This window comes from Paenibacillus sp. FSL H8-0457 (assembly GCF_038051935.1).
In the GTDB taxonomy this organism is placed as follows: domain Bacteria; phylum Bacillota; class Bacilli; order Paenibacillales; family Paenibacillaceae; genus Paenibacillus_AQ; species Paenibacillus_AQ lautus_A.
On the sequence record NZ_CP150293.1, the window covers coordinates 6247275 to 6304945 of the forward strand.

The following is a 57671-nucleotide window of genomic DNA, read 5'->3' on the forward strand; positions in this document are numbered from 1 at the left end:
TGGACGAAATTTTTGCACCCTTCGGTATTTCGTTATCCGTAACGCTTTCGGAACCGGCTTGACCACTGTTGTCGACGGAAGTTACCGTTTCGGATACAGCGACTCCGCTGCCCGGAACGGAATTATCCCCCCATACCGGCTGCGCCAAACAAAGCATGGCCGTAGCCGTAACCGCACAAACGGTCTTTTTTACCCTTACTTTCTTCTTCCCCGATGAATTCACTTGATTCGCTCCCTTCCATTTCTTGAACCTAACCATGCATTACTTACACACGATGCTATCCTCAACAAGTGCCTGTACACGGCAGCAATGACATAACCAAGCTACCTAAATAATACCATAACTTGTCTATATATTCCTTATGTAGTAAGCTTCCAAAACATAACCTGCGTGGTTAAGGATGAACAAAGTGTAACTATTTCGCCGCTTCCACGAAAGCCGCTGCACGGCGCTGGATCTCGTCCGAATTCCCGGACGCAAGCGTATCCTTCGGAAGCAGCGCGCTCCCTAAACCCACCGCTGCCGCGCCTGCGTTAAAATAATCCGGAAGATTGCCCAGCGTAACTCCGCCCGTGGCAAGCAGCGGAATGTGATTCAGCGGGCCCTGAAGCTCCCGGATAAACGACAAGCCGAGGCTTGCCATAGGAAACAGCTTCACGATCTCCGCCCCGGCGGCGTACGCCGCAACGATCTCCGTTGGCGTCATCGCCCCGGGCCATACGTCGATTCCCTGCTCCAGGGCAAATTCGATGACGGAAAGATCCGTGTTCGGCGAGATCAGGAATTGGGCTCCGGCAGAGACCGCTTCCTTGGCCATCTCCACATCTAGGACGGTACCCGCGCCGACATACACGTCACCGTCATAGCGGGCGCGCCAATCCTGAATCATATGTAAAGCGCCCTTCGTATTCATCGTCACTTCCATAAACCGGATTCCGCCCCGGGCCAACCCTTCCCCCACGAAGCCCGCTTGTTCTTTTGTAATGCCGCGCACGATAGCAACGATTTTCTCGCGTTTCAGTTCGGCTGTCAGTTTCATTGACGTCCCCCCATCTCTTTTTTACACTTTCCGCGCCATCCTTAATCGGATTGGCCGCAGATGTTACACAATGATCACAGGCCATCCAATAAAGGGAACCTGAAAATCGATATCCAAACCGGTTCCCATCGAAGAGGGTCGACCCTCATTCCCCGGCGTAACCTGCTTATGACTTCAACCTGCTTCAAGTATATGCGGTCCAGAGCGTTCACGCAAAAAAAGCAGGCCGGGAGAATGTCTTCCCGACCTGCTCTTCAACATCTGTAGGTTATCCGCGGAATTCGGACAGCTCCGCGCCAAGTTCACGCGTGGCTCCGTATACGCTTTGATAGAGTCCAAACAATTTGTCATAGGCCTGAACCGCTTGCGGGTTTGGAGAATACGAGCGTGCCGGACGCAAAAACGCCTTCGCGCAGTCCTGAAGGCTTGGGAACCAGCCGCAGCCGTAAGCTGCAAGCATCGCCGCGCCCATGGCCGGGCCCTGCTCGCTTTCCAGCTTCACGATTTCCGCGTTGAACACATCCGCCTGCATCTGCAGCCAGGTCTCGTTCTTGGCTCCGCCGCCAATGGAAATCACGCGGTCGATCTGCTTGCCCGATGCCCGGAGGATATCGATGGATTCGCGGAGAGAGAACGTGATCCCCTCGAGTACCGAACGCGCAAAGTGAGGCAGCTTATGCCCGGCGTCCATGCCAATGAAGCTGCCGCGGATGGTGGCGTCCGGATGGGGCGTGCGTTCGCCGACAATATACGGCGTGAACAGCAGCCCGCCGCTGCCTACCGGGATATTCCCAATATCGCTTAACAGCGCGTCAAAGGAAACATCCGGAGCAAAGGTTTCCTTGAACCAGGTCAGGCTGTATCCCGCTGCGAGGGTTACCCCCATGATATAATAAGCGTCTTTCTCGCTATGGTTAAAGAAATGGACCTTTCCTTCAAAATCCACCTCACGGCGCTCCTCATAGGACAGCACCACGCCCGATGTACCAATGCTGCACATCGTCTGCCCTTCTTCGAGAATGCCGGCGCCGATAGCGCCGCAGGCGTTGTCCGCCCCGCCGGCAAATACCTTCGTCTCCGGCAGCAGAGCGGCTTGCTCCGCAATCTCGGGGAGCAGCGTGCCGCATTCGTCGAAGGATTCGACCAACGGCGGGCATAAGGTGTGCGGCAACTGGAAAGCATCCAGAATGTCGGTGCTCCAGGATTTCCCGGCCACGTCCAGCAGCAGCGTGCCGGCTGCATCGGAGTAGTCCATCGCGTATTGTCCGGTCAAGCGGAAACGCACGTAATCCTTAGGCAGCAGGAACAGGGCAGCCCGTTCGAGCACTTCCGGCTCAAACTCCTGAACCCAGAGAATCTTCGGCAGAGTGAAGCCTTCCAGCGCGCGATTGCGTGCAATGCCGAGCAGCTTCTCCTGCAAGGTCTCCTCGATGCGGCGGCATTGCGCAGTTGTCCGGGTGTCGTTCCACAGGATCGCCGGCCGCAGCACGGCGCCCTCTCCGTCTACCAGGACCAAACCATGCATTTGGCCGGAGAAGCTCAATCCCTCAACCTCGGATGGATGTATGTTGTTTCCTTTCATTAATTGTCGTAACGACAATACCGTTTTGTCCACCCAGTCCTCCGGCCGCTGTTCGCTGTAACCGGGCTTCGGCTGGCTCAGCGGGTATGACTCCGAATGCTCGGCAACCACCGTGCCGCTGCGGTCCACCAGCACGGTCTTCACGGCACTGGTCCCCAAATCAACTCCGATAACGTAACTCATCTATATCCTCCTTTGTCTCCTCATGAACCGAACATGAAAACATCGTTGGCATTCTCCCCTAGACGCATCGTCTGGTCCGGGGCATGCCTCCAATGACTGCCGACCATCGCTCGCGCCATCGTTTCCGGTTTGAAATAAGTACACCGGCATCCCTGGAGGGAGCCGGTGAAGGTTTTGGATTTCATGGAACAAGCTTAAACACCCGTACCGTTATGAATTAATTCGCAAGAATGTACTGATTCAGAATCGCCTTCAGCATTTCTTGGCGTCCGGACTCGTTTTTGCGAGGGGACTCGTTGTTCAGCGCGTATTCCGCAAGGGAAGCCAGCGTAGCCTTACCGGATACGACGTCAGCGCCGATGCCTTCATTAAAGCTGCTGTAGCGCTTCGCGATGAAGTCCTCGAATACGCGGTCTTCGATCAGCTTCGCTGCCACTTTCAAGCCTTTTGCGTAAGTATCCATACCAGCGATGTGCGCATGGAACAGATCTTCCGGCTCGAAGGATGGACGGCGAACCTTCGCGTCGAAGTTCACGCCGCCGCGGCCGAGGCCGCCGTTCATCAGCACTTCGTACAGCGTCAATGTAGCGTCATAGATGTTAACCGGGAATTCGTCCGTATCCCATCCGATAAGCATATCGCCTTGGTTCGCGTCGAGGGAACCGAGCATGCCGTTGATGCGTGCTACGCGAAGCTCATGTTCGAAGGTATGACCGGCCAGCGTGGCGTGGTTTGCTTCGAGGTTCAATTTAAAATGCTTGTCGAGACCGTATTTCTGCAGGAATGCAATCGTAGTAGCCGCATCGAAGTCATATTGGTGCTTAGTCGGCTCCTTCGGTTTAGGCTCGATCAGGAACTGAGCGTCAAAGCCGATTTCCTTCGCGTAATCCACCGCCATATGGAACAGGCGCGCCAGGTTATCCAGTTCAAGGCCCATATCCGTGTTCAGCAGGGTCTCGTAGCCTTCACGGCCTCCCCAGAACACGTAGTTCTCGGCGCCGAGGCGTTTGCCTACTTCGAGGCCCTTCTTGATTTGCGCTGCCGCATGAGCGTATACATCGGCGTTGCACGTAGTGCCCGCACCATGCATGAAACGAGGATTCGTGAACATGTTGGCCGTGTTCCACAGCAATTTTTTGCCGGTGGACTTCATGTGGTCTTCAATCGAGTCCACGATCGTATCGATGTTGCTGTAGAACTCGCGCAGGCTGCTGCCTTCCGGCGCAATGTCCACGTCGTGGAAGCAGAAATACGGAAGGTTCATCTTCTCCATGAATTCAAAGCCTGCCTCAACGCGTGCTTTGGCAAGGTCCATGCCGGAGTAGTTGCCCCAAGGACGAACCGCCGTGTCGGCACCGAACGGATCGGAGCCGCCTGCAGTCAATGTATGCCAGTAAGCCATCGCGAAACGGAGATGCTCTTCCATCGTTTTGCCGGCTACGACTTCTGTCGGATTATAAAATTTAAAAGCATAAGGGTTGGTCGATTTGCTGCCTTCGTACTCGACTTTGCTAATGTTGTTAAAATAGGCCATGAATAAATCCTCCTATACCTTGTTAAGGTGTGGTTAACGCTTACAAGGTTATCCTATCACAGCTCCATCACTTTGTCTATTGGTTAAACAAAGTTATTCCTTTACAAGTTTTTCAAGAGCGATTCCGCCTGCCGTTGTGACGGTTTCGCTCTGCGGCAAAGGACATGTTCCACGTCTAATCCAGGGTACACCCTTCCTCCACATTCGGATGAAGACATCGCCGACCGGACCCGGCTCATTAAAGATTCCGTGACTTAAGCTGCGTTACGGGCTGTTGCATTTTCCCGGCTTTGCCCCTAGACTATGAGCATATCAAGTCTCACAAGCCTAACTGGATTAGGAAAGCAAGACTAAAAGGATGAGTACACATGACGAATATTACCGGTGACCAGGCTCTGGTCAAAAAAATAAACACTTCCATCATTCTCGATACGATACGTCAACACGCGCCGGTCTCCCGGGCGAAGGTGTCCAAGCTGACAGGCCTGAACAAGGCTACCGTCTCCAATCTTGTGCAGGAGCTTTGCAGCAACCACCTGGTCCAGGAAATCGGGCCCGGCGAATCCAGCGGCGGCAGGAAGCCGCAGCTGCTGCTGTTTAACGGACAAGCCGGGTATGCCATCGGCGTCGAGCTGCGCGTGAAGCAGATAACCGCCGTGCTTACCGATCTGGAAGGACGGATCCTTGCCGAAGAGGACACGGCGCTTGAAGCGCACGACGTTGAATCGGTGACGAGGCTGATGGTGGGCATGATCCACGGCCTGATGCGTCAGGCCCCTCCCTCCCCGTACGGCATCATCGGGATCGGCGTGGGCGTCCCGGGAATGGTCGACGGCGACGGCACCGTCCTCTTCGCCCCCAACCTGGGGTGGGACATGGTTCCGCTGCAGGAGCAGCTCGAGCTCGAGCTCGGACTCCCCGTCACCATCGACAATGAAGCGAACGCGGGTGCCCAGGGCGAGCTCCGCTTCGGAGCCGGCCGGGACGCCCGCCATCTCCTCTATATCAGTGCCGGCAGCGGTATCGGCTCCGGCATCATCATCAATGGCGAGCTCTATAAGGGAGCCCGCGGATATGCCGGCGAAAGCGGCCATATGTCCATCGAAGCCGAGGGACGGGAATGCAGCTGCGGCAACCGCGGCTGCTGGGAGCTGTACGCCTCGGAGAAATCCTACGACGGCAAAGATGCCGTTCTTCCGTCCAGGCGGACGTCCGAGCTTGTGCATCATGCCGAGCTCGGCCATAAGGATACGATCCGGCATTTCGAGGAGCTTGGACGCTATCTCGGCATTGGCATAACCAATCTTGTCAACGGATTCAATCCGCAATCGGTCATCATTGGCGGTCCGCTGTCCGACGCCCGGGCTTGGATCGAAGAAACGCTCCAGCAGGTCGTTGCCCAGCGCACGCTACCTTACCACCGCGAGCGGATGGAGATCCGGTTTGCGGAGCTGGGCAGCCGTTCTACCATGATCGGTGCGGCCTACTCTGCCATTTCGCAATTTCTTGGCCCGGTACGGGTTTCCATGCCGATTCATTAAAATTGACGATATTTTGTCGTAATTAGCGACCAGCATCTTAAGGAAAATCCAGCGATTTTCCGCTATAATTAATCTCATCCTGTAATTTAAATCACGATTCTCTTCGTGAGAAACGTGCGATCGTTATACTAAAGGGAGAGGAAACGCTCAAATGACCTATGTAAGCACTGCGGAAATATCGGCGGAAATGTTTGTGACCGTATTGCTGTGTCTCCTAGTTATCGCACCTTTGTTCAGTCTCGCCATCATGCGTTTTTTTCAAGGCAAGAAAAAAGCCGGCTTCATTCTCCTCGGCTCCGGCGTGGCCGCATACGTTGTATTCCAGTTCATCATGAGTCTGTTTTTCAGCAAGTGAACATGATTTGTACGAACGTGTGGCAGCATAGCTCGGCAACACAAAAAGCTCCTTCCCGAACCTCGGGAAGGAGCTTTTTATCATAAGCAAGCGATTGGCTTGCCATCTGCTGATGAGATTAAGCTTCCGGATTCAACGCTTTGTTGAACTGGAGCTTGTTCATGCCAAGAATTCGGTGCTCACCGATGATGGTGAGAGGTACCGCGCGAACGCCCATATCCCATACTTGCTGCGCGAATTCGTCGTTCTGCTCGATGTTGCGCTCTTCAAACTCGATGCCTTGATCGGACAAGAAGCCTTTTACTTGTTTGCAGTGCGGGCAGTTGTTCGAAGTGTATACAATCACGTTTTCCATGGTCGGTCAGTCTCCTCTACTCATGATTTGGGCTGCTTACAGCCGGTTCGATCTCTATCTATCAGTTTACAACACGACAGCGCTGTGTTCCAAGCTCTCGATGTATTTCTCCGCATCCATAGCCGCCATACAGCCGCTTCCCGCTGCCGTGATCGCTTGTCTGTAACGGGTGTCCTGAACGTCGCCGCAAGCAAATACGCCTTGGATATTCGTTTCGGATGTTCCCGGTGTCGTTACGATATAACCGTTCGGGTCGGTCGTAATGCTTCCGCCAAGGAAACCGGTGTTCGGATGGTGGCCGATCGCCACGAACACGCCGCTGACCGCGATCGTCTCTTCTTCGCCGGTCTCATTGTTGAGCACTTTGATGCCCTTAACGCCTGTCTCGTCCGCAATGACTTCCTGCGGCGTGCGGTTCAATGCCCATTCGATTTTCTCGTTGGCGCGGGCGCGATCCTGCATGATTTTCGATGCACGAAGCTCCTCCCGACGGTGAACCAGCGTTACTTTGGATGCAAAGCGGGTCAGGAAGTTGGCTTCCTCCAACGCGGAATCGCCGCCGCCGACAACAACAATCTCTTTCCCGCGGAAGAAGAATCCGTCGCAGGTTGCGCAAGTGCTGACGCCGCGTCCCACATTGTCCTGCTCTCCTGGAATGCCGAGATATTTGGCGGTTGCGCCCGTAGAGATGATCAGCGTCTCGGCAACCACCTCGCCCATTCCGTCAACGTCCAACTTGAACGGACGCTCTCCGAATTCCACGCTGTTCACCCAGCCTGTACGAAATTCCGCGCCAAAACGTTCCGCCTGCTGACGCATATTGTCCATCAGCTCAGGACCCATGATGCCTTCGGGAAACCCCGGGAAATTTTCAACTTCGGTCGTGGTTGTCAGCTGTCCGCCAGGTTGCGGACCTTCAATGACGAGCGGGCTCAAATTCGCGCGAGCCAGATAAATGGCAGCCGTAAGCCCGGCAGGGCCTGTGCCTATAATAACGGATTTGTACATATCGTTTCCCTCCTATATATGGAACACTTAATTATAATCATTATAAATTAATATTAATTATGGTTATATCGGAGCCGTCTGTCAATATGTCACATCACACCCTAACTGCAAATATTGTTAATCCATTCTTCATAAACCGCTGGGGAATTTACTATTTTGAATAAATGAATCTCGTGCTCGAAAGAACACCTCGTTGTAAAACGTTTACTTCGAGGTCAGGAGTGCGCTGAGATCAGGTTAGAAGAATTTTGGGTTACGAAAAGACTTCCACCACACGATTAACGGTGGGAAGATGAATGTTTGATGAAGTTCCGAAGCAAAACGCGATACTGCACAAATCCCCCTGTACTCGCCATGCGAGCTCAGAGGGATTCTTAGCTAGGTCATTATTTTCCAGATGCTCCGATTATTCTCCGATTATTCAGTGTAATCACCCCAATGCTGATTTTGAGGACTTGGGTTATACCGGTTATCCGACAGATTAACATACGAAAGTCCCGTCAGTTTCTCTATGAATTCCGGCTCGCTCTGGAGTTGGTTTCTGCTTAGGTCAAGGAAACTCAGATTCTGCAGCTGCCCCATCTCCATGGGAAGTTCCATAATCCCCGTGTAATTAATACTAAGCAGCTCCAGCAACCTCAATCGTCCGATCTCGGGAGGGAGCCGCGTGAGCGATACTTCCTCGCTCCGGATCACATGATCTGTAGGTCCATGATAACTCCCGCACGCGATATTCAAGCGTTTTAACTTGGTCAAATCACCGATCTCCGCCGGAATCTCCACCAGATCCTCCGTATATACCGTCAAATCCTCTAATTCCGTAAGACCAAACAGGGCCGCAGGCAGTCTGGTGACGTAACTTTCATGGATCATAAGCTCCTTCAGCTCCTTCAGCTCTCCGATGCTTTCAGGAATCTCTTGGATGCCAAAACCGAAAATTTCAAGTTTGCGCGGTTTATGGAACAATACATCCTGCCAGAACACTTCAAATTTCTTATGTTCCGGACGGCTTAGAAACAGGCCCTGAACCATGGCCGATATGTTCTCGGCTTCTTCTTGGCCGATCTGAAGCCCGCCCATTCGTTCATGAGCTACATTATGTAAGAGGTCCTGTCCATCCTGATCCCAAAAGTTCAAATCCTCCGGCAGATGGGGATGCTGCCATGCAAACAGATCATCCGCCGCCTGCTTCAACACAACAGCGGCTTCCTCGCAGCATTTATAAATATAGTAAGTGCCCGCTCCGTATTCAATCCCGTTGCCACGCACGGTCTCCTCATCCAATCGCTTCATGATATCGTGCTCGCTAATCTTGCGTTCTTGAATCAGATAAGGCTCAAGCAGCGAAAACACACGCTCGGCTTCCTCCATGAGCCGGAATTCTCCACGCCTTGCCAGCACGAATACCGCCGACCGCTCCATCGCATAATCAATCAGCCAGGAATAAGCTGCTCCCCTTGGAGAGTCGTAAAAGAATGCCATATTGCTGATCACCTCTCATCTTCCACGATTTCAAGCAGCCTGTTTATTTCGCTGCCCACAGTAAAATCCCCTTCTTCTCCAGCAAGGAAAAGAAGGGGACGCTTTGTCATTGCAGATGATACTCAGTCCATTAACGGCTGCTGCGCAGGAGGCGCAGCCCGTTCAGGATGACCAGAATCGTGCTTCCTTCGTGGCCGATGACCCCGAGCGGCAGCGCTACGCCTTCGATGAAATTGGCTGCAATCAGTGTCAAGATGACGGTAATGGCAAATATCATGTTTTGCTTCACGATGCGTTGAACCTTGCGTGCCACTTTGACGGTACCGGCGATTTCATCGATGTTGTCGTTCATCAGCACCGCATCCGCCACCTCCAGCGCGGTTCCGCTTCCCGAAACGCCCATGCCGATGCCGACGGTTGCCGTGGCCAGTGCCGGTGCATCGTTCACGCCATCCCCCACCATGACCACATGGCCGTAACGGGCACGCAGGTCCTTAATATGGGTAACCTTATCTTCCGGCAGCAGGTCGGAGAACACCATGTCGACGCCGCTTTGCTCGGCGATGACTTCTGCCGTCGCCTTACGGTCCCCCGTCAGCATCGCTACCTTGATGCCCAGCTGCTGGAGCCGCTTAACGGCCATGGCCGCCTGAGGACGGACCGCGTCCTGCAGCGCGATCATGCCCACGATGCTGTCCCCTTTCAGGATAACGGATACCGTTTTGCCTTCGGATTCCAGCGTGTTCCGAATGGACAGCCAGTGCTGGCGACTCTCTTGAACCGCGCCCAAGCTTTCATCTTGATCGGAAATCGCACTCGAACGCTGATCTCCGGTCCCTTCATCCAGAATATCGCTTTTGCCTATTTTCCAGGTGACTCCCGCAACTTCCGCCTGCATGCCCCAGCCAGTGACGGACTGACCGTTCTCTACCTGCTGCAGCGGTGCTCCCTCTTTCTCGGCTGATTGGACAATCGCTAAAGCCAGCGGGTGCTTCGACATCCGTTCGATGGAAGCGCTGATGCCAAGCAGTTCGTGCCGATCCCATCCCTCACCTGCGATAAAATCCGTAACCATGGGTGTGCCGAGCGTCAAGGTACCGGTCTTATCAAATGCGACAACGGCCGTGCGCGCCATATTCTCGATATGGGCGCCGCCCTTGAACAAGACACCCTTTCGGGCGCGATTGGAAATCGCCGACAGCATCGCTGGCATAATGGAAGACACCAGCGCGCAAGGGGATGCCACAACGAGAAACACCATCGCTTTATAGAAGGTAGTATCCCAATCCCATCCCAGAACGGGAGTGGCCAGAACGATCAGCGCCACGGTCGCAATGACTACGACGCGGGCATAAATCGATTCGAACCGCTTGATGAACCGCTGCGATTCCGGCACCTCGTTCTCCGCTTCTTCCACCAGCCGGACGATCTTGGCGAACAACGTAGATTCCGCCGAGTGGGTAACCTCGATGTACAGGACCCCTTCCCCGTTTAAGGTGCCTGTGAACACTTCATCGCCTACGGACTTATCGACCGGCACGGATTCGCCGGTAATGGAGGCCTGGTTTACGGAGGAGCTGCCGCGATAGATTTTGCCGTCTGCCGGAATCAGCTCGCCCGGCTTCACCAGAATGAGATCGCCGATCTCCAGCTTGTTGATGGATACCGACACCATTTCCCCCTTCTCGATGCGAAGGGCCGTCTCCGGCTGCAGCTCCATCAAGGACGAGATGTCCTTGCGGCTTCTTTCCATCGTATAACTCTCAAGCGCTCCGCTGAGGGCAAAGATGAAGATCAGCATCGCGCCTTCGTTCCAATATCCGATCGCCGCAGCCCCCATAGCGGCAGCGATCATCAGCAGGTTCACATCCAGATCGCGTTCCTTCAGAAGAGTCTCGACGCCTTCTTTGGCTTTCACCCATCCGCCGACGGCGTAGGATATCACGTACAGCACAACGGAGAGCGGCTCAGACCATTGGCTGGTCAACCAGGCGACCAGCATCAGCAAACCGCTGCCCAGCGCAGCCACTACCTCCGCATTGCTCAGCAGGCTGCGGATATCCCATTTCCCCGGCTGCCTCGGCTCACGCGGATCGGCTCCATTTTCTATTGTCGATATGCGTCCAGTTGTCGTTTGACTTTGTATCCATTGCATAACCAATCACCTTCCTAGTTGAGAATGAAATCCATTATTACTACCCTTAAAATGACACATGCTGCCCCGGCTAGGCCGGAGCAGCATGCTAAATGAGAATGAGAATCATTTTTGAACTTATACAATTTATTTTCCTTTGTACAACTTTATATGTATCATACTCACTTTGCTTTCATTTGTAAACCATATTTTTCACGTCATTTTAAATTCTGAAGAACACTATCGGAGTTGTTGTCCACACTTATGAGGCATATGAGCTACCAAACGTAAAAAAAAGTCCTAGCGATTTCTTCGCAAGGACCTCTCTTATGAACCAAACCGTATAAAGCGCTCTCATTCCATCAATCGACGATCGAAGAACATCTGCGCCGCATTTCCAATCTTGCGCCGGTTATCCGTATGGCCGCAAGTTCCGAAGGATGACAGCATACCTCGTGTATGCCCTGCCGGTACACCATCCGCAAATCAGCAGTGCCCACGCCATTGATCCGGAGCGTCAACTGCGGCTTCGTTCGTCTGATTCGACTGATCATCTCCGAGAACGCCGAGACCTTCTGACCTGCTTCATCCGATGATGCCGAATTCCCCATTCCTTCGCAATCGAATACCATCACATCGGCCAAACGGGCAATCTCCGCCGCAGCCGACGGGCTCATTCCTTCGCCAAGCAGCGCCCCGTAACGGATTCGGACAAAACGCTTCTGATCCATCAAGGTCTGCTCCGCCACTTCTTCGATAAAATTATGGATCGATATAAACTCATCCGCATGTGCAGGACGCACAGCCAACAGCTCTAAATGGCAGTCTATGCCTTCCGCCCCGCACTGCTCCATCGCCCGGAACAAGGACTCAAGCTGAGCATCCTGCGCCTCGCGTAAATCCATCGTATTGGAAAGCCGGGCATCTTGCAGCAAACTGATCGCGCATCGGGCTCCGGCTGCCGCTTGAAACACCGACACCCAATACGTCACCCATAACATAATGAGTCTCCGTCTTAACAAAGCGCTCTTCTCCGCGCTCCGTGAATTCAGCCATGCCGAATATACCTCCTGCAGCAGGCCATGCTGCAAAGCATCCTCACCGCGTATCAGTCCGATTCCCTGAGCACCCTGCTCGAGATCACGTGTTATGGATTCAGGATCCGCGGATCGGCTCATGACTTTCAGTCTTCGGTTCCTGTCACTCCACCCCAGCAGTCGGGTCAAGGAAGGTCTGTCCGTGCCGTTATGACGAATCCCCGAAACCCTAAGGGCTTCTTCAATGTCGTCAGGCGATGCCAGTAACAGCAATACCTCCTCATGGGTGACTCCTCCTGCCATAGCAAAATGCTTCAGCAGATCCGTCTCGGGAGAAAAATCGTTTGCCGTGATGTCCTCTGCTCCGATAAACTTCTTATCTTCCCATAAACGCTCTCCCAATTCACTGCCTGCTCCCCAATGCCTTTCCGTCATGGTTATCCTTCTACTCCCTTTCACCTTGAATTGGATAAACGCTTCTTTACAGGTTATTATGAAACAATTGGAAATATACAGTGCATGGGATAAACGCCGGCTGAAAAAATATCCGCCCCGACCATTTCCCGACCATCTATAATGGAGGAACGGGCCCGAAGCGAGAGAACAAAGAGGAGGAATGGACATGCGAACCGATTATGACCATTGGGAACCCGTCAGCGTATCGGAGGCTGCCGGGATTTTTGCGAAAATCCCCGTACATTGGTATATCGCAGGAGGATGGGCGTTAGATTTGCATTTGGGAGAGCAGACCAGAGAACACAGCGATACCGATATCCTGATCCATCGCGAAGAGCAGGCCGATGTTTACGCCGCCTTAACCAAAGAATGGACGCTGTACAAAGCCGATCAAGGAAACTTGTCGTTATGGGAAGAAGGCGAGTATCTGCATTCCGTCGGGGACGTATGGGTCAGCAGGAATGACAAAGCTCCATTTGCATTCCAGCTCATGTTGACGGAAACCGAACAGGATTGCTGGGTCTATCACCGGCAACCGTCGATCCGAAGACCGCTTCGCGATATCTTGTTGAAGACAGACCAAGGAATCCCCTACCTGAAGCCGGAAATACAACTCCTGTGTAAAGGAGGCAGCAGGAACATCCGCGATAAAGACGAGCGGGATTTCAGGACGGTCCTCCCCACCCTGGACCATGAGGCTATAGAGTGGCTGGCCCAATCGCTCCGCACGCAATTTCCGGAAGGTCATCCCTGGATCGACTACATCGAATCAACGGGGTAACTGCCGTGTGGCATCACAAAAATAGGGCGCCTTCCCCCAAGAGGGAAAGCGCCCTTTGTCTTACCTATCGATATAGCAGGATTGTCTTACTTCTGGCTGGCCGCAATCGCTTGTTCCAGATCGTACAAAATATCGTCGATGGACTCGGTCCCGATCGACAGACGCAGCAGTTCCGGATTGACGCCTGCCGTAAGCTGCTCGTCTTCGGACAGCTGCTGATGCGTCGTGCTGGCCGGATGGATGATAAGCGACTTGGAATCGCCGACATTGGCAAGGTGGGAGAACAGCTTCACGTTCTCGATCACCTTCTGCCCTGCTGCTGCCCCGCCTTTAATGCCGAAGGTCAGAATGGCGCCTTGGCCCTTCGGCAGGTACTTTTGCGCCAGCTCATACGAAGGGTGGCTCGGCAGCCCTGCATAGCTGACCCATTCCACGGCTTCGTGATTCTCCAGATACTTGGCAACCTTCAGCGCATTCTCGCTATGGCGCTCCACCCGGAGATGCAGCGTTTCCAGCCCTTGAAGAAGCAGCCAGGAATTGAACGGGGACAGCGACGCGCCGATATCCCGCAGCAGCTGCACACGCGCTTTGATAATGTAAGCGATCGGGCCTACGGCTTCTGTATACACGACGCCATGATAGCTTGGATCCGGCTGCGTCAATCCCGGGAACTTGTCATTAGCCGTCCAATCGAATTTACCGCTATCGACAATGACCCCGCCGATGGAAGTGCCGTGGCCGCCGATGAATTTGGTCGCGGAATGAACGACGATATCCGCTCCATATTCAATCGGACGCAGCAGATACGGGCTAGGGAACGTATTGTCGACGATCAGCGGAATGCCGTTCTCATGCGCGATGGCCGCAACGGCTTCCACGTCCAGCACATTCCCCTGCGGGTTGCCGATCGTTTCGGCGAACAGCGCCTTCGTCTTGCCGTTGATCGCTTGGCGGAAATTCTCCGGATCCGTGGAATCCACGAAATGGACCTTGATGCCCAGCTTCGCCAGCGTATTGGAAAATAAATTATAAGTGCCGCCATACAAGCTCGAGGAGGAAACGATTTCATCACCTGCACCCGCGATGTTCAGAATGGAGAAGGTGATGGCTGCCTGCCCGGAAGATGTCGCCAGTGCTCCGGCCCCGCCTTCAAGCGCTGCAATCCGTTTCTCGAATACATCCGTGGTCGGGTTCATGATACGCGTATAGATGTTGCCGAATTCTTTAAGCGCAAACAGATTAGCTGCGTGCTCGCTGTCTTTAAACCCGTAGGAAGTAGTCTGGTAAAGAGGGACCGCGCGGGATAATGTGGTCGGGTCAAGCTCCTGACCGGCGTGAACCGCTAGCGTTTCAATGGAAAATTGGCGTTCTTCTGACATGGGTATTTCCTCCCTTTTCTTCATATGGAAAGTAAGATCATTTCATAATTTCTCCCATTCTCTCATACTTTCCTTCGTTTGAAAAGAGTGATACCCAACTAATTTCATCGGAATATAATATTTTATTATGCATGAGGTTTGAAAACCCCTTCATTCCTTCTCCTCTTGATAAACTTTACCCCATCCATATCCGGCTTCCGGGGACGTATCCTCGGGCATGCCCGGCAAGATCAGGCCGCCGTCAATACGAAGGTTAATGCCGGTAATGTAGGAAGCCGCATCTGAGCACAGCCAAGCGATGGCTTCCCCGATGTCCGACGGCGTGCCGAGCCTTCCTAGCGGAATTTTTCTTCCCAGCGGCTCGTCCTCTGCTGATTGGTCCGGCTTGTGAACGGTTGCCCCCGGTGCCACGCAGTTTACGCGGATGCCATGCGGCGCCCATTCCAGCGCCAGCGATTGCGCCGCGCGGATCAGCGCCGCCTTCATGCCGCCGTAGATGCTGTCCTTCGGATAGGCTCTCTCTCCCCGGGAGGACGTAATGAAAATGACATTTCCCGGAATTCCTTGGGCGATCATCTCCCGAACCGCATATTTGCTGAGCAGCATCGGCGCCCGGAAATCAAGATGAATCGTCATGTCCAGCGCATCCTCTTCAAGCTCTGTCAGCTCGTCGTATAGACCGATACCGGCATTGTTTACCAGCAAATCGATCCGGCCGAATTCCTCCAGCGTCTTTCGTATCGTATTCTCCGCTTCGCTGCGAACGGTTAAATCGCTCTGAATAATAAGCGGCTCCTTGCCATAGGTATGGCCGATGTCCTCCGCTACATCCACGATTCCTTCTTTGCTCGAATTGTAGGTCATCGCCAGCCGGTAGCCTTTTTCAGCCAGCACCTTGGCAATGCCTCGTCCGATTCCCGCGCCAGCGCCCGTTACCAGCGCCACCTTCTCCGTTCCCTGTTTACTTACGGTTCCCATGATTTCTCGCTCCCTTCCGAATTCATTCTTTCATGCCACAGTCGCTTGCCGCCGTTCAACGATGACGCGCACCGTGCCTACCCTTCCTTACCCTGTTCTGAAACGGATGATTGGCTTTCGATAGATAAAATCGGCATGACGGGCGTTCATATGGTAAATATTTGAATCCATTCCGAGATTTATACGTAGTGTATATTAATATGGCTTTCCATATACGATAAACCAAAGGAGCGTGTACGTATGAGTTCTGAGATGTGGATTATTGCGGGCGTTTTGGTCGCCGCATTCCTGATCATGATTCCCGTACAGTACCGGTATATTGCAGCGTTAAAGGAAGATCCCCGAAAGCAGGGGGGCGATCAGGAAACGTATTACAACAACATGTCGTTTCAAGAAGAACAGCTCCACTACAATACGCAAGTCTTGTTTTTGCCTTCCACCATGGTTGCTTCGTGGATTTATAATTGGAGGCATAAGAGCGGAAAAACGACCAAGTAGGCGAATTTAAACGAATGAAAACGCAAAAATCATCGCCCGAATGAAGGCGATGATTTTTCATGATCCAAGCTATACTCAGCCGCGTCTGGCTAAGGCGTTCATATGTAGGAAAAAGGTGTCCTCCAGTGTAGGCGCCTTCTCCATGAACTCGGGACCCGGCTGCTTTTTCCCCATCAGCCTGACTCTCATCCGATGCTCCGTCATTTGAAAATGAATCAGCAGCTCCTGCGGTATCCGCTCAAAGTCTTCCAAATCGATCTCGCCTTCCCAGACGCTGGAGGCCACATTCAGCTTCCATTGGGTCGGCGAACCGATAAACCGGAGGCGGCCGCGGTGTATCCAGATCACGGTATCCGCCGCCTCTTCCCATTCGTTCAGCTCGTGGGCCGCAACGATCACCATACGGCCCCGGGCGTATTTGGTCAGATACGTGATGAGAAATTTGCGCTCCTCCGCGTCCATGCCGTTCAAAGGCTCATCCAAGAACAGAAAAGACGGCGAGGCCAACAGCGCTTGTACGACGGCAATGCGCCGCTGCACCCCTTGCGACAAATTCTTGACCTTGCTCTTGCGGAAAGGCTCCAGCCGAAAGTCCGCCATCAGCCTGTCAATAGCCTCCGGGTTAAACACGCCCTTCAATTCGGCCATATAGGTCAGCAGCTTGCCGACCTTCATATCTCCATACAGCTCGATATCCGCCGGAACATACCCGATTTGACTGCGGATTAGCGGCAAATGATCCCCTGCCCTGCGCCCGCTGTATAGGATCTCGCCTGCATCGGGTGCCTGCAGCGTGGTCAGCAGCTCGATCAGGGTTGTTTTTCCGGCGCCGTTCGCCCCCACGATGAGGTTCAGGCCGGATTGAATCTCCGCTTTCTCGATTTCAAGCCGGTACGTACCTGCCTGCCGTTCCAGTCCTTCCAGCCTAATCATTCGCCAATCTCCAGGCTCCGTTCAACTTCAAGCTGCGTCCGTAGGAAGAAATCAGCAGAATCAAGCCGATCACAAGCAGGGACATGTCCGTCAGCATCTTGCCGCTCATGGAAACGCCGTGGTCCACGATCTGGCCCTGTATCACGATCCACATGCCGTACACCAACACCGCCGAGATCAGCGAATAGACCATGCCTTTGCGAAACAGCATATACATCGCGGCCCCTCCCGTCACCAGCAGAATGCCCATCCACTCCAGAATAAACGGTCCGAATAAAAAGCGGGAGGATTCTGCTTGGATGGATCGAAGCCCGAGCGCAAGGGTACTGAGCAAGGCCATTCCGACGACGATGCCTGTCACGAGAAGCAGGCGGGTATACAAGACCAGTGCCGGCGGGTAAGGGGTCAGCGTCTCCACGGCCCGCATCCCTTTATCCCAGGTTCGGCTGCTGAACAGCATCGATACGATCAGCAGCAGAGGGGTAATCAATGGAAAAATGCCGCCGGGCAATCCGGCAAATTGATCAAGCGGATATTCCGGATCGATCAGCATGACCAGCATGCAGAATACCGCGCCTGCCGTGAGCAGAATGGATCTTTGATTCAATCGAATCTGGCTCCGAAGGATCTGTTTCAATGAGGGCGGGTCGACCTGCGGATTAAAATCCAGCTTGGGAGACTCGGGCTCAATCCGGAGCTGATTGAACTCCCCCTGAAGGGACGCGATGAGCTGGGCCGTCTCATCCGGCGTCGGCGACGGAAGAGCCGCGCGTCTGAGCGGGCCGCGAAGCTCGTCTTCAAGTCTTCTCAATTCATTATCGAATGGATGATCCATGGAGATACACCTCACTTTCTTTTACTTTGCTCTGCGAATCAGACTCTTCCGACTTGGAGCGGTTCCGTACCTGTTCCTGAGGATTCTTCTCCCGCGTCCTTCGGGACGAATGGACGGGAACCAAATCGGAATGCTCCGTGGACAATGTTTTCTTTAGCTTTCTCAAGCCGTTATATAAATGCGTTTTGACCGTACTCAAGGGGAGGTCGACCAGGTCGGCGATTTCCTGCAGCTTCAGGTCATGAAAGAACCGAAGCGATATGACTTCCTGTTGTATATCGGGCAAGGTCTCGAGCGACGCCGCAATTTCGAGGGAAGTTTCCTGTCTTTCCACAAGCTCCTCCGCGCCCGGTTCAGGGTCGTATGCATCCGGCATTTCCTCACCCGCAAGACCTTCGGACCTGTAGGATGCGCTTTTCCAATAATCCTTGCACATATTCAGAGCGACGCGGTACAACCAGGAGCGAACATGCTCGAGCGTCCCGTGCTGCTTCAGATGCCGGATGAGCCGGATAAAGGTTTCCTGAACGATATCCTGGGCCTTTTGCCTGTCGGCCAGCCTCTGGGTCGTATAACTGAGCAGCGGACCATGGTACCTCGTCACCAGCATTTCAAACGCTTCCTGGTCGCCGGCAGCCATGCGTTCGGACAGCTGCTGATCGGAAATCATGCCTTCCCCCCCTTTCTACATGCATTCTCATCTTCCGTTATAACTATTTCTCAATTATAACCGACCGCGTGCAGGTGCATAGTCGTCATTATTTGACATTCATCATGGCATCCCACTTCTGCTGCCAGTCTTTGTACGTGATCGGCTTCTCCGGTCGTAAGGACGGGTTGCGTTCGGTGTCGGGAAGCATCAGTCCCTGCCCATAAAACTGCACCAGCAGCTCTTTGACCTGATTCCCTCTGCCTTCCTCCAGCGCCTTTCTAACCTGTCTGGCCATACTTATGCCTATTTGGTTCTGGGGATCCTCCCCGCTTCCGTTTTTGAACAACAGCTGCTGTACCGACCGGAGATTTCCGTAGGCCGATCTTAATTGTTTATCGCTAAGCCCTTTCTCCTCCACGTAATATACATACCAGAAAAGACTGCTGATCTTTCCGCGCACGTCTTGTTCCGGATGCTCAAAATTATAATGGAACGCACCCTGGTTGCCGAACAGAATCGAGTTCATCCATTCGCCGGGCAAATTCGCGAAGTTATAGGTGTAGTGGTTCGAGGACAGAATCAGGCGATGATTCACCTGAGGGTAATCAAAACCTTGGCCCAAATACAAGATCTTCTCGACGCTGCTGTTGAACTCGGGCACCCACTCGGAAAAATAGTCATATTTCTTTTTCATATCCCTCAGCAGCGATACGGATGCCTTCTCCAAATAAGGCGTTGTCACGATGGTAATCGGGAGATCATTCCGGTGGATTTCCTTCCAGAATTGTCCCCCGTACAGAGAGATATTCTGCTCGATCTCCCTGTCCTCAAACCGCTGGTAACCCGGCTTCCGCTCCAGCTCTTTCATTCCCGTATACAAGGGTTGAGGATAACCCTCCACCACCAGCTTCATCTCTCCGTCAGAGTAGCGCAGCTTGCCGTATTGCCAGCCCAGATAAACGTATTTCGACGAAAGGTCTCCGTTGTCACTCTTTAAATATACCTCCTGATGACCGGGAAGCGGATACCAGGCCATATGTCCCTCCAGCTTAACTTCAGGCCCCACGCTATAGGCCGCAAATTCTTCATTGGAGTACCCGGCCATAAAATCCATCACCTTGCCCCTATATTCCAGCTCGGCTTGAAGGTCCCCTCCCTTGGCATCGCCAACCATCCTGATCGATATCCGCTCTCCCTGTCTGCGATAAGGAGCATCGATGCCCTGGAGTTGGACACGTTCAAGCTTGAACATCCGGTTCAAGGTTAACGGCAGCTGCCTCATGCCCGATATTTCGGAGGCCGGTATCGTTAGCTTCGCCGTCACGCGTAGCTCGTCGTTTGGCAGCTGTTTCAGCTTGATGTCATAGGAAGACACATGATAGAAGGCTATATTTTCAGGATCATCGACATAAGAAATCGTCGGGTCCTCCAGCTTCGCATCAATTTGGGCATATCGTTCCGCCCAAAGCGTCCCGTAGGGCACGGCGGCGGCTGCCGTCAACACGACAGCCCCCAGCACGCCCAGCCACCCTGCCTTTTTCAGCATCGTGGGGCGCTTCGAGTTTAACAAGAACAAACACACCGTCAGCAGCAGGAAGGTGAAAGCCAGCACGAACCAACGGGACAGCTGGATATCTTTGGATAGCAGGCCGTACCCCCAATTCTCATATTCAAACCGATTGGATTGAAGGAAGAATTGGTTAAGGTGGAACACTTGGGCCGGCATCCATCTTAATTCGCTGATGAAATAAATTTCCATGAAAAACGTTCCAAACATCCATGCACAGAAACCGATCAAATACACGATCCGGTTCGGTATGCTTGCCCCGAGGAGCATCGCTAGCGCGAGCGTCACCATATAGGAAACCTCATACTGCACCGCGAATTGCATCGTATGCACCATCGCGATATCACCGGCTATCCCCTGGCTGACCGACAGGATATAGAATATAACCGACGTCGAGAGGGTAAACAGGGAAAAGTACAGCAAGCTGACCGCATATTTCGACGACAGCAGGGTGAAGAAGGACACAGGCAGGCTGTGGTTCCATTCAAACGACCGACGGCGGACATCCCGCCGGATGGACAAGATGCCGATTAACATCGCCGGACCCAGCGTCATCGTATGACCCAGCATGTGAAAGGAATACGCAGCCGAATACAGGTTATGATTCGGTCCATTTCCGCTTGCCGCCTGCAGCATGATGACGATGAACAGGATCGCGTAGAGGACCGGAAGCGAGGCAAACAAGGGATTGCCGAACAAAAGCCGCAGCTCCAACAGACTATGCCTCCACCACTTATGCATGGCGATCCCTCCGCAGCAGAGCCAGATAGCCGTCCTCCAGGGTCGGATCCGCCGGAAACGCGCCGGTCACGGGGGCCGCTGCACTGATAAACCGGCAAAGCACGCCTTCCGGTACCGTTCGAGTGGACACGACGGACATAGGATCCATCAAGGCAAATTCTTCATGGCCCATCACCGCTTCCCACACTTGTCCCTTCCCGCAGGCCTGCAGTTCGGGCAGGCTGCCGTTCATGGCCAATCTCCCCTTGTTCATTACGGCGATGCGACGGCAGTTGCTCTCGATATCCGCTACGATATGAGTGGACAACAGGACCGTCCGGTCGATGCTGAAACGGGTTAACACATTCCGGAACCGGACACGCTCCTGGGGATCCAGCCCCGACGTCGGCTCGTCTACGATCAAAATATCCGGGGAACCGAGCAGCGCTTGGGCTATGCCCAATCTTTGCTTCATGCCCCCCGAGTACGTACGCACTTTTTTGTCCGCCTTCTCCTGAAGATTGACCATCTCAAGCAGCCTGGAGATCTCCTTCAGCCTGGCGCTCCGGTCCGTGATCCCCTTCATGGCCGCCACATAATCCAGATAATCTCTCCCGGTCAGCTGCGGGTAAATGTGAAAATGCTGCGGCAAATAACCGATCATCTGCCGAATCTCCTCCGGCCGTCCAAGGGATATTCCGTTCACCCTCACCTGCCCGGAGGTCGGCGTCAATAAGGTTGCCAGGATGCGCATTAAGGTTGTTTTGCCGGCGCCATTGGGTCCTAGCAGACCCGTCATGCCTTTATCCAATTGTAATGAAACATCCAAGAGCGCCCAAGCGCCCTTGCGATAGGTTTTTGATAGATGCTCAATGGTAATCATTCTAGAATCCTTTCACCATGTACGATTATGGCATAAGCCGCGCGGTTTACGTTCCTTGGAACGAACCATCGCTTCAAAAAGTTTGACATTCCCCAAGGTTTGACGCCAATTTATTGATAAAGTACAAATAAGGTACAAAAAAGCCCGTGATCCTAAAAGCGGATTGCGGGCATGAACTATTTCGCCTGACGTCAGGCTCTTATCCAGATATTATAACATGCGGGGATGCGGTTCATCCGTAAATCTTCAGGCCATAAATATTTCATGCCCCAAAAGATTAACGGGATAGACCATTCACACGCTTATCGCTCCCGGTGTTACCGATGTGCCTCATATTGGTTGGCGCGGCTGATCGCCTGGATCGATTGGATGTCCTGAGGAGATAAAGCTTCCATATCCCCCGCAGCCAGGTTATGCAGCAGCTGTTCAAGCGAGCTTGCTCCGGGAATGGTGCAGGCAACAGCGGCATGGGTCAAAGCATAACGAATCGCCAGCTGGGACAAATCCCGGCCTCTTCCGAACGCTTCGAGCCTCTTGAGCACGTCGAGCAGCTCTTGTTTGCTGTAATCCAGGTATCCCTTCTCGGCTTTGGCTTGTCCTCGGTCCGACAAGATGCCGCGGGCAACGGGACCCCGGGCAATCGCGGATATTCCGTTCTCCTCAAGCAGATCAAGGACCGTTTCCTCCGGTCTCCGGTCCAGGATGCTGTACTGGCTCATGACGCTGACGATATGGGATTTAGCGACATACTCGCGGATGACGTTCGGCCGGATGGACGATATGCCGTAATATCGAATCCACCCTTCCCGCTTCAATTCTTCAAAAGCTTCAATCGTCTCTTCGATCGGATCATCCAGCGTCCCCCCGTGAAGCTGGTACAGATCGATATAATCCGTACCCAGCCTGCGCAGACTGTCCTTAACGGCTGATTTGATGTAGTCCTTCGAAGGATCCCATACCCAGCCCTCCCGTCCCGGCACGCGGCGGTTGCCCACTTTGGTGGCGATGATGACGTCCTCGCGCCGGCCCTGAACCGCTTTGCCTACCAGTTCCTCGTTACGGCCTGCATCATATAGGTCCGCCGTATCCAGAAAATTCACGCCCTGATCCAACGCTTCATGAATAAGCTTCACCGCTTGTCCTTCGTCCGTACCCAGCGACATGCAGCCCAGCCCGATTTCGCTTACATACAATTCCGAAGAGCCCAGCCGATTGGTTTTCATCGTTCATCTCCTCCTCTTCCATCATGATGAATAAGGTTCTACCTCTTTACTTACCCTAAAATATCGATCCAGATCTTGACCGCCGTCACCGCAATGAGAAGAGCCAAGGCGTACCTCAGCAGGCGGACGTTCATCTTGCGGCTGATAATCGCGCCGATGGGGGCGCCCATCAAGCTTCCGGCAACGGCAAACAGGGACGGCCAAATCGGAATGTCGCCCGAGGCGATTTTGCCGATAACGCCCCCGACCGCGGACAGAAAGACGATCGCGAGCGAGGATGCGATGGTGATTCGCGTCGGGATCTTAAGAACCGTCAGCATAATGGGGATCAGGATAAAGGCGCCGCCGGCCCCGACGATTCCGGCAATGCCGCCGACAATAAAGGCAGCTCCCATTGCAATCCATGCATGGTAAGTCACCTCGCTCACCGATCTGTTCTCCATGGATGCCCGGGTCGGCACAATCATCAATAACACCGCGATTACCGCCAGAAATCCATAAATCACGTTAATCGTTCCGCTCGTCATGAGCATCGAGGACAGGCTCCCGATCAGACTGCCAATTAGGGTACTGGCCCCCATCTGGATGACCAATCGCTTGTGAACGTACGACTCACCGCCGCGCGAACTCATCCGATTGGTTAGCATGCCTGACAAGGAAGCAAAAAATACCTGCAGCATACTGATGGACGCGACCTCCTTGGAGGTGAAGGCCTCCAGTCCAAACCAGGACGGTACATATAGAAGCAGGGGGAAATTAATGATCGCCCCGCCTATTCCCAGCAGCCCTGAGAAAAAAGAACCGATGATACCTATAAAGACCATGACTACAAGTTGCACTATCAAGGTGATCGATCTCCGTTCATTTGATATCGTTGCCGGGGCACATTGCTATTGAATGTGCCTCGCTGTTGATTTATAATAAACCCAAGTATTTATATCGGAAATTAAGGAGGTGTGTGGTGATCATGTTGAATAAGCTGAAATTTCTTTTCCAGGACCGCTGTCCCGACTGCGAGCAGAAGCTGATCTCCAGGCAAGAAGACATGGCAACGATCAAGCACTGCCCGGATCACCACTACACCGAAGAAATATATAACCAGCTGGGCGTTACGATCGTGTATCATCCCAGCAAAGACAATGGTTCAACATGATTGATTTCATAATCGTTAACAAACCTGGGTATAGCGCTTTATTCCTAAATCTCGGTCGATTCCCGTACGGCAAGCCTGACCAGGAGCAGAACCGCGATCTCGGCCGCCATTACGATAAGCGAGCACAGAAAGAACACAAGGAACATATCGCCCGAATCCAGATTTAAAACGAATGGGTACACAATCAGCCACAGGAGCTGTCCCGCCATAAATAAGCCCAGCCGGAAGCTTGCCTTGTGATCCAGTCCGGACGCGTTACCCGCGAAATGCGCCTGGATGCCTCTGCAAATTCCGTAAATCAATACGGTATGCAAGCAGAGGGCGGGCAGCTGGATCCATACATCCTTCGCGGATTGCACGGGTAAGCCGTCTATCCCCGCTCCGGTAAACCAAAACAATTGTAACACCGACCAGGTCATCAGCAGCCAAGCCGACAGATGCCCTGCCTTAAAATATCCGTTCAACTTCTGGAGCCGCCATAATCCCGAAGCGATCAGCAGGTACCCGAGCATATCGGGCAACATATCCACCGAGTCCAGCTTAAAGTCGACAAGTACAATCAACAGGCCCCAGCCCATACGCCCGTAAGCCCTACTCATGGTGTCCTCCTGCTATCCCGGACAAATTCCGACAATTCTTGATCTGTCGGTCTCGGGTGATAGGGAATTACCGTTTCTCCATGCCACTGGCGACCGCTTTCCTCCATAAAGGTTGTTTTCAATAGGAGCTGGTAAACCTGCAAACTCTTCTCAAGCGACGGCATATCAAATTGGTGGCTGATTCTAATGGAATCCCCTTTATGAATGTTAAGTGGAAGCTGAATCTCATCGATGGGCTCGCCTCTTAACTCGATGTGCGCTTCCGAAGGCTGCGACCGGTAGCTGGTACCTGGTATTTGACTTGAAATGTCGGCATAGATTCGGAGATGCCCCTCTAGATCGATATCCAGCAGTTTCGAGGAGAACGCCGTTAACTGTACCGGACGCTTCAAAACAGCGGAGTCGTATCCCGAATGATCGGAGGAAGATCCGCCGGATGTCCACGATATCGGATCTTGCTCTTCCTGACGATATACGCCGGGCCAAACGTATATTTCCCCGACATTCACTTGCTCCGAGCTTCCGTCGGAATAAAGCGCGGTAACTTCCCGAATGAGAACTGGCTCCTCCAGCTTCTCTCCCGTCCCTTTTTTCTCAGGGGCATTTAAGTTCACCATTATTTTTCCTAAGTACTGCCTCTGATACTCCGCATATTGGGGATAGGGCGTGACGATCTGTCCAGGGTAACCTTCGATCCGGATGGAGCTCAGCCTCTTATCTGCTTGTTTGTCCTCCACATAATACAAGTCGAATACGCGGCCTCCCCCTTCCCTTGTCTCCACATGATGCTCGAGGAATACGGTTCTTCCCAGTTGGTTGGCTTCGTAATACCAGACATTCCCGATCCAGCTGCAGGCTGCGAGCAGGATGGCGAGCACGTAATACCATTTCTTGCCCATAGACCCTCCATATGTAGCATGCGTTTGTTCCATATTCTTTAACTATCTTAACACGTAATATCGAAGAAGAGGGTTTGAACTGCGTTAATTTTTCCGTCGACTTCCTGCGGGAGAAACCCGGTCCGAATTAAAATAACGAACCCTATTCGTGGACAGACTAGTTGAAGCCACCCTAAAATCAAGGAAGGTGTCCATGATGAATCCATCGATCGAAGAGGTTACGAACTGGCTTCAATCCAATAGCAACCGCACGCTGCACATATCCAAACAAGAAGAGAAGGATCAAGACCAGGTTGAATTACGGCTGGAACGATTTGAACATCAGCAGCAGCAAGCGCAGTCCATCGACGGGTATGGAGATCGCCACGCTCTTCTGCTGCACGGCCCCGGCGTGGTCATCACGGCAGGCCACGAAGCCCCGCTGCCAAGCAATGCCTTCGTCATCGGGCTGGACGGGTTAACGGCCGCGGAGATTCAAGACCGTCAAGTGGTGCTCACAACGGAACGCGGCATTTATTCCATCACGGCGACCTGAAAGCAGCCGGTTATAGAAACAGCAAGAACCGCCAGAGAGTGCTTCTCTGGCGGTTCTTTTGGCTTCTATACAGCTTGATGCTGGATCAACCTTGATATAACGTTGCGCTAGGGACACAGATAGCCTCCGCAGGCTTTTAGTAAACAACTTATACCCGTTCGAATCTCCAGATAAAGCTTTGGAAATCGCCGTGCATCGGCGGAACGGCCAAGCCGGCGTTCATCAGCCGGTCTCCGCCGTAGATGTTCCCGTCCTCCAGGCACTTGTAATCCCCTTCCGGATCCAGCCCCATCGTACGCAGCCACCGAATCGGCTCATTCGCCTCGCTTAAGATGCGGAAATAATACAGCACCGCTTCCGAGCGATCCTCGGAGACGATCGTCCAGGCCGCTTCATTCCCTTCGAACGGGTTCCGAAGACGGTAGAAATCCCCGAACTGCACAAGATGCCGAATCTCTTTGTATAGCATTACCTGCTCGCGGACCTCCTCCTTCTCCTGTTCGCTGAAGGCCGTCAGATCCAGCTCATAACCGAAATTGCCCGACATTGCCGCGTGTCCTCTCGTCCGCAGCGAAGTATTCCGGTGCACCTGATGATTCGGAACGGCGGACACATGCGCTCCCATGGAGCTAAGCGGATAAACCAGGCTCGTTCCGTATTGGATCTTCAATCGGCTGACGGCATCGGAGTTATCGCTTGTCCACGTCTGCGGCATGTAATACAGCATTCCCGGATCATAGCGTCCGCCGCCCCCGGAGCAGCTCTCGAACAAAATATGCGGGAACTCCGTCGTCAGCTGTTCCATCACCCTGTACAGACCCAGCATATAGCGATGGGCCGTTTCCCGCTGGCGCTCAGGCGGCAGCGCAGCCGAGCCGATCTCCGTCATGTTCCGGTTCATGTCCCATTTCACGTAGGTGATCGGGGCGCTTCTCAGGATGCCGCGAACCATATCGGCCACCGCGTCGCCTACTTCCTGGCGGGAGAAATCCAGGATCAGCTGCTGTCTCCCTTCCGTCCGCCGGCGCCCTTCGACGTGCAGGCACCAGTCGGGATGCTGACGGTACAGATCGCTGTCCGGCGATATCATTTCAGGCTCAAACCACAAGCCGAACTGCATATCCAGACCGCGGACCCTCTTCACGAGATCCTCGAGGCCGTCGGGCAGCTTGTTCTTGTCAACGACCCAATCCCCGAGGGAAGTCGTATCGTCGTTGCGCTTGCCGAACCATCCGTCGTCCAGCACGAACAGCTCGATGCCGAGATCCCGTCCCGCGCTTGCAATCTGCTCGATTTTATCGGCATTGAAGTTGAAGTAGGTTGCTTCCCAATTGTTCACCAGCACCGGGCGCGTGGCATCCCGGAATTGCCCCCGGCACAGCCTTGTGCGGTACATTTTGTGATAGCGTCTGGACATGCCGCCCAGGCCCTCCGCCGAGAAGACCATCACCGCTTCCGGCGTCTGGAACAACTGTCCCGGCTCCAGCAGCCACGTGAAATCGAACGGATTCAATCCCATCGTGACCCGGGCCGTATCGTATTGGTCCACCTCGACCTGTTCGGAGAAGCTGCCGCTGTATACCAGACTGAAGCCGTACACCTCGCCGAACTCTTCGCCTGCCCCCTCGGACAGCAGCGCTAGGAACGGATTGTGGTTATGGCTGCTTGACCCCCTGCGGCTCTCGATGCCCTGCATGCCCGGGGATAGTCTTCTGCGCTGCACATGGCGCTCTCTCGCCCATGCCCCATGGAGATGCAGCAGGTCATAACGGCTGTGATCCATATCCACGCTAGCGCTCATGGCACGCAGCAGCGTCATGTTCTCCTTGCTGTCGTTGCGGAAGGATACGGAGCGGGAAATAGCGTCAAACGCCTTCATGACCGTATAAGACAAATAAATCGTCAAACCGCTTACCCGATCAAACAGTTCCAGCTCCAGCGTATCCGCCTCGTCATCCTGTTCCGTGTATACGGCAGGCAAGCCCTCAAGCTTCGGCTTGCCGCTGTAGATCCGGTGACGGACATATTCCGCCTCGGTGACCGTGGTCCCGTTAGCCAGCTGCACCTGATATGCAGGCTGCCGAAAATCGCCGCTGCCATAGCCCGGGTATTCCTGAGGCAAACTGTCCAGGGAGAAGGAAGCATCCTCGCGAAACGGCGTCGGCGAAAAGGATGCTCTTCCCCTCCGTTCCAGCAATCCTAGGACGCGGTTATCGCGAATCCGGCGTCCCCAATAGGCATGCGCCGGATATACGCCGCGCACCAGCTCAATCACATAACTTGACTGATCGCTCTGGAGATGGAATATCCCCAGATCCTCATGAAAATGTATACTCACTGTTTATTGCCCCCTAACCAAGGTCCGAGTAAGATCTCCTTGCTCTCTTTAAGACCGGGCGGCGGCAGCCCGTTCCAGAATCATGACGTCCCTTCCCGGAATCGTGACATGGCCCGTAACCTGCCGGCTGCCCAGGAGATCGAATGAATTGGCAGAACCTGCATCAAACGTCATCTCTTCGGCATTGTGGTTCAATATGAACAGATAGGAGTTTCCGTCCTTCACCCGTTCCACCACCTCTACCCCTTGTGGCGTATCCAGCAGCGGCTTCACGCCTTGTTCTTCGCACAGATTGGCAAGAAACCCTTGCAGGAACTGCGCATCCGGACTGCTGGCCACATAATAGGCCTGCCCTTCGCCAAACGCATTCTTCGTTAAAACAGGCGTGCCTTTGTAGAAGTCGGATCCGTACTCAGCCAGAACCTCCGCCGTCTCCGCATGGATGACATCGCACAAAATTCCACATGGATAACTTCCACGCAGCGATCCCCAATCCTGCTTCATGTCGATCTGATTTTGCATTCCGGGCAGCAGGGCATCGATTTCCTCAGCCCATATGCCGGTCACGTTGCGCAGCTCGCCCGGATGACCTCCGAGCGTCACCAGATCGTTCTCATTAACGATGCCGCTGAAGAAGGTGGTCACAAAGGTACCGCCCTGCGATACGAACTGCTCCACGCGCTGGGCAACGCCCGGCTTCACCATGTACATCACGGGGGCAATCACTATATCATACTTGCTTAGATCCTCTTCGACGCTGATGATATCGGTCTGGATATTCTGCTGATACAGCGCGTCATAATATTTATGAACCTCATCCACGTAGTTCAGGGCTTTGGAAGGCCCGCTTGACAGCTCCAGCGCCCAGCGGTTCTCCCAGTCATACATGATCGCCACCTTGGCGTCCGAACGGGAGTCGAGCAGCTTGTCTCCGAGCTGCTGCAGCTCTTGCCCCAGCTCCGCGCACTCCCGGAAGACCCGGGTATGCTCATGTCCGACATGCTCGATCAATGCGCCGTGGAATTTCTCGCACGCCCCCACGGAACGGCGGAGCTGGAAGAACATGACCGTATCCGCGCCGTGCGCTACGGCCTGATAACTCCACAGCCGCATGACGCCGGGACGCTTCGCGGAGTTATAGGGCGACCAGTTCTGAACGCTCGGGGTCTGCTCCATCAGCATGAACGGCTGTCCGCTTCTCAGCCCGCGCATCAGGTTATGCGACATCGCCGTAAAGCTCACCGGCGTATCGATCGCGGGATAGTTGTCCCAGGACACCACATCCATATGCTTCGCCCACTCGAAGTAATCAAGCTCCGGATAAAAGCCCATCAGATTGGTGGTGACCGGAATATCCGGCGTGACCTTCTCCAGCTCATCTCTTTCCAGCCGGTAACATTGCAGCAGGCTGTCGGACTGGAAACGGCGGTAATCCAGCGATATTCCCTGGAAGAACGACCGGTTTCCGCCGAATTCCTCGCTGAGCGCATTCGGTACCACGATCTCGTCCCACTCGTAGAAGGTATGGCCCCAAAACCCGGTATTCCATGCGGCGTTCAGCTTATCTAGCGACCCGTAACGCTCTTTCAGCCAGACGCGGAACTGACGCTCGCAGTTGTCGCAATAACAATACCCGCCATACTCATTGGAGACGTGCCAGATGACCAGCGCCGGGTGATCCTTGTACCGTTCAGCCAGCTTGCGCGCCATCAGCACGGAGTATTTGCGATAGGTCGGGCTGTTCGGACATGAATTATGGCGGCCGCCGAATTTGCGTTTGCGTCCATCGTAATCGACGCGCAGGATGTCCGGGTATTTCTTGGCCATCCAAGCAGGGTGCGCCCCCGTGCTGGTTGCCAAACAGACGTGAACCTGCTCCTCCGCCAGGCGGTCCATAATTTCATCAAGCCACGCGAAATCATAGCTTTCCTCATCGCGCTGCGTTTTGGCCCAGGAGAATACATTGAGGGTCGCCACGTCGACGCCCGCCAGCTCGAACATCCGCAGGTCCTCTTCCATCGTTGCCTTGTCCCATTGCTCGGGGTTGTAATCCCCGCCATACCATATCTTAGGAAAACGTTGATTAATCATAGAATTGCCTCCTTCGTAGACTCTGCTATAGAAAAGAGGTACCACCCCCTATCTTGTCGGACAAGGGATCATACCTCTTATGAACGGTCTGCTAACTTAAATTTTGCATGGCTCCTTACTTGCTCAAGCTATCCCAGGATGTCTGCATATCTTCAAGCATTTTGTTCGTATCGGATTTGCCGGCGAAGAATGCCTGCATCGCGCCGGAGAATTCCTGTGCCGCGCCGTCCGGGAACTTCGCGGATTGTCTTGGCAGCACTTTGCCTGCCTGCACGTACTCCCATACGGCCGAACCCAAATCGCCCATATCCTCAGGCGTTGCTTCGATGGTCTTCAAGGCCGGGATGAATTTGAATTTTTTCACGATGTACTCTTTGCCGATATCGGATGTGACAAACCAGTTCAGGAAGATCTTCGCTTCTTCCTTCGACGCGGAATCTTTGTTAATGACCAGGTTCGCAGGTACGCCGACGTTCAGCTTGTCGTTTTGCTCCGCATTGTCGCCAAGCGGCATCGGCAGGTAGCCGAGATTCAGATCCGGATTGATGGCATCGATCTCGGTTTGAGCCCAGTTCCCGTTCTGCATCATGGCCGCTTTACCTGTAGCCAGCAGGGAAATGGCCGTATTGTAGTCGGTGGTCAGCGGGTTCTTGTTGCCGTGGTCCAATGTCAGCTGCATCAGCTTGGTCCACTCTTCGAACTTCCCATTGCCCACGAATTTTTGCGTGCCGTCGTTCAAGCCCTGGATAAACGCATTCGGGTCATCCTGCTGGGCGAATGCCGGGTTAATGCCCTGGTTGCCGATCAACCACCATTCCTGGTAAGCGTTCGCAAAAGGAGTTATGCCTGCGGCTTCCAGCTTCTTCGCGGCATCTGCCAGCTGAGTATATGTTTTTGGAAGCTCGGTAATGCCGGCCTGCTCAAACAAATCCTTATTGTAGATGTAACCCCATCCTTCAAGGTTCATCGGCATGCCGTATACTTTACCGTCTTTGGTCATCGGCTCTTTCGCCATGTCGACCAGATCGTTCACCCAAGGCTGATCGGACAGATCCTCGAGACGGTCGATCCACATCTCCATCTCGGCGTCGCCGCCATTGGAGAAAATATCCGGCGCATCGTTGGATGCGAATTTGGTTTTCAATGCAGCACCATAGTCAGCGCCGCCGCCTACCGTTTGAATATCCAGCTTGATGTTCGGGTATTCCTTCTCGAATTCGACTTTAAGCTCATTCAAGCCGTCCACGATCTCGGTTTTGAATTGAAAAATCTTGACCGTTTTGACTTCGCCGGAAGCTCCATTCGAGCTTCCGCCCTGGCCTTCTTCCGACTTGCCGCCGCAAGCTGCAAGCAGCAGCGAGAAAGCCAGCAGCATCACGAGTGATAATTTCATTTTGTTCATCTTTACTACCCCCTGATAATGATTATATATAAAGATGGAAAAACCGGTTATGGGCGAGGCGCCCGCTGCCCTTACCCCTTAACGGAGCCGGCAGCGACGCCCTCAACGATGTACTTCTGCAGTGACAGGAAGAAGATGATGATCGGCGTAATGCCCAGCACGAGCGCCGGCAGCGCCATATCCCACTGCTTCGAATACTGCCCGAAGAACGCAAAGGTCGCAAGCGGAATCGTCCGCAGTTCCGGACTTTGCAGGATCAAGGATGGCAGCAGATAGTCGTTCCAGACCCACAGGCAGTTCAGGATGATGACCGTTACCATCATAGGTTTCAGCATCGGCATAACGATGCGGGCAAATACCCTGAACGGAGAAGCGCCGTCAACCGTGGCGGCCTCTTCGATCTCCAGCGGAATGCCTTTCACGAAACCGTGGAACAGGAAGACCGACAGCGGGATGCCGAGTCCGAGATAACTGAGAATCAGACCCACGATGCTGTTGTTGACGCCGAGAAAGTTAATGACCTGCAGCAATGGAATCATAATGGATTGGAACGGAATGACCATGGCCGATACGAACAGCATGAACACGATTCGATTGAATCTCGTATTGGACCGGACCATCCGGTAAGCTGCCATCGCGCTCAGCAGGGCAATGATCAGATTGCTGATGACCGTAATGATGATGGAGTTCGTGAATGCTTCCGGAAAGCGGGTCATTTCCCAAGCCTTGCTGTAGTTGTCAAAGTGAAAGGCCGTTGGCCAGTTGGCCGCGTCGACCATAATATCGCCCAGCGATTTGACCGAGTTTACCAGCAGGAAGTAGAACGGTGCCAAGAAGATCAAGGCAACAATGACCATCACAATCTGCAATACGATCGTGGAGGCCGACATGGGAGGTTTCTTCGATCTCATTAAGCTTCAACCTCCTTCTGCTTCGTTAAACGGACTTGAATGAGCGTAATGACGGCGACGACCAGGAAGAAGATCAAGGACTTGGCCGTGCCGAGACCGTACCGGTTGTTCAGGAACGCCTCGTTGTACACGTTCATCGCCAGCGATTCCGTGGAACGGTAAGGTCCGCCCTTGGTCAGCGACAGGTTCAAATCGAACATTTTGAAGGACCAGGAAATCGCCAGGAACAAACATACGGTCACCGCCGGCATAATAAGCGGAACGATGATGCTCTTGAGCACTTGGAACCGGTTGGCCCCATCAATCTCGGCAGCTTCCATGACTTCCTTGGACACGTTCGTAATGGAGGCGATGTAGATGACCATCAGATAGCCTGACGACTGCCATACGAATACCATGATGATGCCCCAGAAGCCGGTTACTTCGTCTCCCAGCCACGGAAGATTAAAAAACGGAATTCCCGTCGCTTCGCCAACGGTTGCAAAGCCTTTTATGAAGATAAACTGCCAGATGAAGCCGAGCAGCAATCCGCCGATCACGTTCGGCATGAAGAATATCGTCCGCAGCCAGTTGCGCGCCCGAATGTTTTTCGTTAAGAAGTAGGCCAGGAAGAATCCGACCAAATTCGTCAGAAGCACGCCGACGATCGTAAATTTGGTGGTGAACCAGAAGGATTGGGCGAATGCGCTGTCATTTGTGAAAATCTGTTTGAAATTGTCCAGCCCGACCCATTCGACGTTCCCGGAAACGCCATTCCAGTCGGTAAACGAGTAATACATCCCCATCACAAATGGGATAATGATCGTAATACCGAAAAACAGCAGCGCGGGTCCGATATAAACCAACTGCTGCGTCAAAGCAGCCGTTCTCTTGCTGTTCATGTTAATCCCCCTCCGCTTGTCCTATCGTTTCTCTATCCATTTCTCTATGATTTAATTATGCTAAGATGAAGACCTTGGGACTACCATAGGATGTGAACTAATTGGTATAGAAAATTGATCGGCGGTGAAAATATTGAACTGGAACTGGAACAGCATCCGCACCAAACTGATTACCTTCATGATCATGGCGACCATCATTCCGACCACCATTTCCATGATCATCAGTTATGTCATGACAACGAACTCGCTCAAGGAACGGGCCGTTGTTGAGAATATGAATCTTCTCTATCAGGGACGGTTAAATTTGGAGAGTTATTTGGAAGAGATGAACCGTAGTTCCCTTACGGTCTACTCGGATCCGGATTTTTTCCGCAGCCTCTATTACAGTCATGAGAACATCAACGCCAGCGGCAGGCAATCCGCCACGCTGCAATCCATTCAAAAAGCCATCAGCGGCTCCAGGCAGGTCTATCTTTACGTCGACGGCAAACGGGAAGCCACGTTATTCGCGCAGGATATCGCCAGAAAAACAAGCGAGGTCAACCTCTATCCCGAGATTCCCGATCTTCGTAACGATACGGTGGTCCTTCAGCCGCCGCATCCCCTTCATACGTACGGGTTTCAGTTAGCTTATCCCTATGAAGCCGATCAACAAGTATTCACGATGTACCGGGTCATTGAACGGGTCCCTTCAACCGAACGATTGGGCATTCTCGCCATCGATCTGGACATGGATTTCCTGAGCCGGATCAGCGGCCAGCTGTTCCAGCCTGATCATGAACAGCTGTACATTGCCAATGAAGACGGGTATATCATGTATTCCGGCAATGACGAAATGCTGGGACAACAAGTCCAGGCGGACTGGTACGCCAGCATCAAGCAATCCGGCAAGAAGGAAGGCCATTTCGAGTATAACAACAAAATCTATTTATATAACAATATCAAGACGTCGGTCAGCGACTGGACGATGATCAAGGAGATTCCTTCCTCCTATATTTTAAGCAGCGCGGACAAAGCTGCCTTCGTCAATATTTTGCTGATCGGCGTGTCCCTTATTCTCATCATCGCCGCCACGATCTGGATTTCGGTCTATATCACGGCCCCGATCCGCGAATTGGTTGGCCTCATGAGCCAGGTCAAAAGCGGACGAATGACCGTGGATATCTCCTCCAATCGCAAAGACGAAATCGGAGCCCTCCATCGCAGGTTCGGCAGCATGATGGATACGATCAACAACCTCATCCTGCAGGAATACAAGCTGAAGCTGGCGAACCGGACCAACCAGCTCCGAGCGCTGCAGGCGCAGGTGAATCCGCATTTCATGAACAATGCGCTGCAGACCATCGGCACCCTTGCGCTGGAGCATGGCATGAAGAGGATCTACTCCCTGATCTCCGCTCTGGCCCGGATGATGAGATACAGCATGTACAATACGGACAAGCCGGTCACGCTGGCCACGGAGCTCGATCATATCAAGGATTACGTGGAACTGCAGAAGGAACGATTTGAGAATCAGTTCGACTTCCGTTACGATGTGGATGAGTCGACTCTGCAGGTGTTGATTCCGAAGATGCTGGTTCAGCCGCTGATCGAGAACTTTTTCAAGCATGGCATGAACCCCTTGGAGCAAGACAATTTCATTGCGCTCACAAGCCGGCGCCTATCGGCCTCGATCGTGCAGATCACGGTCGAAGATAACGGAAACGGGATGCAGGAGGAGCCGTTCCAAGCCCTTCAGGAGCATTTGCTTCGGATGGAAGAGTTGGATCTGGAACAGCTTCAGGTTGTGTCCGAGCTGGAGACGGAAGACAGCAGCGGAATCGGACTCATCAACATCATGACGAGGCTGAGGCTATACTATCGTGGAAAATCCAAATTCAACATCGAAAACAACCAGCCGCACGGCTTTCGTGTAGTGCTGACTATAAATGTGGAAGGTGAAACGGATGAAGGCATTGATCGTGGATGACGAGTCTCGCGTGCGCAAAGCCATCCGCCTGCTGGTCCAGTGGGAAGCGCACGGGATTACCGATATAGAGGAAGCGGCCAACGGGCTGGAGGCGATGGAGCTGATCCCGGCGTTTCGGCCCCATCTTGTGCTGATGGACATGCTGATGCCCCTCAAAAACGGCGTGGATCTCATGGAATGGATTCACAAGCATTACCCGGACATCAAATTCATCGTCATCAGCGGGCATGACGATTTCGAATTCGTGCGCAACACCATCTGGTACAGCGGCACGGATTATATCCTGAAACCCATCGAGGAGGACGTCATCAACCAAGCGGTCGCCAAGGCGACCGCGGCCTGGATGGCGGAGGAACAAGAACGCCTTGCGGCGCGGCAGCAGCATGTTCAGGTGAACGAGTACCGGCCGGTCTATTCGGAGAAGCTGTTATCCAGCCTTATCGATGACAGGAGCGCCCATTCCCAGGTGGTTAACCGCCTCAGGGATGAAGGCATCGTGCCGGCGCAGACCAACGCAATACGCCTGGCCGTCATGCAAATCGACAAGTCGGATCATGTGCTGTACAGCCGCTTCGGCCATCATCAGGATCTGCTGATGTTCGCCCTGTTGAATATTTGCAATGAATTTCTGCAAAAGGACCGGATCGGGATTGCTTTCCGTCCATTCGGATCGCCGCATCAACTGGTTCTCTTATTGTGGGAACAACTCGCCACGGTCCCTACGCTGCTTCAAGAGATCAATAGCGGGATGTTTCGGACGCTGTCGCGCCAGATGCATTTTGGCATAAGTCCGGAAGGCAAATATCCGGTAGACGTTCCCGAGCTCTATGCCCAATGCTCGAATGCCCTGCGTTCGCGTGATTTAACGGTCCTGAACCATTTCATCCACGATGCCGAGCAGCTGCGACGATCCGGAATGGATCATCATCGGGGCGTCCAGTTCAGCGGGTTCGAGGATACCTGGAAGCTCGCTGTGCTTAGCGGTCAGCCTGCTCCCATTGGCGAGGCCGTCGATTCGTTCCTTGCCGCCATCCGAAAAAGCGGCGTTCTCACGCCGGAGCTTCTGGAGCGATGGGACCGCGAAATTGATCGGTTCGCCAATCACGTCATTCATGAAACCGCGAACCCGTCGTCTGAGGCTTTGTTGAAATTGTACAAAGAGGAAAGCGCCACCATCGAGCGGCCAAGCCCGGACAAATATGTATGCTCCCTGGCAGAATGGCAGCAGTATTGGGATCAATTAATGAGCCTGCTGGCCTCGGCGCTGCAGTCCCAGAAGCAGACGGGGCAGGACCTGATCTACGACATTACGGCGTTTATCGAGCAAAACTATCAGAACGACGTGTCTCTGTACGATATTGCAAACCGGTTTCACGTCAGCCGGGAGTATATCTCCCGCAAATTCAAGCAGAAGCACGGGATTAATATCCCCGAGCATCTGAACCGGATCCGCATCTCGAAGGCCAAAATCCTCCTGCAAAATCCGGGGCTGAAAATGGCCGCGATTTCCGAGATGGTCGGCTTTAAGAACGAAAAATATTTCAGTCTTGTTTTTAAGAAACAAGAGGGCATTTCTCCCAAGGAATTCCGAAAGCTGCACGAGAAGGAAGCTTAGAATGGGCAGCGGTCGACACCCTGGGTCGGTTGTGATGGAGTGGTTGTGGGATCAAGAGGATAAGCTTCAGATTAAAAATAAAGCAGAGAAGGCCGGAGTCCCCGCCTTCTCTGCTTTTTGTTGAGAGCGCTCCAAGCTATTCACTCTTCTTGGAAAGCCCTTATTTTATCTCTATCCCAACCGCTTCTCTAATATCATCACGCCTCGTGCCGGCACTTCGCAGGTATCCCGAAACTCCTCCCCTGTCAGCAGGTCAACATAGGTTTCCCCATCCAAGGACACGGATTTGCGCTCGGGCATGTGATTGAGCACAAAAGTAAACTCCGCGCCCTCCTTCACCCGCTTTGTCACCTCAACGCCTTCGGGAGCGTTCAGAACAGGCTCAATGCCATGGTCGCTGCATATCGATTGCATCAAATCTCGCAGGAATTTAGGCTCCGGGCTCGTGGCCACATACCAGGCCTTCCCTTGTCCGAATGCGTTCACGGTCAACGATGGCATGCCTTGATAGTAGTCCGAGCCGTATTCGGCAACGACCTCTGCTCCCTCGGCATGGATCACGTCGCACAGAATGCCGCAGTCGTAGGTGCCTTCCAGCTGGCCCTTCCGGCCCCGCATTACCATCTGATTCTGCTGGCCAGGAAGCAGCGCATCAATCTCCTCGGCCCAAATTCCCATGACGTTGCGCAGCTCGCCCGGATAACCGCCAAGCGTCACAAGATCATTCTCGTTCACAATGCCGCTGAAGAAGGTCGTCACAAAGGTGCCGCCTTGCGATACAAAGGCCTCCACGCGTTCTGCAAATCCCAGTTTTGCCATATACATCACCGGCGCGATGACAACGTCATACTTCCGGAAGTCCTCTTCGACGCTGATCATATCGGTCTGAATATGCAGCCGGTGCAGGGCATCGTAATATTTATGCACCTCGTTCACGTAATTGAGGGCGACGCTCGGACCGCTCGACAGGTCAATGCCCCACCGGTTCTCCCAGTCGTAGATGATCGCGACTTTGGCGTCGGAACGGGCATCCAGGATCCGGTCTCCCAGCTGCTGCAGCTCCTTGCCCAGCTCGGCGCACTCGCGGAATACGCGGGTATGTTCATGTCCGACATGCTCGATGACCGCGCCGTGATACTTCTCGCAGGCTCCGATCGAACGGCGCAGTTGGAAGAACATCACCGTATCCGCGCCGTGGGCGACCGCTTGGTAGCTCCACAATCGCATTACCCCAGGGCGCTTGGCCGAGTTATACGGCTGCCAGTTCTGAACGCTCGGCGTCTGCTCCATCAGCATAAAGGGCTGACCGCCCTTAAGCCCCCGCATCAGGGCATGCGCCATGGCGGTATAGCTGTACGGGGTATCCAGCGACGGATAGTTGTCCCAGGATACGACATCCATCTCCTTGGCCCATTTGAAATAGTCCAGTTCCGGATAAAAACCCATAAGATTCGTGGTCACCGGTATATCCGGCGTGATCCGCTTCAATTCATCCCGCTCCAGCTTGTAGCAGTCCAGCAGGCTGTCGGACTGAAAACGGCGGTAATCCAGGGATATGCCTTGGAAATTCGTCCGGTTGCCGGACCACTCCTCGCTTAAAGCGTTAGGAACGACGATGTCCTCCCAGTCATAGAAGGTGTGGCCCCAGAAGCGGGTATTCCATGCCTTGTTTACGGCATCCAGCGTGCCATATCGCTGCTCGAGCCAAGTCCGGAATGCCGCGGCGCAATTGTCGCAGTAGCAGTACCCGCCATATTCGTTCGATACGTGCCAGATCAGGACGGCCGGATGATCCTTATAGCGTTCCGCCAGCTTGCCTGCCATGATTTTGGCGTATTTTCGGTAGGTGGGGCTGTTCGGACAGGAGTTATGGCGTCCGCCGAATTTGCGTTTGCGGCCCTCGTAGTCGACGCGCAGCACATCCGGGTATTTGCGCGCCATCCAGGCCGGATGGGCTCCCGTGCTCGTTGCCAAACAGATATACACCCCGTTCCGGTACAGCCGGTCAATCGTCTCGTCCATCCAAGCAAAATCGTACGTATCCTCATTCGGCTGACTCAAAGCCCAGGAGAATACATTTATGGTGGCTACATCGATGCCCGCCAGCTTAAACATGCGGTCATCTTCCTTCCACGCTTCCGCATCCCACTGCTCGGGATTATAATCCCCGCCGTACCACATTTTCGGCAGCTTTTCGTTAATCATCAGCATTCAGCTCCTTTAGCCTTCATCAATTCGTATCCGGTTATCGTTCATCCAGCCATGCTCGAGATTAGCCCTTATTCACAATGCCTTCATGGCAGCCAATGCAATCTGGTAGGTCATGCCGCTCACCGTCTCAAAAGAAAGCCGATCTCCCGTCGTCACAACGCTCCCGTCTTCCCTTAGAACGGCGAGAGGCTCGGAATATTGAATTCTGCAGATCCGGCCATGCGTAGAGGTTATGCTTGCGGACGCAAGAATGCCGTCCTTCCATTCCATATCCACGATAAATCCTCCGCGGGCCTTCAATCCCCGCACGGAGCCTTCCGCCCACGCTTTCGGCAGCGCCGGCAGCAGCTGAATGGCATCCAAATGACTCTGGAGCAGCATTTCTACAAGTCCGGCGCTGCCTCCAAAATTCGCATCGATCTGGAACGGGGGATGGTCCCCGAGCAGATTGGGGTGCATGGAGCGGGAAATCAGGGTCCGGACATAAACATAAGCCTTGTCCGGCTGCTGCAGTCGGGCAAACAGGTTAATCAGCCATACGCAGCTCCAGCCCGTATGCCCCCCTCCGTGATCGATGCGCGACATAAGCGTGCGATAAGCGGCTTCCGCAAGCTGCGGCGTATCTTGGAGGGTAATATCAGAGCCGGGGTACAATCCGTACAAATGGGATACGTGCCGATGTCCGGGCTCCGCTTCCGGATACGGCTTGCTCCATTCCATGAGCCTGCCCTCGTCATCGATGGCGTAAGGCAGCAGGCGCGCGACCGCTGCTTTCCATTCCTCCCGCAGTTCATCATCTTGCTCCAACAGCTGCGAAGCTTCGATGCAGTTATGGAATAAATCGCGAATGATGGCCATATCCATGGTCGAGCCTGCCGACACGCTGCAAGGCAGACCTTCCGCGGTAAGAAACTGATTCTCCGGCGATGTCGATGGGCTGGTCACCAGATGCCCTTCCCCGTCTTCAATCAGCAAATCCAGGCAAAACAAAGCGGCTCCACGCATCAGCGGATACGCCGTTTCCCGCAAGTATTCAAGATCCGGTTGGAATTGGTAACGCTCCCATAGATGCCGGCACAGCCAAGCACCACCCATTGGCCAGAAGGCCCACATGGCTCTGCCATCGCTCGGACTGGCCATTCGCCATAAATCCACGTTATGATGGGCGACCCATCCACGGGCGCCATAGTGAATCTTCGCGGTCCGGGCACCGCTTACGCTAAGCTCCCGGATCATTTGGATTAGCGGCTCGTGGCACTCGTTCAGACGCGTCGTTTCCGCCGGCCAATAATTCATCTCGGTATTGATATTCGTTGTGTAATCGCTGTTCCATGGCGGCTGGACATGGGGATTCCATATACCCTGCAGATGGGCGGGCTGTGTACCCGGCCGGGAGCTGGCAATGAGCAAATATCTTCCGAATTGAAACATCAGCGCTTCGAGCGCAGAATCCTCCCGTCCCTCCCGGTACGCTTCCATCCGCTCGTCGGTGGCTAAAGCTGCTATGGAACGCTCATTCTCTGGACGGCCAAGCTGAAGCTCCACGCGTCTGAACAAGGCTTGATGGTCCTGGACGTGCCGTGAGCGCAATTGTTCAAAACCATGCCGCATGGCGTCCTGAAGTCTCTCCCTGCATATGCCGGACGGATCGGTACCGCCAGAACCCGGAGAACGATCGAAGCCTTCAAAATTCGTAGCAGCCGCAATCAGCAGCGTAACCGAGCCTGCCGCGCAAATGCGCATGCCGCTGTCATCGACCGTCACCTGACCGCTGTCCGTCAAGGCCAGCAGCCTCATTTCGTACCGAATGCCCAGCCCATCCTCATAAAGCACCGACCCAGGATGATCGCCCCTGTAATTATCAGCAATATGAGTCGGAGCATGCCCATGCAACACCAGCGTCCCGTCTTCCTCTGTACGTGTGCGATGCTGAAGCGGTGAACGTAACCCGATCTCCAATTGGATGGATCCGCTCCCCGAGCATTCATAACGGATAACCCCGACCTGGTCAACCGCACTGATGAACATATCCCTGCTGAAAATATGATTGGAGCCGCCACCTTGAAAACGAGTGGAAGCAATCCCCATATCCAGGTTCAGTTCGCGCCTGTATTCCGAGCATGAATCCCCTATTCCCGACTGTCGGATCAACAGATCTCCCAGCGGCAAAAAGGACTCCGTATTTCTGCCAACCATCCTGCCCTCGATCAACTGTTCCGCTTCAGCATACTTGCCGGACGCAATCAGTTCCCTCGCCTTTGCCAGATACCGGAGAGCCTCGTAATTATTCGTGTCCCGGGGAAAGCCGGACCAGAGCGTATCTTCGTTCCATTGCATGCATTCTTCCTGCACGCCTCCGAACACCATGGCGCCAAGGCGGCCGTTTCCAAGCGGAAGCGCTTCTTCCCACTTGGCCGCAGGCTTCCGGTACCACAGGGTTGTGTTCCTATGCTCTGCTGAATACAGCGTAATCCCCCCTTATGTCCAATGATTTATAAAGGTCTTCTCGAAGAGCACCTGAAATCCTTCATCTATGGTTGTATTTCTTCTAATAAATCGAGGTCTGCGATTATAACAGCAGCCTGCCTTGAATAGCGGCAAAAGAGGCCGCATATTGCCGGCCCCTTCGATTCGCCTCTACCTTAATTATTCCAGAGTTCCACGCGTTCGCGTACCAATTGGGTGTATTCCTGCTCCATTTTCTCGGCGCCGGCATCATTCAGTTCTTTGATGAACTGGTCATACAGTGCATCGAATTTCGCCGGATCGGCAAGAATGACTTCCGGAATCCGCTTCCGGGTAATCTCTTCCACCTTTTTGTACGTGATATTGATATTGGAGTCGCTCGGTACCGGAATGTTGTAAGCAACGCCCCACGGCTTCACATCAAATTCCTCTTGTTTCGGCCACAGGTCTTTCCACATTTCCGCGCCGTACGCTTTCAGCGTTTCCTTCGCGGCCGGCGTATAATTCTCGATGATCGTCTCCGGGAAGTTCGTCGTGTAATAGTTATCCGTCGAATCCTTCACGCCGTCGCCGTAACGAGGGAACATCGCATTGTACAAGCCGATTCCTGTTTCCTTCGTGAAGTTGGCGTTGTCATAGGTTTTACGCTCTTGGACGTCTTCAGGAATAACTCGCTTGCCGTCCACCACGTTGTAATGCTCGCCTTCAATACCCCAATTCATCAAAACTTGCCCTTCTTCGGAAGCCAGATAATCCAGGAACTTGATGATTCGAACCGGATCCTTGGCGGATGTCGTAATGCCTACGCCCCATCCGGCGACGTAACCCGTGTCTTGGAACGTTGCATCCTTCGTGGACTCATCCAGCTGGATCGGGAATCTCGCATAGGTGCGGTTTTCCTTGCCGGCAGTTCTCAGTGCGTTCGTTGCATTGCCGAAGCCCCACTCCTGATCAATGACGCCAAGGACGCGGCCGGAGGAAATTTTCGCTTCGTATTGGTCCGTCTTCTGCACGAACGTTTCTTTATCCAACAAGCCCTCGGCGTTCATATGATTCAGCCAGCGGAAGTATTCCTTCTCTTCCGGCCGCTTGTAATGAAGCTTCGCCTCGGTTGTTTCCGGGTCGATATAGTACTCACCGTCATCCGATACGCCTGTCGCGATAAACGCCGGGTTCGTTACCGAGATCATGATTCTCCATCCGTCCGCATTTAACGTCAGCGGAATCGTCGGCTGACCGTCAATGGTCGGGTGTTTCTCGGCATAGTCTTTCAGCGCTTTCTCATAATCCTTCACCGTTTTCAGCTCAGGGTATCCGAGTTCTTTCAGCACCTCATGCTGGATCTGGAACGTGCCGCCGGCATCGAGTGCCTGATGATCCACTGCCGCAAGCGTCGGAAGGACATAGATGGCCTCATCCTCGTTGCTCCATTTCAGGCGACTCATATATTCTCCGTACACCTTCTTGATGTTTGGCGCATGCTCTTCGATCAGATCCGTCAGATCGATAAACGCCCCGGAATCCACGAACAGATTGGCGTCCCCCTTGGCAAATACCAAGTCAGGGTACTCCCCGCTCGCCACCATCAGCGGAAGCTTCTGATTAGAGCCGTCCACCGCATATTCGGCTTGGATCGTAATGCCGGTCTTCTCGGTCAGCTTCTTCCCGACCGCATCCTGCATGTTGGCCCAGTTCGCATTGGAATCCGCGCTGTAATACGTCATGGTCATCGGCTCGAGCTTCTCTTCCTGCTGCGTATCGCTTCCGCCGCTGCCCTCATCGCTGCCGTTTGCGCTATTGTTGCTGTCGCCGTTGCCGCACGCCGCCAGAACGAATGTAGCCATCATCATGATCGCGAGCAGGAGCGACAATCTCTTCTTATGTTTCATTGCTATACCCCCTAAATCGATTTTTGATCATCTATCGTATAACAGGACGTTGTGCCTGCTGATACCGTTACATGCGCCTAGCTTTTTACCGCTCCAAGCGTCATACCTTTCACAAAATACCGCTGCAGGAACGGATACACGAGCAATATTGGAACCGTTACCACGATCGTGATTGCCATTTTGATCGACTCCGGCGACACCTGCTTCACGATCTCGGCCATATTCTGCCCGGTCATCATGCCGCTGGTTTGCCCTTGGGTGCTCTGCAGCACTTTCATCAGCTCGAATTGGAGCGTGGTGAGATGGGGTGCGTTGCCGTTGTAAAGATACGTATCGAGCCAAGAGTTCCACTGCCCGACAGCCAGGAACAGGGCGATGGTAGCCAACACGGGCTTACAGAGCGGAAGAATGATTTTGTAATAGATCGTAAAATCGTTGGCCCCGTCAAGCTTTGCCGATTCCTGCAGCGAGTACGGCAGGCTGTCGATGAAAGACCGGATGACGAATACGTTAAACGCGCTCACCATGCCCGGAATGATGTAGACCAGAAACGAATTCATCATGTTCAGGTCGCGGATCAGGATGAACACCGGAATCATTCCGCCGGAGAAATACATCGTCAGCGCAAGAAAGGTCGACATGAACTTTCTTCCCTGAAAATCTACCCTGCTGAGGACGTAGCCCAGCATCGTGCCGCTGAGCAAGCCCAGAAAGGTCCCTGCAAGCGTACGGAGAATCGTGTTTTTGGCCCCGGTGACCAAGCCGTCGTATTTAAAAATCTGCACGTAGTTATCCAGCGTGAACTCCCTCGGCCAGATGTAGATTCCCCCGCGCACCGTATCAACGGAATCGTTCAGCGATATCGCCAGAACGTTCAGGAACGGGTAGAGTGTGACAATCATGACCAGTGCCATGATGGTAAAATTCGCGATATCAAACACCCGATCGGAGAGCGAGGGCTTGAATGCTGCTTTGGTTCGTGCCATGCTGTTTCCCTCCCCTTACATAATCGATTGCTTCGTGAATTTTTTGAACACGCCGTTGGCTAGCAGCAGCAGGATGATGCTTACGACCGAGTTGAACATTCCGATGGCCGTACCGAATGAAAAACGTCCCATGCCAAGTCCATAATTCAGCGCATACAGGTCAAGCACCTCGGAATAATCCACCACCAGCGGATTACCCAGCAGGAACTGCTTCTCGAAACCGATGCTGATCAAATGACCGATGGACATGATCAGCAGGATAGCAATCGTAGGGGCGATGCTCGGCAGCGTAATGTGCCATATTTGGCGAATCCGGCTCGCGCCGTCAACCTTGGCTGCTTCGAACTGCTCCTGATCAATCCCTGTAATCGCTGCCAAATAAATGATCGCGCTCCAGCCCATTTCCTTCCATATATCGGAGCCCGTTACGATGTACCAGAACAGGTTCCCCTGAGCCATGAACTGTATCGGCTGATCAATGAGCCCCAGCCACATCAGCAGCTGATTGACAGCGCCTCCATCCGTGGACAGCATTTTGGTCACGATACCGGCGACTACGACCCAGGACACAAAATGCGGCAGATAAGATATCGTCTGTACGGTCCTCTTGAATACGCTTCCACGAAGCTCATTCAACAAGACTGCGAATAGGATCGGAATCGTGAATCCAACGATCAATCCCATGAAACTCATGGCGAGTGTATTTCGCAACACCAGATAAAACTTATCGTCCGCGAAAAGTGCTGCGAAATGGTCCAGGCCCACCCATTTTTGCTCGAATATCCCTTTGCCCGGCTTGTAATTCTGGAATGCCATCAGCCAGCCCCACACCGGCAAATAACTGAAGATGAATACAATGACGATGAATGGAAGCGACATTCCGTACAGTACTTTCTGCTCTTTGAAAGTGGTCCAAAAGCCTTTCTTTTTCTTTGCGGCAGGTTGGATGCTGCTTTCCGTTTTTGTTACCGCTTTCAAACCAACCCCTCCTCTCTTGTATATCCTGATGATAAACCAAGCTGGGGCGGTGAAGTACCCGAAGGATTGGCTTAAAAATCATATAAAAATTAGACATTACACAGGGAGAAAAGAATGCTCGAAAACAACTATGGCCGCTCCGTGTCCGGATCGTATCTCCGATCGCTGTTAAACCCGGGAAACCTCGGATGATAGGGTAAGGTTTGTTTCCCGGCTTTAAAGGCGAGCGCTGGCGCTTCTCCGATACGATTCCGGCCCCTCCGCTCTTTGCTTCGCAGCATTTGGATTCCCCGCTAATGCCTTGGGGAAGGAAAGGGGAAAACAAAAAGACGCGTACCTTAGTCGCGTCTTATAGGGTAGCGATATGGAAGTACTTATGTGTAGTCTAGTTGTAAGGTAAGTGAACGCTATTGGAGAAACTATCATTAACCATTAAATACGGCATCAGACGGCGCGGAGCTGCTTGCACCCTATTTGCTGTGCGCCAGCTCCCGCGGTTCCCTCATGTGATGCTCTGGTCATGATAGGCTTTATGACCTCGGTGCCGCATCCATGGCTCGATCACGTTGTGCGAATCCGCGTTACGGCACGGCTAAATTACAGGTCCAGCTCCTTGCGAAAATTGGACGGAGACGTGCCGACGTATTTTTTGAATTTGCTATGAAAATAATCGACGTTCGTATAACCGACCTTCTCCGCAACCTGATACACCTTCATGCCCTGCTTCAAAAAATCTTTGGCTTTGTCAATCCGGACCTTATCGAGATACGTATTGAAATATTCCCCGGTCGTATTCTTGAACATTTTTCCGAGGTAAGCGCTGTTGTAATTAAATATCGAAGCCAGCGTTTCCAGCTTAATGTTCTCGTTGTAATTGCGCTGAATCAGATCCATGATCCGCTTCATCTCCTGATCCCGTCCGCCATTGCCCGCCTGCCAGATCAGCTCCTCCAGGAATTGGGACGAATGGCGGCACAGATCATAGGCCGTTCGCTGTCGGAATATTGCCGCAATCCGATCCGAGTATTCCTTCGTGCGGGACTGCAGCTCCGTATGATGCTGCATCAGTTTGTTGTGCACCCCGGTCAGGAGCTCCACGAAGGCGCGTTTCATCCTCTCCTCCGTGTATTCTTCCTTCACCATGGCTGAGGCTGCCGTATACAGCAGTTTCTGCTGCACCTCCACGTTGCCCACATCCACCGCATAATAGAGCTGTTCCATCAGCTGCTCCGGATCATAGGGCTGCCGTTCTTCATCCGTGTTGCCGCCGGCAAACCGCTCGGATTCAGGAAACAGCATCTCCCCGGGAGCATAGAAGAACCGTTCGCGAATCCGTTCTTTGGCACAACGGTACGAATCCGCTACATCCTCCAGACGGTGGACCTGACGTCCCAAAGAGGCCGTTATCGCCGTGCCGGCCCGGCTTGCGGCTTCCTCTACCAACTGCAGCAATTCCTTACGTCCACCTGCCGTCAAGACAGGCGTGGGCATTAGGATACCGAGCTGTCCATGCAAGGAAAACACCGCGCCGCGGCCGTTCTCTTCAAAAGCTTCGATCAGCTGGTTTTTCAACCGGTCGTCGGTTTCCTCACCGGATTCATCGCTGCCGTTATGATGAAAAAGCAGCACTTGGTAATGGTTCCATAACAGTCCCGACCGCTCGGCCATATGCCGCAAAGCGGCTGAATCGGGCTTGCTCTCCGGGTTGAACCACGTCTGAATGAACTGCTCGCGGCTCATTTCGGAGGCTGCCCTGTTCAGTGCCTTCCTCTCCTGCTCCTGCTCGATGGCTTCTTTAATCTGAAGCAAATACTTGCTCAGCTCGTCCTCATCCACCGGCTTTAAAAGGTATCCGTCCACACGGTGGGAGATCGCCCGCTTGGCATAATCAAAATCGGCATATCCGCTCAGGATGAGCAGATGAATCTCGGCATCCAGGTTTCGGATGGCTTCGATCAGCTGCAATCCGTCCATTCCCGGCATCCGGATATCAATCAGCATCAAATCCGGGTCGTACTTCCCGTGCTTCTCCAGCGCTTCGTTCCCGTTCGCTGCGGTATCAACAACCTGATACCCAAGCTCGGTCCATGGCACAATGCTCTTCAGCCCTTCGCGCAGTTTGGGTTCGTCATCCACGATCAACACTTTCATCATCGCTCTCTCCTCCTGTCGGAATACTGAATTCAATACGCGTTCCTATGCCCGGTTCGCTATAAATGATCAGACCCGCTTCAGGGCCGTACGTGAGCTGCAGACGGACATGTACGTTACGGAGCCCGATCCGTCCGCCGTCCTTCTCGTCGGTATCGTTCAAATAGCCGTAGATCATCTGCAATTTGTCCAGGGATATGCCTGCACCATTGTCCTCGGTCATGACGTGCAGCTTCCCTTCGCTGGCCGTGACCCTGACCTTTATGGAGGTTCCCTCTTCCTTGTGATCCATCCCGTGTATGACCGCATTCTCCACAAGCGGCTGGATGATCAAGGGCGGGATTCTTACCCGGTTCGCTTCAGGGTCCACCTGAAGTTCATATTTCAGGCGGTCCTCATAGCGGAACTTCTGAATGTCGAGATAGCACTGTACCATCTCGATTTCGTCCTTGATTGTGGTTTTTCCGCTGCCCACCTCCAGATTGCTCCGCATCATTTTGCCGAGCAGCCGCACGATCCGGGCAATTTCGGTCTCGCCCTTGAGATGGGCCTCCATGCGAATGGACTCCAGCGCATTAAAGAGAAAATGCGGATTGATCTGGCTGGCCATCATTTTGAACTTGATTTCGTTTTGCTTCTGCTCCATTAACCGCTTCTGTTCGTTGGACTCCTGCACTTCGTTCATCAGGTCGTTAACGTTGCCCACCATGGAGTTGAATTGACGGGACAGCTGGCCGATCTCATCCTTGCCGTCGATCTCCATGGCAACGCCGAGATTACCGGTACCTACCTTCGTAATATGTTTGCTTAGACGCAGCAGCCGGTTCGAGATCAGTGAAGAAAAGCTGTAGATCAGAAGAACAGCCAGCAGCAGGCTGATGATGATGACGGTCATCGCCAGCTTGCTGATCCGGTTGGCATCCGCCACGATGCTATCGATCGAGAATATCGAAATAATGCGCAAGCCGTTCACTCCGGACTCCGTATTCAGCGGTTCGATCAGCACCTTGGAGGCTTCGTCATGGATGACCGACTCGTAGCTGCCGCTCGCGTGGTAAACGGCCCCGCTGGCATCTTCAATCTCGGCTAACGTTTTCCCGTACAGCTCCGGGCGGTTAGCCGCAACAATATTGTTGCTGCTGTCCACGATAATCGTGTCGAACGCTTCCTGGCTCAGGATTGTATTGAGCATGCCGGTGTTGACATTGATCACCAGCACGCCGCGGTTGTCCTTGCTTCCAAGATCAACCCCCTTGATCAAGCTGAGGTACACCTTCTGATCACGCTCATCCTCAATGTAGTCCCAATAGATGACCCCGATATCGTCCTCCGCCCGCCGATACCATTCCGTACTCCTGATTTCATCCTTGGGATAAAGGAACTCCCAATTGTTCAGCATGGTCGGATTGTCGCTGTAGAAGCGGATATTCGATATTTCCTTGTACATCCGTATCGCCTGCTGCAAATCGGGATACTCCCTGTAAGCCACGAACACGTCGTATACGCTTTCATATTGCCGGTTGGCCAGATTCCTCAGACGCTCGTCGTAGGACAAGCGGTACGATAAATCATCCGCCACGTTGATGACTTCGGTCGACCGTTTCTTGACCCGGTCCACGTTCTGATAGGCTTGTTCCAACGCATTGTCGAATGCAAATTTACGGAGCTCTCCCGTAAGGAATATCCCTACGATGGCTACCGGTACAAAGACCACGACCACAAATGACAATATCAATTTATTGCGGATTTTCATGTCATTTATAAGCTGAATGAAATTCGATAACATCGGACCGTCGACGCTCCTGTCCTTTAATCTTCGGCAAGTAAAAGTAAACGGTTACATTCCATCGAAAAAGCCTGCCTCAGGCCTATTATATCAGCACAGCCTCCCTTTCAAGGCCAGCTAAAATATGGAAGAAGCCCGACTCCAGCACAAAGCTGGTCCGGGCTCATCTTCACTATGTTTTTACCCGCTTAACAGCAGGGGGAACCCGAGCTTATCCTTCGAGCGCAACGCTGAAGGCCATTGCTTGTTGACCGGCTTCCACTTGAATTTTTCCTTCCTGCAGGCTCACTCCCGAGCCCTCCACGGAAGAAACGTTTCCTGTGTCATGCAGCTTCACCGAGAATGGCTTGCCGCTGCCTTCCACCGTAAAATGGATCCGGCTGCCTGCACGCACAGCCCGTACAACCAGCTCGCTCTCTCCGTTCATGTTGCGAACGATGGCGGAAGCTTCGCTGCCGTCTTCCAATGCATACAAGCCAAGCTCTACTCCGTCTGCATAGTCATATTCCGGAAGGGCGTCGCTCGCACCCAAGGCGAGGAACGAGTTGCCGCGTACGAACAACGGCAGTCCGAGGAAACCGTACGTTTCCTTGCGCCAGGTTCCGCCATCCACCGTTTCTCCGGTTAACAGATGCGTCCAGCGGCCCTTCGGCAGATAATACTTCACGTCGCCTTTCTCGCTGAATACCGGTGCTACGAGCAGGGAATCGCCCAGCATGTACTGACGATCCAGCATTTCGACTGCAGGATCCTCCGGGAATTCCAAGAACATGGCGCGCATGCTCGGCACGCCTTGCTCCGATGCCTGTACCGCGGTATGGAACAGATACGGCATCAGACGGCTCTTCAGCTTCGTGAAGAAGCGCGTAACGTCTACGGCCTCTTCGTCGTAAGACCATGGCACCCTGTAAGAGCTGCTGCCATGGAGACGGCTGTGGCTGGACAGCAAGCCGAATGCCAGCCAGCGCTTGAACACATGCGCCGGAGCCGTATTTTCGAAGCCGCCGATGTCATGGCTCCAGAAGCCGAAGCCCCCGAGACCGAGGGACAAGCCGCCGCGCAGGCTCTCCGCCATCGATTCATAATCCGCATAACAATCGCCGCCCCAGTGAACAGGGAACTGCTGTCCGCCAACGGTTGCGGAGCGTGCGAATACCGCCGCCTGATTCTTGCCGAATTTCTCGACCAGCACGTCAAAGACCACTTTGTTGTACAGCTGGGTGTAATAGTTGTGCATTTTATGAGGATCGGAGCCGTCAAAATACACAACGTCCGTCGGAATGCGCTCGCCGAAGTCCGTTTTGAAGCTGTCCACGCCCATATCAGCCAGCTCGCGCAGGTACCCTGCATACCATTCGCAAGCATCCGGATTCGTAAAGTCCACCAGCGCCATGCCCGGCTGCCACAAATTCCACTGCCAAACATCGCCATTGGCTTTCTTCACGAGATAGCCCTTCTCACGGCCTTCCTCGAAGAGGCGCGAACGCTGCGCGATATACGGATTGATCCATACGCAGATTTTCAAGCCTTTTTCTTTCAGTCGCTTCAGCATGCCTTCAGGATCCGGGAATACCTCTTCATCCCATTGGAAGTCCGTCCAGTTGAGGCCCTTCATCCAGAAGCAGTCAAAATGGAACACTTGCAGCGGAATGTCGCGCTCCAGCATACCGTCCACGAAGGAGTTTACGGTCGCTTCGTCATATTGGGTCGTAAAGGAGGTCGATAGCCACAAACCGAAGGTCCAAGCCGGCGGCAGCGCCGGTTTGCCTGTCAGGCTTGTATATTTGTCCAGAACGCCTTTCGGGTCGGGCCCGTCAATCACGAAATACTCCAGCGACTCGCCCGGCACGCTGAACTGAACCTTCTTCACCTTCTCTGAAGCTACTTCAAAGGATACGAGGTCCGGCTGGTTGACAAACACGCCATAGCCTTTGTTGGTCACGTAGAACGGAATATTTTTATAGGCTTGCTCGGAGCTTGTGCCGCCATCCTGATTCCAAATATCCACAACCTGGCCGTTCTTCACAAACGAAGTGAATCGCTCGCCAAGGCCGTACACCCACTCGCCCACGCCAAGATCGAGCTCTTCGCGCATGTAGGTCTGTCCGCCGTCCTCCACGATATGCGCCATGGATTTGGCTCTGCTGCCGGTGATGCGCTCTTCTCCTCTATAGAAGTGGACCGACCATTCCGGGCCTTTCTTGATCACGACGCTCAGATTGCCGCTCCGAAGAACAGCCTGTTGATCGTTCTCTTCGATGACCGTATGGTCACCCTCCTGTTTGTACAATTCGAATGCAGGTCCACGATCTCTTACGCCCGCATAGTGAACCAGCTTCACGCCGATGACGCCGGGTGCCGGGGAATGAAACTGCACGGTGATCAGCTGCGCATTGATGGTCGCTCCTCTGCCCGGAATCGGTGCCGTGGAAGCATAAGCCGTCAACGTATCTCCTTTTACCGCAAAATCATAGGCCTGAACCGCTCCCGAAACGGAATATCCTTCCCGGATTAGCCAGTTGCCGTCTGTAAATTTCATCGTTACTTCCGCCCTTCTATATTTTTAAAATTGAACTTTCAGATGTAAGCGTTATAATATCATTATACTGATCCGTTTTTACCTATTCTAACAATATCCGATTGTTTTATAGCACAATTTTGATATCAGAAAGCAGTGTTCAGGGACATTTCACATCCCAAGGAGGTACATCATGGATCAATCCTTCCGCCAGTCGTTAAAAGAAAGCACCGTCCACGGGAATGAGCGTTTCCCATTCGGTGCCTATTGGTATCAATTTGCCCCCGGCGCCCATGTGGTAGACTCCCATTGGCATAAGGAAGCGGAGATTTTTTACGTGATGGAAGGCGAGGTGCTGTTTCAGATCGATTCGGAATATATCCCCGTCCGTGCGGGCGAGGCGATATTTATCGATGGGGGAGATCTGCATACTGGCCACGCCCAAGGCAATGAAGGGTGCAGCTTCTGCGCCATGGTGTTCGATGTCGGCATGCTCGCCAGCAGCAGCTATGATCTTGTGCAGGAAGGGATGATCGTTCCCTTCCAGGAGCGGAGAGCCGCCTTTCCAAGACGGATGACCTCCGGGACCGATGAGCGCCTGCTCGAGCATATAAAAGAAATGATGCTGCTGTCCAAGCACAAACCGGCTGGATATGAGGCTGCCATTAAGGGGCATCTGTTTCTCATGCTGTTTCAGGCCGCATCCTCCGGCAGGCTTGCCAACCGCAGCCGGAGCGAAGCGGCGGACATGACGAGAACGGAACGCTTAAAGAAGGTCATTCTCTACATCCAGAGTCATTACCATCGTCCTATTCGTCTAAGTGAGCTGGCTGACCTGATTCCGATGAGCGAAGGCCAATTCTGCCGCTTCTTCAAATCCATGACCGGGCAAACGCCCGTCGACTATATGAATTCCTATCGCGTTCGCCAGGCGGCCGAGCTCCTTCGTTCGCCGGACAATAAAATATCCGACATCGCACTCGATGTCGGATTTGGACACATCAGTTATTTTGTTCGGGTATTCCGCAAAATCATGAACTGCACGCCTTCTGAATATCGGAAGAAATTATAATTTCGGCAGGCTTGGTATGACCTGATTGCAGTCCCCTTGGAGCGGCAGGTTCCGGCATACGTATTGGCCGGCGCTGTTCTCGTTCGCCGCGCCTGACGGGGCTGGCTGATGAACCCGCTGTTTCCAGAGCTGCCACAGCATGAATCCGTCGTTCGCTCTTCCCTTATTCTTGATGTAGTTTACCATCGTTTCTACATTATAATATGCCGTCGCGATGTTATTCTGGCCGTTCATCATATCGGCATCGTATACCGTTCCCGGTGCGGCATTCAACTGCAGGACGGCCCCGCCGGATCCCTCCGGCGCAATCTGCATGCCCATATTGATGGGTCCGTTGTATATCGCCTTGTAGGATTCATAACCTTCGCGCGGGTCGTAGTAAATACCGCCGTCGTAGGACATCAGATTGATAAAGTCGATCTTGCTGCCATGATCCTTAACCACGCGGTACATGGTACCGCCAAAAGGAGAACCCCATTGGACCTTGCCTTCCTCAAACGGCGTCCCCTTCACATAATAGGCGCCCGTGGACCAGCCGGCGATGGAAATCTGTAAATTCGCGTTCCTGGCTTGGATTTCATTGTAGAGGCTCGTTATAATGCCTGCGATCTCGCCATCCTTGGTACAGCTGAACTGGGCAGCCGTTCCTTTGTTGCAGTTGCTGCCGCTGGATTCCCAGTCAATGTCGACGCCGGCTGCGCCAAGATCCAGGGCCAAATCGACGATGTTCTTGGCATTGAATCTGGACCACTGCGATCCTTGGCTGTACGACCAGCCTCCTACCGAGAGGAACGCTTTCGTTCCGCGGGCTCTCAGTGCGGCGATGTTGTTGCGCAGATCCTGCGACTGCTGGGCCGTAAATTTACGCTGCCCATTCGGCGTCGTGGCTCCTTCCACGAATTCCAAGCCCGCTACGGCTTGATCAAACGCATACGACCCTTGCGTATACGTGGTGTCCGGCCTTACGAATGCTAGATTGAGATGCGTGATGTAATTGGGAATGTTCGCAGTCGTCAAATCGTAGATACTGGTGTTCCATGAGCTGGCGTAAGCGACGTACATCCGATCACCAGTCCCCGGAGGATCTACCGGCGGGTCTACTGGCGGATCCACCGGGGGATCTACCGGTGGTGTCCCTGGATTGCACGCTCCCAGATCCTCCCATACTCCCCACTGTCCCGTCGTTCCGGGCATCTCACCCTGAGTCCACCATTTTGCTTTCCAGGCCTTACCTCCGTGGGATACGATATTGCCCCCGCCATATACGGCAGAACTGCTCCAAGCAGGCTCAGCGCAGGCCTCGGCGGCTTGAACCTGGGACGTAGGAAAGACACTGAACACCAGTACGGCGATAAGTCCGAGAATCCATCCTTTCATCGTTCTGGACAGCCTTGTCATTCATTAAACAACTCCTTCTCCATGGGTATTCGGCTCATTAAAGCGTTTTCAAATCTGGTGAAAGCTCCGTACCTTATACACCTCCTGACGCATTGGGATGAAATCGAATGAAACACTTTAAGTGTAACTTGGTCATTTTTTGTACAACAAGGATAAGATTTACTAATTCAGGGGCAAAATCCTATACCTTGTCACAGCAGCGCATCTTCGCAAAAAAAAGCCGACACCCTGCGGATGATCGCATAAGTGGCAGCTTTTGAAATGGAATGCCTGTTAACCCTTACTCCAATTTAGGGTATGATGATAGAAGCATGTTATTTTTCTATTTATGAGTCTCTTTGTGCAGCCTTGCAAACGGACATTTCGACAGAGACTCCTCGTTATCCCGCAGGAAATATTGCTTCCATTCATAATTGTCCTCCGCCCCGTAGAACTTCAAGTCCGGGTGCGGGGGGACTGGATCATATTCGGTCAACCGCTTGCGTATCAGCACTTTGGTATGTTCAGCTTGCCTGGCCCGGGCATTGAACTGCTTCAGAACCCAACGAGGCGTAAAAGCAAGCATCATGTAGGGGAAATACCTGCTCTGGCGAAGCTCATGTGCCGGCGTTCCGCAATATACGAAATAAGGCTCGCCTGCATAACAAAATTCCCACAGATGATCGTCTGGTTCCCCCGGCAGGTCCGCCGGCCAAGGCTCCGTATCGTATTCGGTGGTCCGGCTCAGCAGCTGCCAGAACAAACGCTCATAATACTCCACGCCCTCGAGGCTATCTCGGCCATGTTCCGTATTTATAAATACGACAAGGGAAGTATACGGGCCGAAGCCCCTGGAGCCGAGCCCGAACTCATGCAGCAGTGCGGCCAATTGCCCCGCCGCCTCCTGCGATTCGCCGCGGTTGATAAAACCGTATCTAAAATGATTCAGCGCATGTCCTTGCACTGCCGGAATGCAGGGGAATTTGGCGGAACGATCCGTCATTTTCTCAGTCAGCTTAACGTTCGCTTCCCGCTGCCATTCCTCCGGCAATCCATAGGCTGCATCCATATCGTCCAACCTCATTAAACCGCTCATCACCAGTCCTCCTCTTCTACAGCATATAAGAGTGGGTAAAAATAGGTGACTGTCACGGACGAAATGCACATGAATTTTGAAAAGCGTTTCCCAAAAGCTTGAACTTTCTGATATCTTAAGTAGAGAAGAAATTAAAATACCAGGCTTATGCCTTAATTACCATAGAGAGGATTCTTTCACATTATGTCTAAACCCCTGCTAACCGATAAGATTCAAACTGCCAAACCCGCCAAAAAACCGAGGCCGTCCGCTCCTCCCGTGCGCATCTTTGCGCTGGGGGGGCTTGGCGAGATCGGAAAGAACATGTACGGCGTCGAATTCAAAAACGAGATCATTATCATCGATGCCGGACTGAAATTCCCGGATGCCGAAATGAGCGGCGTCGATTACATTATTCCGGATATCCGTTACTTGCTCGATAATAAGCACAAAGTAAAGGGTATGTTCCTGACCCATGGCCATGAAGACCATATCGGGGCTATTCCTTACGTGCTTCGTCAAATTCAGATGCCGATCTATGGCGGAGCCCTGACCATCGGCCTGGTTCGTGCGAAGCTGGAAGAGCATCGCCTGCTGGATCAGAGTGATCTGCGCATATTCCATGAAGACGAGACGATTGCATTCCGTCATCTTTCCGTTCATTTTTTCAGAACCACCCACAGCATTCCGGATGCCTTCGGGGTCGTTGTCGAAACTCCGTACGGACCGATCGTACATACCGGGGACTTTAAATTTGATTTTACGCCGGAGGACAAGCCTGCCAATCTGCACAAAATTCTGCATATCGGCGGACGGGGCGTCCTGGCCCTGATGGCCGACAGCACCAATAGCGAACGCGACGGCTTTACCCCTTCGGAGCGCACCGTCGGCGATTCCATTCTGCGCCTGTTCCAGGAGTGTCCCGGGCGGATCCTGTTTGCGACCTTTGCATCCAACGTTCATCGTCTGCAGCAGGTGGTCGAAGCCGCCATTCGAACCGGCCGCAAAATCGCCATCGTCGGCCGCAGCATGGAAAAGGTGTTTGTGATCGGCCAGGAGCTTGGTTATATTCGCGTGCCGGACGGCATGATGATTGACGTCAAAGCCGTTAACCGCTATCGCGACGACCAGGTGCTGATTATTTGCACGGGCAGTCAGGGCGAACCTAATGCGGCGCTGACGCGCATCGCTTCGGGTGCCCATCGTTCGATCCAGATTCATCCGGAGGACACCGTCATTTTCTCGTCATCGCCGATTCCCGGAAACACCCAGAACGTTAACCGCAGCATCGATCTCTTAATGCGGGCCGGGGCCGAAGTTAAATACGGCTCCATTCTCGATATCCACACCTCGGGCCACGGCTGCCGCGAAGATTTGAAGCTCATGATCAGCAGCTTGCGTCCCAAATACTTTGTGCCGATTCACGGAGAATACCGGATGATGCTCAATCACCGTCATCTTGCCGTGCAGGTCGGGGTTCCCGACAGCAACGTCTACTTGATGAACATCGGCAACACGCTGTCCCTTTTCCGCAATTATGCGCGCAAAGGCCGGAACATCCCTTCGGGTGACGTCTATATTAACAATGGTGAACTGCGCACCCATGAGAAGGA

Annotated in this window: 46 protein-coding genes (2 of these 46 cut by a window edge); 10 read left to right on the forward strand and 36 right to left on the reverse strand. The window is 53.4% G+C overall.

The features are described from left to right. The 5 genes from MHI43_RS28225 to xylA form a co-directional block, all read right to left on the reverse strand. Positions 1-259: the 5' portion of a YcdB/YcdC domain-containing protein gene (locus tag MHI43_RS28225; RefSeq protein WP_341283186.1), read on the reverse strand. It extends 2129 nt beyond the left edge of the window; 259 of the gene's 2388 nt are visible here — the first part of the coding sequence; the start codon lies at positions 257-259; its stop codon lies beyond the left edge, outside the window. Positions 260-416: 157 nt separating this feature from the next. Continuing rightward, positions 417-1040, reverse strand: coding sequence for a bifunctional 4-hydroxy-2-oxoglutarate aldolase/2-dehydro-3-deoxy-phosphogluconate aldolase (locus MHI43_RS28230; protein WP_036663857.1), 624 nt, complete (start codon positions 1038-1040; stop codon positions 417-419). Positions 1041-1308: 268 nt separating this feature from the next. After that, positions 1309-2805 (reverse strand): xylulokinase, encoded by a 1497-nt coding sequence (gene xylB / locus MHI43_RS28235; RefSeq protein WP_036663855.1) that lies wholly within the window; start codon positions 2803-2805, stop codon positions 1309-1311. 20 nt (positions 2806-2825) lie between these two features. Further along, complete coding sequence (locus tag MHI43_RS28240; RefSeq protein ID WP_155989897.1) at positions 2826-2990, reverse strand: hypothetical protein; 165 nt, start codon at positions 2988-2990, stop codon at positions 2826-2828. A 32-nt stretch (positions 2991-3022) separates the two neighbouring features. Further along, positions 3023-4339, reverse strand: coding sequence for a xylose isomerase (gene xylA, locus MHI43_RS28245; RefSeq protein WP_015737501.1), 1317 nt, complete (start codon positions 4337-4339; stop codon positions 3023-3025). Positions 4340-4707: 368 nt separating this feature from the next. On the opposite strand from xylA, the gene MHI43_RS28250 reads away from it, so the two are divergent. Together MHI43_RS28250 and MHI43_RS28255 are read left to right on the forward strand one after the other, a co-directional pair. Continuing rightward, positions 4708-5880: an ROK family protein gene (locus tag MHI43_RS28250; RefSeq protein WP_036663851.1), complete on the forward strand. Its 1173-nt coding sequence runs from the start codon at positions 4708-4710 to the stop codon at positions 5878-5880. A gap of 151 nt (positions 5881-6031) precedes the next feature. Next, complete coding sequence (locus MHI43_RS28255; RefSeq protein WP_015737503.1) at positions 6032-6235, forward strand: hypothetical protein; 204 nt, start codon at positions 6032-6034, stop codon at positions 6233-6235. 118 nt (positions 6236-6353) lie between these two features. On the opposite strand, the gene MHI43_RS28260 is transcribed toward MHI43_RS28255, so the two are convergent. The 5 genes from MHI43_RS28260 to MHI43_RS28280 form a co-directional block, all read right to left on the reverse strand. After that, positions 6354-6590 (reverse strand): glutaredoxin family protein, encoded by a 237-nt coding sequence (locus MHI43_RS28260; protein ID WP_006212730.1) that lies wholly within the window; start codon positions 6588-6590, stop codon positions 6354-6356. Positions 6591-6656: 66 nt separating this feature from the next. Then, on the reverse strand, positions 6657-7598 hold the full coding sequence (gene trxB, locus MHI43_RS28265) for a thioredoxin-disulfide reductase (protein WP_015737504.1): 942 nt from the start codon (positions 7596-7598) through the stop codon (positions 6657-6659). Positions 7599-8015: 417 nt separating this feature from the next. Further along, positions 8016-9080 (reverse strand): leucine-rich repeat domain-containing protein, encoded by a 1065-nt coding sequence (locus tag MHI43_RS28270; protein ID WP_051425379.1) that lies wholly within the window; start codon positions 9078-9080, stop codon positions 8016-8018. A gap of 130 nt (positions 9081-9210) precedes the next feature. Continuing rightward, entirely contained in the window at positions 9211-11235 is a 2025-nt protein-coding gene (locus tag MHI43_RS28275; RefSeq protein WP_036663849.1) for a heavy metal translocating P-type ATPase, read from the reverse strand. A gap of 341 nt (positions 11236-11576) precedes the next feature. Then, positions 11577-12686 carry a hypothetical protein gene (locus tag MHI43_RS28280; protein ID WP_036663847.1) on the reverse strand — a complete coding sequence of 370 codons (1110 nt, stop codon included), beginning with the start codon at positions 12684-12686 and terminating at the stop codon, positions 11577-11579. 187 nt (positions 12687-12873) lie between these two features. Here MHI43_RS28280 and MHI43_RS28285 point away from each other — a divergent pair, with 187 nt between their 5' ends. Beyond that, a complete protein-coding gene (locus tag MHI43_RS28285; RefSeq protein WP_036663844.1) occupies positions 12874-13488 on the forward strand; it encodes a hypothetical protein in 615 nt (204 codons plus the stop codon). Positions 13489-13574: 86 nt separating this feature from the next. Here the strand turns inward: MHI43_RS28285 and MHI43_RS28290 are convergent, their stop codons facing one another. Next, positions 13575-14867 carry a homocysteine synthase gene (locus tag MHI43_RS28290; protein WP_009594125.1) on the reverse strand — a complete coding sequence of 431 codons (1293 nt, stop codon included), beginning with the start codon at positions 14865-14867 and terminating at the stop codon, positions 13575-13577. A gap of 150 nt (positions 14868-15017) precedes the next feature. After that, complete coding sequence (locus tag MHI43_RS28295; RefSeq protein WP_015737508.1) at positions 15018-15845, reverse strand: SDR family oxidoreductase; 828 nt, start codon at positions 15843-15845, stop codon at positions 15018-15020. Positions 15846-16085: 240 nt separating this feature from the next. Here MHI43_RS28295 and MHI43_RS28300 point away from each other — a divergent pair, with 240 nt between their 5' ends. After that, positions 16086-16343, forward strand: coding sequence for a DUF3949 domain-containing protein (locus MHI43_RS28300; protein WP_036663841.1), 258 nt, complete (start codon positions 16086-16088; stop codon positions 16341-16343). Between the two features lie 75 nt (positions 16344-16418). Here MHI43_RS28300 and MHI43_RS28305 read toward each other — a convergent pair whose 3' ends face one another. The 7 genes from MHI43_RS28305 to MHI43_RS28335 form a co-directional block, all read right to left on the reverse strand. Beyond that, positions 16419-17276: an ABC transporter ATP-binding protein gene (locus tag MHI43_RS28305; protein ID WP_036663839.1), complete on the reverse strand. Its 858-nt coding sequence runs from the start codon at positions 17274-17276 to the stop codon at positions 16419-16421. Continuing rightward, entirely contained in the window at positions 17269-18111 is an 843-nt protein-coding gene (locus MHI43_RS28310) for a hypothetical protein (RefSeq protein ID WP_015737511.1), read from the reverse strand. The genes MHI43_RS28305 and MHI43_RS28310 overlap by 8 nt, the downstream gene beginning before the upstream one ends. After that, positions 18092-18781: a sigma-70 family RNA polymerase sigma factor gene (locus MHI43_RS28315; RefSeq protein ID WP_015737512.1), complete on the reverse strand. Its 690-nt coding sequence runs from the start codon at positions 18779-18781 to the stop codon at positions 18092-18094. Before MHI43_RS28315 ends, MHI43_RS28310 begins: the two co-directional genes overlap by 20 nt. An 88-nt stretch (positions 18782-18869) precedes the next feature. Continuing rightward, positions 18870-21071, reverse strand: coding sequence for a membrane protein (locus MHI43_RS28320; RefSeq protein WP_036663837.1), 2202 nt, complete (start codon positions 21069-21071; stop codon positions 18870-18872). Continuing rightward, complete coding sequence (locus MHI43_RS28325; protein WP_036663835.1) at positions 21064-21933, reverse strand: ABC transporter ATP-binding protein; 870 nt, start codon at positions 21931-21933, stop codon at positions 21064-21066. The genes MHI43_RS28320 and MHI43_RS28325 overlap by 8 nt, the downstream gene beginning before the upstream one ends. A gap of 317 nt (positions 21934-22250) precedes the next feature. Then, a complete protein-coding gene (locus MHI43_RS28330; RefSeq protein ID WP_036663833.1) occupies positions 22251-23156 on the reverse strand; it encodes an aldo/keto reductase in 906 nt (301 codons plus the stop codon). Between the two features lie 50 nt (positions 23157-23206). After that, positions 23207-24001: a sulfite exporter TauE/SafE family protein gene (locus tag MHI43_RS28335; protein ID WP_081746330.1), complete on the reverse strand. Its 795-nt coding sequence runs from the start codon at positions 23999-24001 to the stop codon at positions 23207-23209. 122 nt (positions 24002-24123) lie between these two features. On the opposite strand from MHI43_RS28335, the gene MHI43_RS28340 reads away from it, so the two are divergent. Further along, complete coding sequence (locus MHI43_RS28340; RefSeq protein WP_015737517.1) at positions 24124-24309, forward strand: hypothetical protein; 186 nt, start codon at positions 24124-24126, stop codon at positions 24307-24309. A 44-nt stretch (positions 24310-24353) separates the two neighbouring features. Here the strand turns inward: MHI43_RS28340 and MHI43_RS28345 are convergent, their stop codons facing one another. Continuing rightward, positions 24354-24908 carry a hypothetical protein gene (locus MHI43_RS28345; RefSeq protein ID WP_036663827.1) on the reverse strand — a complete coding sequence of 185 codons (555 nt, stop codon included), beginning with the start codon at positions 24906-24908 and terminating at the stop codon, positions 24354-24356. Beyond that, positions 24905-25807, reverse strand: coding sequence for a hypothetical protein (locus MHI43_RS28350; protein ID WP_036663825.1), 903 nt, complete (start codon positions 25805-25807; stop codon positions 24905-24907). The genes MHI43_RS28345 and MHI43_RS28350 overlap by 4 nt, the downstream gene beginning before the upstream one ends. 193 nt (positions 25808-26000) lie before the next feature. Here MHI43_RS28350 and MHI43_RS28355 point away from each other — a divergent pair, with 193 nt between their 5' ends. After that, complete coding sequence (locus MHI43_RS28355) at positions 26001-26342, forward strand: hypothetical protein (RefSeq protein WP_015737520.1); 342 nt, start codon at positions 26001-26003, stop codon at positions 26340-26342. Between the two features lie 148 nt (positions 26343-26490). Here MHI43_RS28355 and MHI43_RS28360 read toward each other — a convergent pair whose 3' ends face one another. The 5 genes from MHI43_RS28360 to MHI43_RS28380 form a co-directional block, all read right to left on the reverse strand. Continuing rightward, entirely contained in the window at positions 26491-28680 is a 2190-nt protein-coding gene (locus MHI43_RS28360; RefSeq protein WP_036663823.1) for an alpha-galactosidase, read from the reverse strand. A 48-nt stretch (positions 28681-28728) separates the two neighbouring features. Then, the gene (locus MHI43_RS28365; protein WP_036663821.1) at positions 28729-30771 is read right to left on the reverse strand and encodes a beta-galactosidase; all 2043 of its coding nucleotides are present in this window, start codon (positions 30769-30771) and stop codon (positions 28729-28731) included. Between the two features lie 115 nt (positions 30772-30886). Next, entirely contained in the window at positions 30887-32173 is a 1287-nt protein-coding gene (locus MHI43_RS28370; RefSeq protein ID WP_015737523.1) for an ABC transporter substrate-binding protein, read from the reverse strand. Positions 32174-32244: 71 nt separating this feature from the next. Then, positions 32245-33084 (reverse strand): carbohydrate ABC transporter permease, encoded by an 840-nt coding sequence (locus MHI43_RS28375; RefSeq protein ID WP_015737524.1) that lies wholly within the window; start codon positions 33082-33084, stop codon positions 32245-32247. Then, the gene (locus MHI43_RS28380; protein ID WP_009594044.1) at positions 33084-33965 is read right to left on the reverse strand and encodes a sugar ABC transporter permease; all 882 of its coding nucleotides are present in this window, start codon (positions 33963-33965) and stop codon (positions 33084-33086) included. Before MHI43_RS28380 ends, MHI43_RS28375 begins: the two co-directional genes overlap by 1 nt. Positions 33966-34089: 124 nt before the next feature. Between MHI43_RS28380 and MHI43_RS28385 the strand changes: the two genes are divergently transcribed. Both MHI43_RS28385 and MHI43_RS28390 read left to right on the forward strand, forming a co-directional pair. Continuing rightward, the gene (locus tag MHI43_RS28385; RefSeq protein WP_235201827.1) at positions 34090-35934 is read left to right on the forward strand and encodes a sensor histidine kinase; all 1845 of its coding nucleotides are present in this window, start codon (positions 34090-34092) and stop codon (positions 35932-35934) included. Further along, positions 35912-37549 (forward strand): response regulator, encoded by a 1638-nt coding sequence (locus MHI43_RS28390; RefSeq protein WP_015737526.1) that lies wholly within the window; start codon positions 35912-35914, stop codon positions 37547-37549. The genes MHI43_RS28385 and MHI43_RS28390 overlap by 23 nt, the downstream gene beginning before the upstream one ends. A gap of 171 nt (positions 37550-37720) precedes the next feature. Here MHI43_RS28390 and MHI43_RS28395 read toward each other — a convergent pair whose 3' ends face one another. The 8 genes from MHI43_RS28395 to yicI all read right to left on the reverse strand — a co-directional run bounded on the left by MHI43_RS28395 (position 37721) and on the right by yicI (position 52555). Further along, positions 37721-39754 (reverse strand): beta-galactosidase, encoded by a 2034-nt coding sequence (locus tag MHI43_RS28395; protein ID WP_015737528.1) that lies wholly within the window; start codon positions 39752-39754, stop codon positions 37721-37723. Between the two features lie 78 nt (positions 39755-39832). Further along, entirely contained in the window at positions 39833-42232 is a 2400-nt protein-coding gene (locus tag MHI43_RS28400) for a glycoside hydrolase family 95 protein (RefSeq protein ID WP_015737529.1), read from the reverse strand. A gap of 170 nt (positions 42233-42402) precedes the next feature. After that, complete coding sequence (locus tag MHI43_RS28405; protein WP_036663817.1) at positions 42403-44115, reverse strand: ABC transporter substrate-binding protein; 1713 nt, start codon at positions 44113-44115, stop codon at positions 42403-42405. Between the two features lie 77 nt (positions 44116-44192). Continuing rightward, positions 44193-45101, reverse strand: coding sequence for a carbohydrate ABC transporter permease (locus MHI43_RS28410; RefSeq protein WP_009592812.1), 909 nt, complete (start codon positions 45099-45101; stop codon positions 44193-44195). Positions 45102-45116: 15 nt separating this feature from the next. After that, on the reverse strand, positions 45117-46079 hold the full coding sequence (locus MHI43_RS28415; RefSeq protein ID WP_009592813.1) for a sugar ABC transporter permease: 963 nt from the start codon (positions 46077-46079) through the stop codon (positions 45117-45119). Between the two features lie 597 nt (positions 46080-46676). Beyond that, positions 46677-48233 (reverse strand): response regulator transcription factor, encoded by a 1557-nt coding sequence (locus MHI43_RS28420; RefSeq protein WP_015737531.1) that lies wholly within the window; start codon positions 48231-48233, stop codon positions 46677-46679. Continuing rightward, complete coding sequence (locus tag MHI43_RS28425; protein ID WP_015737532.1) at positions 48208-50016, reverse strand: sensor histidine kinase; 1809 nt, start codon at positions 50014-50016, stop codon at positions 48208-48210. Before MHI43_RS28425 ends, MHI43_RS28420 begins: the two co-directional genes overlap by 26 nt. 211 nt (positions 50017-50227) lie before the next feature. Further along, entirely contained in the window at positions 50228-52555 is a 2328-nt protein-coding gene (yicI, locus tag MHI43_RS28430; protein WP_015737533.1) for an alpha-xylosidase, read from the reverse strand. A 172-nt stretch (positions 52556-52727) separates the two neighbouring features. On the opposite strand from yicI, the gene MHI43_RS28435 reads away from it, so the two are divergent. Further along, complete coding sequence (locus tag MHI43_RS28435) at positions 52728-53606, forward strand: AraC family transcriptional regulator (RefSeq protein ID WP_015737534.1); 879 nt, start codon at positions 52728-52730, stop codon at positions 53604-53606. Here MHI43_RS28435 and MHI43_RS28440 read toward each other — a convergent pair. Further along, positions 53601-54983: a glycosyl hydrolase family 18 protein gene (locus MHI43_RS28440; protein ID WP_341283187.1), complete on the reverse strand. Its 1383-nt coding sequence runs from the start codon at positions 54981-54983 to the stop codon at positions 53601-53603. The genes MHI43_RS28435 and MHI43_RS28440 overlap by 6 nt on opposite strands. A 343-nt stretch (positions 54984-55326) precedes the next feature. After that, entirely contained in the window at positions 55327-56079 is a 753-nt protein-coding gene (locus tag MHI43_RS28445; protein ID WP_015737536.1) for a YqcI/YcgG family protein, read from the reverse strand. Between the two features lie 183 nt (positions 56080-56262). On the opposite strand from MHI43_RS28445, the gene MHI43_RS28450 reads away from it, so the two are divergent. Then, on the forward strand, positions 56263-57671 hold the 5' portion of the coding sequence (locus MHI43_RS28450) for a ribonuclease J (RefSeq protein ID WP_015737537.1). The gene runs 310 nt beyond the window's last position; the window shows 1409 of its 1719 coding nt (coding positions 1-1409); its start codon is at positions 56263-56265; the stop codon falls past the right edge of the window.

What these genes read in the sequence shown, in the direction of transcription:
- MHI43_RS28345 (WP_036663827.1), bottom strand. Translation starts at nt 24,908, where the DNA reads ATGAGTAGGGCTTACGGGCGTATGGGCTGGGGCCTGTTGATTGTACTT.
- MHI43_RS28395 (WP_015737528.1), bottom strand. Translation starts at nt 39,754, where the DNA reads ATGATTAACGAAAAGCTGCCGAAAATGTGGTACGGCGGGGATTATAAT.
- MHI43_RS28290 (WP_009594125.1), bottom strand. Translation starts at nt 14,867, where the DNA reads ATGTCAGAAGAACGCCAATTTTCCATTGAAACGCTAGCGGTTCACGCC.
- xylA (WP_015737501.1), bottom strand. Translation starts at nt 4,339, where the DNA reads ATGGCCTATTTTAACAACATTAGCAAAGTCGAGTACGAAGGCAGCAAA.
- MHI43_RS28390 (WP_015737526.1), top strand. Translation starts at nt 35,912, where the DNA reads ATGAAGGCATTGATCGTGGATGACGAGTCTCGCGTGCGCAAAGCCATC.
- trxB (WP_015737504.1), bottom strand. Translation starts at nt 7,598, where the DNA reads ATGTACAAATCCGTTATTATAGGCACAGGCCCTGCCGGGCTTACGGCT.
- MHI43_RS28350 (WP_036663825.1), bottom strand. Translation starts at nt 25,807, where the DNA reads ATGGGCAAGAAATGGTATTACGTGCTCGCCATCCTGCTCGCAGCCTGC.
- MHI43_RS28310 (WP_015737511.1), bottom strand. Translation starts at nt 18,111, where the DNA reads ATGGATCATCCATTCGATAATGAATTGAGAAGACTTGAAGACGAGCTT.
- MHI43_RS28420 (WP_015737531.1), bottom strand. Translation starts at nt 48,233, where the DNA reads ATGATGAAAGTGTTGATCGTGGATGACGAACCCAAACTGCGCGAAGGG.
- MHI43_RS28330 (WP_036663833.1), bottom strand. Translation starts at nt 23,156, where the DNA reads ATGAAAACCAATCGGCTGGGCTCTTCGGAATTGTATGTAAGCGAAATC.
- MHI43_RS28440 (WP_341283187.1), bottom strand. Translation starts at nt 54,983, where the DNA reads ATGAAAGGATGGATTCTCGGACTTATCGCCGTACTGGTGTTCAGTGTC.
- MHI43_RS28380 (WP_009594044.1), bottom strand. Translation starts at nt 33,965, where the DNA reads ATGAACAGCAAGAGAACGGCTGCTTTGACGCAGCAGTTGGTTTATATC.
- xylB (WP_036663855.1), bottom strand. Translation starts at nt 2,805, where the DNA reads ATGAGTTACGTTATCGGAGTTGATTTGGGGACCAGTGCCGTGAAGACC.
- MHI43_RS28425 (WP_015737532.1), bottom strand. Translation starts at nt 50,016, where the DNA reads ATGTTATCGAATTTCATTCAGCTTATAAATGACATGAAAATCCGCAAT.
- MHI43_RS28270 (WP_051425379.1), bottom strand. Translation starts at nt 9,080, where the DNA reads ATGGCATTCTTTTACGACTCTCCAAGGGGAGCAGCTTATTCCTGGCTG.
- MHI43_RS28250 (WP_036663851.1), top strand. Translation starts at nt 4,708, where the DNA reads ATGACGAATATTACCGGTGACCAGGCTCTGGTCAAAAAAATAAACACT.
- MHI43_RS28300 (WP_036663841.1), top strand. Translation starts at nt 16,086, where the DNA reads ATGAGTTCTGAGATGTGGATTATTGCGGGCGTTTTGGTCGCCGCATTC.
- MHI43_RS28405 (WP_036663817.1), bottom strand. Translation starts at nt 44,115, where the DNA reads ATGAAACATAAGAAGAGATTGTCGCTCCTGCTCGCGATCATGATGATG.
- MHI43_RS28325 (WP_036663835.1), bottom strand. Translation starts at nt 21,933, where the DNA reads ATGATTACCATTGAGCATCTATCAAAAACCTATCGCAAGGGCGCTTGG.
- MHI43_RS28275 (WP_036663849.1), bottom strand. Translation starts at nt 11,235, where the DNA reads ATGCAATGGATACAAAGTCAAACGACAACTGGACGCATATCGACAATA.
- MHI43_RS28230 (WP_036663857.1), bottom strand. Translation starts at nt 1,040, where the DNA reads ATGAAACTGACAGCCGAACTGAAACGCGAGAAAATCGTTGCTATCGTG.
- MHI43_RS28260 (WP_006212730.1), bottom strand. Translation starts at nt 6,590, where the DNA reads ATGGAAAACGTGATTGTATACACTTCGAACAACTGCCCGCACTGCAAA.
- MHI43_RS28365 (WP_036663821.1), bottom strand. Translation starts at nt 30,771, where the DNA reads ATGATTAATCAACGTTTTCCTAAGATATGGTATGGCGGGGATTACAAC.
- MHI43_RS28435 (WP_015737534.1), top strand. Translation starts at nt 52,728, where the DNA reads ATGGATCAATCCTTCCGCCAGTCGTTAAAAGAAAGCACCGTCCACGGG.
- MHI43_RS28240 (WP_155989897.1), bottom strand. Translation starts at nt 2,990, where the DNA reads ATGAAATCCAAAACCTTCACCGGCTCCCTCCAGGGATGCCGGTGTACT.
- MHI43_RS28305 (WP_036663839.1), bottom strand. Translation starts at nt 17,276, where the DNA reads ATGATTAGGCTGGAAGGACTGGAACGGCAGGCAGGTACGTACCGGCTT.
- MHI43_RS28285 (WP_036663844.1), top strand. Translation starts at nt 12,874, where the DNA reads ATGCGAACCGATTATGACCATTGGGAACCCGTCAGCGTATCGGAGGCT.
- MHI43_RS28255 (WP_015737503.1), top strand. Translation starts at nt 6,032, where the DNA reads ATGACCTATGTAAGCACTGCGGAAATATCGGCGGAAATGTTTGTGACC.
- MHI43_RS28370 (WP_015737523.1), bottom strand. Translation starts at nt 32,173, where the DNA reads ATGAACAAAATGAAATTATCACTCGTGATGCTGCTGGCTTTCTCGCTG.
- MHI43_RS28375 (WP_015737524.1), bottom strand. Translation starts at nt 33,084, where the DNA reads ATGAGATCGAAGAAACCTCCCATGTCGGCCTCCACGATCGTATTGCAG.
- MHI43_RS28340 (WP_015737517.1), top strand. Translation starts at nt 24,124, where the DNA reads ATGTTGAATAAGCTGAAATTTCTTTTCCAGGACCGCTGTCCCGACTGC.
- MHI43_RS28295 (WP_015737508.1), bottom strand. Translation starts at nt 15,845, where the DNA reads ATGGGAACCGTAAGTAAACAGGGAACGGAGAAGGTGGCGCTGGTAACG.
- MHI43_RS28315 (WP_015737512.1), bottom strand. Translation starts at nt 18,781, where the DNA reads ATGATTTCCGATCAGCAGCTGTCCGAACGCATGGCTGCCGGCGACCAG.
- MHI43_RS28355 (WP_015737520.1), top strand. Translation starts at nt 26,001, where the DNA reads ATGATGAATCCATCGATCGAAGAGGTTACGAACTGGCTTCAATCCAAT.
- MHI43_RS28280 (WP_036663847.1), bottom strand. Translation starts at nt 12,686, where the DNA reads ATGACGGAAAGGCATTGGGGAGCAGGCAGTGAATTGGGAGAGCGTTTA.
- MHI43_RS28445 (WP_015737536.1), bottom strand. Translation starts at nt 56,079, where the DNA reads ATGAGCGGTTTAATGAGGTTGGACGATATGGATGCAGCCTATGGATTG.
- MHI43_RS28410 (WP_009592812.1), bottom strand. Translation starts at nt 45,101, where the DNA reads ATGGCACGAACCAAAGCAGCATTCAAGCCCTCGCTCTCCGATCGGGTG.
- yicI (WP_015737533.1), bottom strand. Translation starts at nt 52,555, where the DNA reads ATGAAATTTACAGACGGCAACTGGCTAATCCGGGAAGGATATTCCGTT.
- MHI43_RS28320 (WP_036663837.1), bottom strand. Translation starts at nt 21,071, where the DNA reads ATGCATAAGTGGTGGAGGCATAGTCTGTTGGAGCTGCGGCTTTTGTTC.